47 protein-coding genes, 2 rRNA genes and 2 pseudogenes (1 of these 51 running past the window's edge) are annotated in these 57,671 nt (G+C 73.1%); 13 read left to right on the top strand and 38 right to left on the bottom strand.

Features of this window, described 5'->3' with window-relative positions:
- Window positions 1–205 precede the first annotated feature (205 nt).
- Window positions 206–1,546, bottom strand: a complete 1,341-nt coding sequence (locus tag OG896_RS31780; RefSeq protein WP_329370838.1) for an MFS transporter — start codon at window positions 1,544–1,546, stop codon at window positions 206–208.
- Between the two features lie 116 nt (window positions 1,547–1,662).
- On the opposite strand from OG896_RS31780, the gene OG896_RS31775 reads away from it, so the two are divergent.
- The gene (locus OG896_RS31775; RefSeq protein ID WP_328462455.1) at window positions 1,663–2,199 is read left to right on the top strand and encodes an ArsR/SmtB family transcription factor; all 537 of its coding nucleotides are present in this window, start codon (window positions 1,663–1,665) and stop codon (window positions 2,197–2,199) included.
- Between the two features lie 114 nt (window positions 2,200–2,313).
- A complete protein-coding gene (locus tag OG896_RS31770; protein ID WP_328462457.1) occupies window positions 2,314–2,778 on the top strand; it encodes a PPOX class F420-dependent oxidoreductase in 465 nt (154 codons plus the stop codon).
- Here OG896_RS31770 and OG896_RS31765 read toward each other — a convergent pair.
- Together OG896_RS31765 and OG896_RS31760 are read right to left on the bottom strand one after the other, a co-directional pair.
- The gene (locus tag OG896_RS31765; protein WP_329370835.1) at window positions 2,775–3,749 is read right to left on the bottom strand and encodes a helix-turn-helix transcriptional regulator; all 975 of its coding nucleotides are present in this window, start codon (window positions 3,747–3,749) and stop codon (window positions 2,775–2,777) included. The two genes, OG896_RS31770 and OG896_RS31765, sit on opposite strands and share 4 nt — an antisense overlap.
- A 209-nt stretch (window positions 3,750–3,958) precedes the next feature.
- Window positions 3,959–5,228, bottom strand: a pseudogene (locus OG896_RS31760) (DUF5685 family protein).
- Window positions 5,229–5,624: 396 nt separating this feature from the next.
- On the opposite strand from OG896_RS31760, the gene OG896_RS31755 reads away from it, so the two are divergent.
- The gene (locus tag OG896_RS31755) at window positions 5,625–6,068 is read left to right on the top strand and encodes a cell division protein SepF (protein ID WP_328462463.1); all 444 of its coding nucleotides are present in this window, start codon (window positions 5,625–5,627) and stop codon (window positions 6,066–6,068) included.
- Window positions 6,069–6,128: 60 nt separating this feature from the next.
- Here OG896_RS31755 and OG896_RS31750 read toward each other — a convergent pair whose 3' ends face one another.
- Both OG896_RS31750 and OG896_RS31745 read right to left on the bottom strand, forming a co-directional pair.
- Window positions 6,129–7,319 (bottom strand): acyl-CoA dehydrogenase family protein, encoded by a 1,191-nt coding sequence (locus OG896_RS31750; protein ID WP_329370833.1) that lies wholly within the window; start codon window positions 7,317–7,319, stop codon window positions 6,129–6,131.
- A gap of 62 nt (window positions 7,320–7,381) precedes the next feature.
- Complete coding sequence (locus OG896_RS31745; RefSeq protein ID WP_329370831.1) at window positions 7,382–9,076, bottom strand: MFS transporter; 1,695 nt, start codon at window positions 9,074–9,076, stop codon at window positions 7,382–7,384.
- Between the two features lie 675 nt (window positions 9,077–9,751).
- On the opposite strand from OG896_RS31745, the gene OG896_RS31740 reads away from it, so the two are divergent.
- Entirely contained in the window at window positions 9,752–10,861 is a 1,110-nt protein-coding gene (locus OG896_RS31740; protein ID WP_443057183.1) for a phosphatase PAP2 family protein, read from the top strand.
- Here OG896_RS31740 and OG896_RS31735 read toward each other — a convergent pair.
- On the bottom strand, window positions 10,818–11,036 hold the full coding sequence (locus OG896_RS31735) for an I78 family peptidase inhibitor (protein WP_328462471.1): 219 nt from the start codon (window positions 11,034–11,036) through the stop codon (window positions 10,818–10,820). The genes OG896_RS31740 and OG896_RS31735 overlap by 44 nt on opposite strands.
- A gap of 221 nt (window positions 11,037–11,257) precedes the next feature.
- Window positions 11,258–12,124 carry a LysM peptidoglycan-binding domain-containing protein gene (locus tag OG896_RS31730; protein WP_329370826.1) on the bottom strand — a complete coding sequence of 289 codons (867 nt, stop codon included), beginning with the start codon at window positions 12,122–12,124 and terminating at the stop codon, window positions 11,258–11,260.
- A gap of 463 nt (window positions 12,125–12,587) precedes the next feature.
- Between OG896_RS31730 and OG896_RS31725 the strand changes: the two genes are divergently transcribed.
- Complete coding sequence (locus OG896_RS31725; RefSeq protein WP_329370824.1) at window positions 12,588–13,517, top strand: hypothetical protein; 930 nt, start codon at window positions 12,588–12,590, stop codon at window positions 13,515–13,517.
- 241 nt (window positions 13,518–13,758) lie between these two features.
- A complete protein-coding gene (locus OG896_RS31720; RefSeq protein ID WP_329370822.1) occupies window positions 13,759–14,142 on the top strand; it encodes a hypothetical protein in 384 nt (127 codons plus the stop codon).
- 186 nt (window positions 14,143–14,328) lie between these two features.
- Here OG896_RS31720 and der read toward each other — a convergent pair whose 3' ends face one another.
- The 4 genes from der to OG896_RS31700 all read right to left on the bottom strand — a co-directional run bounded on the left by der (window position 14,329) and on the right by OG896_RS31700 (window position 18,541).
- Window positions 14,329–15,786: a ribosome biogenesis GTPase Der gene (gene der, locus OG896_RS31715; RefSeq protein ID WP_329370820.1), complete on the bottom strand. Its 1,458-nt coding sequence runs from the start codon at window positions 15,784–15,786 to the stop codon at window positions 14,329–14,331.
- A gap of 99 nt (window positions 15,787–15,885) precedes the next feature.
- Window positions 15,886–16,473: a lysophospholipid acyltransferase family protein gene (locus OG896_RS31710; RefSeq protein WP_328473928.1), complete on the bottom strand. Its 588-nt coding sequence runs from the start codon at window positions 16,471–16,473 to the stop codon at window positions 15,886–15,888.
- A gap of 113 nt (window positions 16,474–16,586) precedes the next feature.
- Window positions 16,587–17,264, bottom strand: a complete 678-nt coding sequence (gene cmk / locus OG896_RS31705) for a (d)CMP kinase (protein ID WP_328462481.1) — start codon at window positions 17,262–17,264, stop codon at window positions 16,587–16,589.
- Window positions 17,265–17,455: 191 nt separating this feature from the next.
- A complete protein-coding gene (locus OG896_RS31700; RefSeq protein ID WP_329370818.1) occupies window positions 17,456–18,541 on the bottom strand; it encodes a prephenate dehydrogenase in 1,086 nt (361 codons plus the stop codon).
- Between the two features lie 243 nt (window positions 18,542–18,784).
- Between OG896_RS31700 and OG896_RS31695 the strand changes: the two genes are divergently transcribed.
- Window positions 18,785–19,528 (top strand): nucleotidyltransferase domain-containing protein, encoded by a 744-nt coding sequence (locus tag OG896_RS31695; protein ID WP_329370816.1) that lies wholly within the window; start codon window positions 18,785–18,787, stop codon window positions 19,526–19,528.
- A 49-nt stretch (window positions 19,529–19,577) separates the two neighbouring features.
- Here the strand turns inward: OG896_RS31695 and OG896_RS31690 are convergent, their stop codons facing one another.
- From OG896_RS31690 to OG896_RS31645, 10 genes are all read right to left on the bottom strand, one after another.
- Window positions 19,578–20,396, bottom strand: a complete 819-nt coding sequence (locus OG896_RS31690; RefSeq protein WP_329370814.1) for a nucleotidyltransferase domain-containing protein — start codon at window positions 20,394–20,396, stop codon at window positions 19,578–19,580.
- A gap of 117 nt (window positions 20,397–20,513) precedes the next feature.
- Window positions 20,514–21,587: a pseudouridine synthase gene (locus OG896_RS31685; protein ID WP_329370813.1), complete on the bottom strand. Its 1,074-nt coding sequence runs from the start codon at window positions 21,585–21,587 to the stop codon at window positions 20,514–20,516.
- The gene (scpB, locus tag OG896_RS31680) at window positions 21,587–22,303 is read right to left on the bottom strand and encodes an SMC-Scp complex subunit ScpB (RefSeq protein WP_328462491.1); all 717 of its coding nucleotides are present in this window, start codon (window positions 22,301–22,303) and stop codon (window positions 21,587–21,589) included. The genes OG896_RS31685 and scpB overlap by 1 nt, the downstream gene beginning before the upstream one ends.
- Entirely contained in the window at window positions 22,303–23,532 is a 1,230-nt protein-coding gene (locus OG896_RS31675) for a segregation and condensation protein A (protein WP_329370811.1), read from the bottom strand. The genes scpB and OG896_RS31675 overlap by 1 nt, the downstream gene beginning before the upstream one ends.
- Before the next feature lie 215 nt (window positions 23,533–23,747).
- Window positions 23,748–24,404 carry a hypothetical protein gene (locus OG896_RS31670; RefSeq protein WP_329370809.1) on the bottom strand — a complete coding sequence of 219 codons (657 nt, stop codon included), beginning with the start codon at window positions 24,402–24,404 and terminating at the stop codon, window positions 23,748–23,750.
- Window positions 24,389–25,480, bottom strand: a complete 1,092-nt coding sequence (locus OG896_RS31665; protein ID WP_328462497.1) for a ParA family protein — start codon at window positions 25,478–25,480, stop codon at window positions 24,389–24,391. The genes OG896_RS31670 and OG896_RS31665 overlap by 16 nt, the downstream gene beginning before the upstream one ends.
- A 259-nt stretch (window positions 25,481–25,739) precedes the next feature.
- Complete coding sequence (gene ald, locus OG896_RS31660; RefSeq protein ID WP_328473930.1) at window positions 25,740–26,855, bottom strand: alanine dehydrogenase; 1,116 nt, start codon at window positions 26,853–26,855, stop codon at window positions 25,740–25,742.
- Window positions 26,856–27,081: 226 nt separating this feature from the next.
- On the bottom strand, window positions 27,082–29,268 hold the full coding sequence (locus OG896_RS31655; protein WP_329370806.1) for a tetratricopeptide repeat protein: 2,187 nt from the start codon (window positions 29,266–29,268) through the stop codon (window positions 27,082–27,084).
- Between the two features lie 592 nt (window positions 29,269–29,860).
- Window positions 29,861–30,484 (bottom strand): NUDIX hydrolase, encoded by a 624-nt coding sequence (locus OG896_RS31650; protein WP_329370804.1) that lies wholly within the window; start codon window positions 30,482–30,484, stop codon window positions 29,861–29,863.
- Window positions 30,485–30,537: 53 nt separating this feature from the next.
- Complete coding sequence (locus OG896_RS31645; protein WP_329370802.1) at window positions 30,538–32,193, bottom strand: CTP synthase; 1,656 nt, start codon at window positions 32,191–32,193, stop codon at window positions 30,538–30,540.
- 535 nt (window positions 32,194–32,728) lie between these two features.
- Here OG896_RS31645 and OG896_RS31640 point away from each other — a divergent pair.
- The gene (locus tag OG896_RS31640) at window positions 32,729–34,555 is read left to right on the top strand and encodes a glycoside hydrolase family 15 protein (protein WP_329374395.1); all 1,827 of its coding nucleotides are present in this window, start codon (window positions 32,729–32,731) and stop codon (window positions 34,553–34,555) included.
- Between the two features lie 18 nt (window positions 34,556–34,573).
- Here OG896_RS31640 and OG896_RS31635 read toward each other — a convergent pair whose 3' ends face one another.
- From OG896_RS31635 to OG896_RS31605, 7 genes are all read right to left on the bottom strand, one after another.
- Window positions 34,574–35,701, bottom strand: a complete 1,128-nt coding sequence (locus OG896_RS31635; RefSeq protein WP_402449448.1) for a glycosyltransferase family 4 protein — start codon at window positions 35,699–35,701, stop codon at window positions 34,574–34,576.
- A gap of 132 nt (window positions 35,702–35,833) precedes the next feature.
- A complete protein-coding gene (locus OG896_RS31630) occupies window positions 35,834–36,664 on the bottom strand; it encodes a hypothetical protein (protein ID WP_328462505.1) in 831 nt (276 codons plus the stop codon).
- A gap of 123 nt (window positions 36,665–36,787) precedes the next feature.
- Window positions 36,788–38,566 carry a DNA repair protein RecN gene (gene recN, locus OG896_RS31625; protein WP_329370800.1) on the bottom strand — a complete coding sequence of 593 codons (1,779 nt, stop codon included), beginning with the start codon at window positions 38,564–38,566 and terminating at the stop codon, window positions 36,788–36,790.
- A 142-nt stretch (window positions 38,567–38,708) separates the two neighbouring features.
- Window positions 38,709–39,593 (bottom strand): NAD kinase, encoded by an 885-nt coding sequence (locus OG896_RS31620; protein ID WP_329374393.1) that lies wholly within the window; start codon window positions 39,591–39,593, stop codon window positions 38,709–38,711.
- A gap of 77 nt (window positions 39,594–39,670) precedes the next feature.
- A complete protein-coding gene (locus tag OG896_RS31615) occupies window positions 39,671–40,477 on the bottom strand; it encodes a TlyA family RNA methyltransferase (RefSeq protein ID WP_329370798.1) in 807 nt (268 codons plus the stop codon).
- Between the two features lie 7 nt (window positions 40,478–40,484).
- The gene (locus tag OG896_RS31610; RefSeq protein WP_329370796.1) at window positions 40,485–40,790 is read right to left on the bottom strand and encodes a hypothetical protein; all 306 of its coding nucleotides are present in this window, start codon (window positions 40,788–40,790) and stop codon (window positions 40,485–40,487) included.
- Complete coding sequence (locus OG896_RS31605; protein ID WP_329370794.1) at window positions 40,783–41,967, bottom strand: hypothetical protein; 1,185 nt, start codon at window positions 41,965–41,967, stop codon at window positions 40,783–40,785. Before OG896_RS31605 ends, OG896_RS31610 begins: the two co-directional genes overlap by 8 nt.
- Before the next feature lie 151 nt (window positions 41,968–42,118).
- On the opposite strand from OG896_RS31605, the gene OG896_RS31600 reads away from it, so the two are divergent.
- Window positions 42,119–42,466: an SCP2 sterol-binding domain-containing protein gene (locus tag OG896_RS31600; RefSeq protein WP_329370792.1), complete on the top strand. Its 348-nt coding sequence runs from the start codon at window positions 42,119–42,121 to the stop codon at window positions 42,464–42,466.
- Here OG896_RS31600 and OG896_RS31595 read toward each other — a convergent pair.
- The 3 genes from OG896_RS31595 to OG896_RS31585 form a co-directional block, all read right to left on the bottom strand.
- Window positions 42,414–43,430: an ABC transporter ATP-binding protein gene (locus tag OG896_RS31595; RefSeq protein WP_329370790.1), complete on the bottom strand. Its 1,017-nt coding sequence runs from the start codon at window positions 43,428–43,430 to the stop codon at window positions 42,414–42,416. The two genes, OG896_RS31600 and OG896_RS31595, sit on opposite strands and share 53 nt — an antisense overlap.
- A 146-nt stretch (window positions 43,431–43,576) precedes the next feature.
- Window positions 43,577–44,608, bottom strand: coding sequence for a FecCD family ABC transporter permease (locus OG896_RS31590; protein ID WP_329370788.1), 1,032 nt, complete (start codon window positions 44,606–44,608; stop codon window positions 43,577–43,579).
- A complete protein-coding gene (locus tag OG896_RS31585; protein ID WP_329370786.1) occupies window positions 44,605–45,672 on the bottom strand; it encodes a FecCD family ABC transporter permease in 1,068 nt (355 codons plus the stop codon). The genes OG896_RS31590 and OG896_RS31585 overlap by 4 nt, the downstream gene beginning before the upstream one ends.
- A 55-nt stretch (window positions 45,673–45,727) precedes the next feature.
- On the opposite strand from OG896_RS31585, the gene OG896_RS31580 reads away from it, so the two are divergent.
- Window positions 45,728–46,783: an ABC transporter substrate-binding protein gene (locus tag OG896_RS31580; protein WP_329370784.1), complete on the top strand. Its 1,056-nt coding sequence runs from the start codon at window positions 45,728–45,730 to the stop codon at window positions 46,781–46,783.
- A gap of 4 nt (window positions 46,784–46,787) precedes the next feature.
- A complete protein-coding gene (locus tag OG896_RS31575) occupies window positions 46,788–47,693 on the top strand; it encodes a siderophore-interacting protein (protein WP_329370782.1) in 906 nt (301 codons plus the stop codon).
- 49 nt (window positions 47,694–47,742) lie between these two features.
- Here the strand turns inward: OG896_RS31575 and OG896_RS31570 are convergent, their stop codons facing one another.
- From OG896_RS31570 to OG896_RS31555, 4 genes are all read right to left on the bottom strand, one after another.
- Window positions 47,743–48,981: a mannosyltransferase family protein gene (locus OG896_RS31570; RefSeq protein WP_329370780.1), complete on the bottom strand. Its 1,239-nt coding sequence runs from the start codon at window positions 48,979–48,981 to the stop codon at window positions 47,743–47,745.
- Window positions 48,982–49,231: 250 nt separating this feature from the next.
- Window positions 49,232–49,792 carry a hypothetical protein gene (locus OG896_RS31565; RefSeq protein ID WP_329370778.1) on the bottom strand — a complete coding sequence of 187 codons (561 nt, stop codon included), beginning with the start codon at window positions 49,790–49,792 and terminating at the stop codon, window positions 49,232–49,234.
- Window positions 49,785–50,282 (bottom strand): SigE family RNA polymerase sigma factor, encoded by a 498-nt coding sequence (locus tag OG896_RS31560; RefSeq protein ID WP_329370776.1) that lies wholly within the window; start codon window positions 50,280–50,282, stop codon window positions 49,785–49,787. The genes OG896_RS31565 and OG896_RS31560 overlap by 8 nt, the downstream gene beginning before the upstream one ends.
- A gap of 199 nt (window positions 50,283–50,481) precedes the next feature.
- Window positions 50,482–51,504 (bottom strand): HAD-IIA family hydrolase, encoded by a 1,023-nt coding sequence (locus OG896_RS31555; RefSeq protein ID WP_329370774.1) that lies wholly within the window; start codon window positions 51,502–51,504, stop codon window positions 50,482–50,484.
- Between the two features lie 75 nt (window positions 51,505–51,579).
- Here OG896_RS31555 and OG896_RS31550 point away from each other — a divergent pair, with 75 nt between their 5' ends.
- Window positions 51,580–52,914, top strand: coding sequence for a DUF1015 domain-containing protein (locus OG896_RS31550; RefSeq protein WP_329370772.1), 1,335 nt, complete (start codon window positions 51,580–51,582; stop codon window positions 52,912–52,914).
- Window positions 52,915–53,227: 313 nt separating this feature from the next.
- Here OG896_RS31550 and OG896_RS31545 read toward each other — a convergent pair.
- Window positions 53,228–54,082: pseudogene (locus tag OG896_RS31545) on the bottom strand (hypothetical protein); the annotation flags it as partial.
- Window positions 54,083–54,232: 150 nt separating this feature from the next.
- Between OG896_RS31545 and OG896_RS31540 the strand changes: the two are divergent.
- Complete coding sequence (locus tag OG896_RS31540) at window positions 54,233–55,438, top strand: hypothetical protein (protein WP_329370770.1); 1,206 nt, start codon at window positions 54,233–54,235, stop codon at window positions 55,436–55,438.
- 99 nt (window positions 55,439–55,537) lie between these two features.
- Here OG896_RS31540 and rrf read toward each other — a convergent pair.
- Window positions 55,538–55,654: ribosomal RNA gene (rrf, locus tag OG896_RS31535) — 5S ribosomal RNA — on the bottom strand.
- A gap of 129 nt (window positions 55,655–55,783) precedes the next feature.
- Window positions 55,784–57,671 (bottom strand): 23S ribosomal RNA (locus OG896_RS31530); it runs 1,237 nt beyond the window's last position.

Genomic DNA, 57,671 nt, shown 5'->3' with positions numbered 1-57,671 from the left:
CGTTCGGGGCAGGTGCGAGGGCCGGGCGCCTCAGCCACCGAGGCGATTGTCGACATACGTGCCGAGGGTCCTCGCACAGGCCCTCACGCCGCTGACCGTTTCCGCGCCGCCCGGAGCGCGTCCGCCGCCAGGTCCCCCCGACGCTGACGCCGGACGGACGCGTCCCGGCGGCGAGTCCCCGAAACCGAGCCCGGCGACCGCGAGCTCACGCCCCGGGAACAGGCCCGGCGGCGGGAACGGAACCGGGGCCGGGATCGGTCTCGGGATCGGTCTCGGGGCCGGACCCGGGGCCGGACCCGGAAACGGGACGAGGACCAGGCACGGGATCAGGATCGGGCGCAGGGACATCCTCCGCCTCCGCCAGGCCGGTCCGGGGCCGACGCAGCAGCAGGAACCAGGCCGCCAGCCAGCCCGCGACGCCGACAGAAACGAGCTGTACGCGGAAGTCGACGGCGGCGACCATTCCGGCGCCGACCGCGGCTGCCACCGCGGTCGGCGCGAAGACGACCGTGCCCGCCGCGGCTGCCACCCGCCCGACCAGTTCGGGGCCGGTGCGCTGCTGCACGGTGGTGAAGGCCGCGACGATCACCCACGGCAGCCCGACCCCGATGGCCAGGGTCCCGACGATGCAGACCGGCAGGGACGGTACGGCCCGCACGGCGGCACCCGCAGTGAACAGCATCAGCCCGGTGGCGGCGAAGACGCATTCCGGCAGGCGGCGCATGACCGCTCCGGAGACCACGCCGGCGACGATCGAACCGCTGCCCTGCACCGCGTAGAGAACGGCGACGAACGCCGGCGGGCGGTGCAGTCCCGAATCCGTCATCGCGTAGATGGCGGCACTGCTCACCCCGGACAGGAACATCGCGACGGCGCCGCCGGCCACCAGCCGCAGCAACAGCCTGTCGCTCCGCAGGTGCCGGATGCCCTCCGCGGTCTGCTCGCGCCAGCCGCCCGCAGCCGGGGCGGGGGGCTGTTCCCGGACCCGCAGCGCGGCGAAGGCGAGGGCGGCGAGCACGAACGTGGCCGCGTCGAGTACGGCGACCGAGCCACCGCCGAAGCGCAGGAAGAGCCCGGCGCCGGCGAGCGGGGCGAGCAGTTTCATCGCCTCGTTCACCGTCATCCGCAGGCCGTTGAAGTCGCCGCGCAGATCGGGCGGGATCGCGGCGGTGACGATGCCGGCCTCCGCCGCGTCCGTCAGGACCGAGGCGGCCCCGATCAGGGTGAACACGGCGAACAGCAGCCACACGTCCCGTCCGGTGCGCACCGCGAGGAGGACCGGCAGCAGCGCGGCGAGGGCCGCGTTCGTCCAGATCAGCAGCGACCGTCGGCGCACCCGGTCGGCGACGGTGCCGAGCACCGGGCCCACCAGAGTGGGCCCCCACACGCAGAAGGTCACCGCGGCGGCAAGGCTGTCGGAGCCGGTCAGCGTCTTCACCCAGATCCCGGCGACCAGCATCATCGCCGAGTCACCGAATCCGGAGACCAGTACCCCGCCGAGGCACGTGGTCGCGGCGCGGTCCCCCAGGACCCTTCTTACCGTCATGACTCCCAATATATTGATTGGGAGTTCGGGGGCAACCCCCGAGTCCACCACCCCGGCAGGGCCCCCGCTCGACATGACACTCGGCGCGTCACCCAACGGCACGGTGTAATGGGCCCATGACGGCGACCGACCCCCTCCTGCGCGCCCTGGCCCACCCGCTGCGACTGCGGATGGTCTCCCTGGTCTGGAACGTGCCGCTGTCGGCCGCCGAACTCGCCCGCGAACTGGGCGTATCGCACGCTCTGGCCAGTCAGCACCTGCGCCGACTGGACGCGGTCGGGCTGGTCGAACTCGCCGAGGTACGGTCCAACCGCGGCGGCAGGGAACGGCGTTATCGCGCGGTGCACGCCTCGCCGCTGTCCGACCAGCGGCACGAGGCCGCCCCGCTGCTCGCGGAGGCGCTCGCCCACAACATGCGGGATCGCGCGGCGCGGCGCGCACCGGACGCGGAAGGCGTCACGTCGGACCTGGAGTTGTGGGTGGCACCGGAGGTGTGGGACGGCTTCCGGCGGCGACTGGCCGCGCTGTTCGACGAGTTGCACGACGCGGCGCAGGCGCCGCACGCCGCGGGCACGGTCGGTATCGGGGCGTCCGTGATGGCATTTCCGCTGGCGGAGCCGGACTCGCGAAACTCCGGCCACCCGGAAGAGTGAATCCGTGCGATTCGGCATTCGAGCCGGAACAACAACCGGTCACGGTGCGTTTTCCCATGCACAGGCAGTAATCGACCGGTATCCGTCAGCACCACACCCCACCCAGGAGCGATCATGAGCCCGGCCCCCGCCACCAGCCCGCTGCTGGACCTGCTCAAGGAACAGCGGAACGGAGTGCTCGTCACCCTCAAGAAGGACGGCAGGCCCCAGTTGTCCAACGTGACGTTCATCTACGACGAATCGACCCGGTACATCCGTGTCTCGGCCACCGACAGCCGGGCCAAGACCCGCAATCTGCGCCGCGATCCGCGGGCGAGCTTCTATGTCACGACCCCGGACCTGGGGGCGTATCTGGTCGCCGAGGGAGAGGCGGAGCTGACCCCGGTGGCCGCCGATCCGCACGACGCCACCGTCGACGAGTTGGTCGAGATCTATCGAGCGATCGCCGGTGAGCATCCGGACTGGGAGGAGTACCGCGCGGCGATGGTGGCCGACGGGAGGCTGGTCATACGCCTGCGAGCCGACCGTGCCTACGGCTGGGGCCGCACGCAGGGCGGCACGAGCGGCGCCCTGGACTAGGGTCCGTCACCCGGCTCTCCGCGTCGCGCCGCGCGGGCCAGCCGGCCGGACACCGTCGCCAGGTGCGAGGCCAGTTCGGGCGGCTCCTTCACCTCGAACTCCACCCCGGTCATGCCGATGAACATCGCCAGCGCGTCCCTTGACTCGAATCCGGTGGTCAGTTCGCAGGTGTCGGGCCCCCGTGCCGTGAGGGAGCCGAAACCGGACCAGGCGAGTGCGGCGATGGTCTCCAAGGGCGCGTGCAGCACCACCCTGGCCTGGAAGCGGTAGGCACGGGAGGTGACGCCCTCGGCGACATAGGAAGCCGCGTCGTCGGGAAGTTCACGCGGGGTGAACCGCGGGCCGGTGGGCGACTTGGGCTCGATCCGGTCCACGCGGAAAGTCCGCCAGTCGTCCCGGTCGGTGTCGAATGCGAGGAGGTACCAGCGACGGCCGTGATGGACCAGCCGATAGGGCTCGACAGTGCGGCGGCTGCCGGCGCCGCCGTGGTCGAGGTAGTCGAACCGCAGCTGTTCACGGTCCCGGCAGGCGGCACCGATGGCGGTCAGCACTTCCTGGCGGACCGTCGCCGTGGCGGGCGCGGGGCGCACGGTGACGGCCTGCATCGCCTGCACGCGGTGCCGCAGCCGTGACGGCAGGACCTGCTCCAGCTTGGTCAGCGCCCGCGCCGAGGTCTCCTCGATGCCCTCGACGCCGCCGACCGCGCCGGTCCGCAGACACAGCGCCACCGCGACGGCCTCCTCGTCGTCGAGCAGCAGCGGCGGCAGGGCGGCGCCCGCACCCAGCCGGTAGCCACCTGCTGTGCCGGGGGTGGCGTGGACGGGGTAGCCGAGCGCACGCAGCCGTTCGACGTCGCGCCGGACCGTGCGGGCGGTGATCTCCAAGCGCTCGGCGAGTTCGGGTCCTGTCCAGTCACGGCGCGACTGGAGGAGGGAGAGCAGACGCAGCAGGCGTGCCGACGTTTCCAGCATGTCGTTCAGTCTGGCAGCGATTCAGGACAGGAGTGGACCGCGATGTGATCGATCGACGAAGAGCAGGACAGCGTGGCCGGGTGGTCCGCGGCGGGCCCGGGGCGGTTCTCGGCGCGGGGGCCGGCGGCGTCCGGGGCGCGAGGCCGGAGCGGCTGCCAGGTGCCGGGGGCCAGGTTCCACCGGCGCACCCCTGACCTCGGCGGCCCGATTCAGCAGTCGCACCCGCAGTCGCAGCAATCGCAGCAATCGCCACATTCGCAGCACTGGCAGCAGTCGCCGCAGTCAGCGCAGTCCCCGCAGGAACTGCACCAGGACTCGCGCGGCCGGCCGGTCCAGGCGTCCTCGTGGTCGGTGCAGCACAGTCGGCAGGTGCAGCACAGGCCGGTGTAGACCAGGCAACCGGCGAGCAGGCCGCGGCGGCGCGGCGGTTCGGGCGGCGGCGGGAAGCCTCCGGGGCCGCCCGGTGCACGGCTGCCCGGGCGGGTAGGGCTGCTGGTTCGGCGCACCCGGTGCGTAGGGGCTGCCGGTGTACGGGTCCCCGGGGTACGGGTTCCCGGGGTACGGGTTCCCGGGGTACGGGTTGCCGTTCTGCGCCGCCGGGCCGTGCGGGCAGTTGCCTGCGCCGAACGGCCGGTCCACGGAGCGTTCCAGTTCGTGGACGAGCAGGGTGTGGGCCAGCCTGGCCGAGGCGGTGTCGGCGAAGTCGACGTCACGGAGGGCGAGCCGGATGCCGTGGCGGGCGTCGTCGCACAGTCGCCGGGCCTCGGTGAGATCGGTGCCGGTGGCGGTGAGCGGGTTCCAGGCGCCGGTTCGGGCATCCTCGGCCAGGTCCTCGACCGCGTCGAGCAGGTGGGCAAGGCGGCCGAACAGCCGTCCGGCCTCCTGGAGCGGGGCGGTGTTGCCCGGGCGGCCGGCGAGGACCGCGGTGTGGGCGAAGGCCGCGGCGGTGGCGGTCTCGGTGGGTTCGGTGACGGCCAGCACGCAACTGCCGGGGCCGGCCGCGGCTTCGACCTCGCCCTGCCGGCCGACCGCGTCGAGCAGCAGCGTGGTGTCGAAGCCGAGGTCGCCGCCGGTCCGCGCGCCGGCCTGGTCCCAGCGGCGGGCGACCTTGCGGGCCGCGCGAGCGACGGGGCGGCGGCCGAACGCGCCGTCCCCGTCATCGACATGGTCGCGCACCTTCGCCGACGCCAGCACCAGCGAGACCGCCGCGGCCAGCCGAGCGCCCTCGCCCTTCGCGACGGGCGCGGTACGCATCCCGCGCAGCGGGCAGGGCCCCGCGGTGCGTCGCTGGTCGGCGGTGGGCGTGGACTGCGCCTCGACCAGCACAGAGATGATCAGACCGTCGTAATTGGTAGCGACACGGGCGAACTGCCCGTGTCCGTCGCGCAAGGCGAGGCACAGACCACACAGATGCGCCAGCCAGGAGGCCGCCATGCCCTCCGACATCCGATGCCGGCAAGGCCGAATGATTCCGAACACGCTTCCCACTCCCCCGTCGGACCCGGAACTCGCGGTGCGGCGGGACGGGGCGGCGACCACCCCTCGGATGGTCCGCCGGCCGCCATGCGCCCACCGCCACCTGCACTTTGAGCTTCGGTCAGGTTTCAGAACCCGACCGGCGGTCATGTTATCGGTGCGGTCCCCCGCTTCCGTACGGCCGTACGGCCCCCGAAATCACCCGATCGTGGAGGACGTTCCCATCGCATCGTCAGCTCTCCGATGCCTGCCCCTGCTTGACGGTGCGCCACTATCGTGTGTGCCAGTACCGTCACAAAGCGCCTGCGTGGCGCCTATCCCCTTGGCGCATCACCCTCATCATGGATGACGATAGGACTAAGCGGACGGTACAGACCGCGTGCGAGAGAGGAGGCGTCCATGGGTTCGGTTCGACGGGCGAGTGCCTGGCTTGGCCTCGTCGACGACAACGGCGGCGAGGGTTACTACGACGAGGAGTACGCCGACTACGGCGAGGGCCCGGAGCGCGCCGACACGTGGGTGACCGACCCGCGGGTTCGGATCGCCACTGAGTCGGCCGAGGGGGAGGGCCGGCGGATCGCCACGGTGACGCCCGACGGCTTCCGGGACGCACGCGGTATCGGTGAGTTGTTCCGAGACGGCGTGCCGGTGATCGTCAACCTCACCGCGATGGAGCCCTCCGACGCCAAGCGCGTCGTGGACTTCGCCGCCGGGTTGACCTTCGGTCTGCGCGGCTCCATCGAGCGGGTGGCCACCCGGGTGTTCCTGCTGACCCCGGCCGACTACTCCGTGATGAACGCCGACTCCCGCCGCGGTGGCGACGGCTTCTTCAACCAGAACTGAGACCGGTTCCGGCCGCACACCGGCCGGGACCGGTGGCCACCGCCTTCCGTGGGCAACGCCTCACCCGCGGAAGGCATCGAAACCCGTGAGCGCCTTGCCCAGTACGAGTTGGTGCATCTCCACCGTGCCCTCGTAGGTGAGCACGGACTCCAGGTTGGTCGCGTGCCGCATCACCGGGTACTCCAGCGAGATGCCGTTGGCGCCCAGGATGGTGCGCGCGCTGCGGCAGATCTCGATCGCCTCGCGCACGTTGTTGAGCTTGCCGAAGCTGACCTGCTCCGGGCGCAGCGTGCCCGCGTCCATCCGCTGCCCGAGGTGGTGGGCGAGCAGGATGCCCTTGTGCAGTTCGACCGCCATGTCGGCGAGCTTCGCCTGGGTGAGCTGGAAGGCGCCGATCGGCCGGCCGAACTGCTCCCGCCCGCGCGCGTACTCCAGCGCCGCCTCGAAGCTGGCCCGGGCCGCACCCATCGCGCCCCACACGATGCCGTAGCGCGCGTGGTTGAGGCAGCTCAGCGGGCCGCGCAGGCCGGTGACCTCGGGGAGTACCGCGTCCGCGGGCAGCCGTACGCCGTCCAGCACCAGTTCGCTGGTCACCGAGGCCCGCAGGCTCCACTTGTGACGGATCTCCGGGGCGGAGAACCCGGGGGTGTCGGTGGGGACGACGAAGCCGCGCACCCCCTCCTCGGTCGCCGCCCAGACCACGGCCACCCCCGCGACCGACCCGTTGGTGATCCACATCTTGCGGCCGTCGAGCACCCAGTCCGAGCCGTCCCGGACCGCCCGGGTGCGCATGCCCGCCGGGTCGGAGCCGTGGTCCGGCTCGGTCAGCCCGAAGCAGCCGATCACCTCGCCCGCGGCCATCGACGGCAGCCAGCGCTCCTTCTGCCCGGCCGAGCCGTAGCGGTGGATGGCGTACATCGCGAGCGAGCCCTGCACCGACACCAGCGAGCGGATGCCGGAGTCGGCGGCCTCCAGCTCCAGGCAGGCCAGGCCGTACTGCACCGCGCTCGCGCCCGCGCAGCCGTAACCGGTCAGCTGCATGCCGAGGGCGCCGAGGGAACCGAGTTCACGCGCGAGTTCGCGGATCTCGGGCAGCTCGCCGCGCTCGTACCAGCCGGCCACGTGGGGCAGCACCCGGTCGGCGGCCCATCCGCGCACGCTGTCCCGCACCGCGCGGTCCTCGGCGGTGAGCAGATCGTCCAGACCCAGCGGGTCGTACGGGTCGAAGGGCGCCCTGGACGCTGGGGACATGGGTGGACCTCCGGCCCGTAAAACTAGCACTGGTAATCGCGGCTCGGCGCCGACGTTACGGCTCAGTCCCTCGCCCGTCCAGAGCGTACGGCGCCCGGGCGCGCGGAGGAGGAGCGTACGGCGGAGTGCTCGGCGTGCACCGGCCACGGCCGTTCCCCGGCGGGAGGCGCCACGGGATCGGCGGCAGGTTCCGCGTCGCCACGGCCAGGACGGCCAGGGAAGGCGTTCTCCGCCACGGACTCGGCACCCGGCAGGCGCTCCTCGCCCACCCCGCACTCCATCACCGGCGGCAGCCGCCTCGCCGCCCACGCGCCCGACAGCAGCAGCACCACGCTGACCACGAGCGTCACATGCAGGCCGTGCACGAAGGAGTGCCGTGCGGCGTGTCGCAGCGCCGCCCCCGGGGCGCCGCCGACCCGGTCGGCCACGTCGTACGCACCGCCCAGGGACTGGTCGGCCGCGGTGGTGTCGGCGGCGCTGATCCCGGGGGCGCGCGGCGCGTAGACGGCGTTCATCACACTGCCGAGCAGCGCGATGCCCAGTCCGGCACCGAGTTGGTACGCGGTCTCGCCGACCGCGGCCGCCCCGCCCGCCCGGTGCGCGGGCGCCTGGCTGAGCATCGACTCGTACGCCCCGAACAAGGTGGCCTCCAGGCCGAAGCCCAGCGCGACGAAGACGACGGTGAGCAGCATGGGGCGGTCCTGCTGACCCATCGCGGTCAGCGAGAGCACGGCCAGCGCGGTGAGCAGGAAGCCGCCGCCGACCATCCGGCGCGGCCCGAAGCGGGCCAGCGCCCGCGAGCCCGCCAGCCCGCCGGCCATCGCGGCGAAGGTGAGCGGCAGCAGGCGCAGCCCGGTGTCCAGCGGGCTCAGTCCGAGCACGAGCTGGAGGTACTGCACCGCGATCAGTTCCAGCCCGACCAGCGCCAGCATGGCCAGCACGATGCAGCCCACCGAGGTGGAGAAGGCCGCCTGGGCGAACATCCGCACGTCGATCAGCGGGTGGGCGAGGCGGCGCTGGCGCCGGACGAAGAACACCAGCAGGGCCAGGCCGAGCAGCAGCGGCACCCAGACCGTGGGGTCCACGGGGGCCGCGCCGGCGCCGAACCGCTTGACCCCGAAGACCGCGCCCAGGATGCCCAGGGCGGCCGCCGCCGCGCCCACCACGTCCCAGGGGCCGTCTCCGCAGCCGCGCGACTCGGGCAGCAGCACCCGGCCGAGCGGCAGCATCACGGCCATCAGCGGGATGTTGACCAGGAAGACCGAGCCCCACCAGAAGTGCTCCACCAGGAAGCCGCCGAGCACCGGCCCGACCGCGGCCCCGACCGCGGCGACCGCGCTCCACACGCCGATCGCCGTCGCCCGCTCGCGCCGGTCGGGGAAGACCTGCCGCAGGATCGACAGCGTGGCGGGCATGATCATCGCACCGCCGGCGCCGAGCAGCGCACGAGCGGCGATCAGGATGTCCGGACTGGGCGCGAAGGCGGCCATCGCCGAGGCGGCACCGAAGAGCGCGTAGCCGATCAGCAGCACCCGGCGGCGGCCGATCCGGTCCCCGAGCGTGCCGAAGAGGATCAGCAGCGACGCGGCGATCAGCGGGTACGCGTCGACGATCCACAGCAGGTCCTGTGAGCCGGGCCGCAGATCCTCGGTGAGCGCGGGGACCGCCACGTGCAGCACGGTGGCGTCCAGCGCGACGATCAGCAGGCTCGCGCACAGCACGACGAGGATGGTCCAGCGGCTGACCGGCCGCGTCATAGGCGTACCTCCACGGCTGACTCCGTGACTCCCGGGCGGGTGAAACGCCAGCGTACGTGACCTGGATGTGCCCGGCCCGACCTGCGGCGGTGCCCGCCGGTAGGGTGAGGGCCGCCCCGGACGGAGTAGCGGCCGCGAAAGAACCGCAACCGGTACGGCTCCCGGCCGGACGCCCGCGTCCGCCCGGCCCGCGCCCGGCCCGCTCCTGCCACCCGCCCGGCGCAGCCACGGCACCGGACCGCTGTCATCGGCGCCGTCAACGGAGTCGTCGTCGCCACCCTCAAGGCCGGCGCCGCGCGGCCTCGGCGCCGCTCCGTTCCGGCTGTACCCCGGGCGCCCGGCCCGCACCGGCCCGGCGGTCGGCCCGCCCGTGCACCCCGCGCAGGCCCGGCCATCACGCGGGAAACCCTGAATAAATTCGAGGGAAATAAGTATCGAATAAGAACATGGGCATGTGAGTATCAACACCCGAACATAAACTCCACGGCCTCCTCGCATTCACCTCAATCACCGTCCGCCAAAGGGGTGGTGAGACGCACTCCACATCACATCGTCATTACAAATCCGGTCGTGAGGCGGTTGCATGCCATCACACGCTGTAACGTCGTTTCAGTGCGTACCGATAACGGGCCCGACCGCGCGGCGGAGCGACCGGCGAGCCGTGGCCTGCCGCGGATGAGTCGAACACGCGTGTGGCTGTTCGGCCTCACCGTCGCCTCCTACGTCGCGATCGTGGTCGGCGTGGTCACCACCTCGAAGCTGGTGACGCTCGACTGGCAGGTCATGCTGTGGCGCCCCTACAAGCAGTGGCCCCAGATTCACGCGTTCCTGGACTACTTCGTCGTCCTCGGCCAGCGCGGCCCCACCGCCGTGATGGTGCTCGCCTGGCTCGGCTGGCGCGCCTGGCGCCACCGCACCCTGCACCCCCTGCTGGTGCTCGGCACCTCGCTGCTGCTGCTCAACATCACCGTGGGGGCCGTGAAATACGGCCTCGGCCGGCTCGGTCCGCATTACGCGACGACCGTCGGCTCCGCGGAGATGTTCGCCGGCGGCGATATATTTCCTTCCGGGCATACCGCCAATGCGGTGGTGACCTGGGGCGTACTGGCCTATCTCGCCACAACTCCGCGAGCCCGGCGCTGGGGTTCGATCGCCAGTGCGCTGCTGGCGCTCGGCGTCGGCGCGACCACCGTCTACCTGGGAACCCACTGGGTGAGCGATGTGCTGCTCGGGTGGGCGGCGGGGCTGCTGATCCTGCTGGCACTGCCGTGGTTCGAGCCGTTCATGGCCAAGGCCGAGGACTGGATCACCCGCGGCTGGAACCGCGTCCGAGGCCGGCGCGCACGGCGTACGGCTCCGGGGACGGCACTGCCGGCCGCTCCCGCCCTGCCCGGCCACCCCAGCGGGGACGGCGAGCCGGACCGCGAGACGGTGGGCTCGACCGCGCAGGTCACCGCGCCGTCCGGCGCCTCGGCCACGCCTGTGGGGCCCTCCGCGGTCACCGCGCCCGCGGGTGTCGCCGCGTCCTCGGCTCCCTCGGCGTCCGTGTCGCCGGCGGCCGTCTCGGCAACATCCACGGCGTCCGCCGCGCCCGGCGGGGTCGCTCCGACCGCCACGGCGCCCGGCGGCGGGCACACCCCGAGCCGTCCGCCCACGGTGCGCGGCGAGCGCACTCCGCCCGGCGCGGTCGGCTCCCGCCGGCGGCCGGTGGACCGGCAGTCGGCCCGCCCGGTGCCGCCGCTCAGCCAAGCCAGCAGCGCTGTACACGGCCCTCGGCCACGATGAAGTTCAGCCGCCCGAGGACGTACTCCATCGTCACCACCGTCCCGGGCGGCAGGCTGCGGAGCGTGGTCCAGCCGCGCTCCCGGGCCCGGGCTTCCGCTTCCGCCGCGGTGAGGCCGACATAGGCGTCGAGGTCGTCGTCCGGATTCCGGTCAGGCGGGTTCGGTAGCGGTCCCATGGCAGCAACGGTATTCGGTGCAATAGCCGCACGGCGTACGGTGACGGGCGCACACATGTTCCGCACAGTCCCCGCACAAAAAAACCGTCATTTCCGGTGGTTTACCGGACACCGACAAGTTAACCGCGGCCGGATACGATCGGTGTCCCGGCCACGCGTGCGGGGCCGGCGGAATCCCGCCGGCCCCGAACACGTCGAGGGGTTCGCCGGATGGCCGGCGGTCAGTTGACGGTGAGGACCGTTCCCGGCAGCAGCCGGTCCGGATCGGAACCGATCAGGCTCTTGTTGAGCTCGTACAGCCGCTGCCAGCCGCCGTCCACGTCGTAGGAGCGGGCGATGCCCGCCAGGGTCTCATCGGGCTGCACGGTGTGCACGATGTGCTTGAAGCCGCTCATCCCGATCCGCCGCGAGCACGCCGGCCAGGCGCTCCAGCCCTGCACCCGCAGCACCGCCTCGGCGATGTCGATCTGGTGCTGGGGCGTGGCCAGGTCCGCGCGACGCGCGTACTTCAGGCCGCCGAACAGCTCCCAGGTGGCTTGCCAGAACTGGAGGCCGCCGTAGAAGCCGTTGCCGCTGTTGATCTGCCAGTTGCCGCTGCTCTCGCACATCGCCAGGTCGTCCCAGACCGAGCGCTGCCGGGTGAACGTGACCACGCGCGGGGCCACGGCGGTCGTCGAAGTGGTGTGGGTGGTGGCGGCCGTGGCGACGGCAGGCGCGGCCGCGGCATGAGCAGCAGCCGGAGCGGCAGCGGCGGACATCGCATCGGCGAGCGGCACCGCAGAAACCGTAGATGCCGCGGGGGCCGCGGGGGCCGCGGGGGCCGCGGGGTCGGCGGGCCGCGAACGGCCGGGGGCCACCGCGGACTTCTGGGCGGCGGGCGCCGCGGCGGCGGGCTGGGTCACCAGCGGGAGCAGGGCGCACGCGCCGAGCACGGCGACTGCGGCGGCGGCACGCGGGCCGCGGATGCGCGCGAGGGTGATACGGCGGACGCCGCCGAGGTGGCGCGAGCGGCGCGCGGCTCCCCACGCCTCTCCCCGCGGGTCGTCCTGGGCGGGCCAGGCCGGGCGCTCCGGCCATGGCCCCTGCACCCCGGGCTCCACCGCCCCGGGCTCCACCGTGCGGGACTTCTCCGTGCGGGACTCCTCCGTGCGCGACCGGCTCGGAGTCGGCGTCCGGGCCGCCTGCGCGACTTGGGGTGGCTGGGTGGTCCGGGTGGTCCGGGCCGTAGTCTGGGCCGACCCGTCCGGCAGCGCTGGCTGAGTTGACTGAACCGGCTGAGCTGGCGGGGCTGACAAATCAGATGAGTCCGACAAGTTCGACAGTTCGATCATCGGGCCACGCTAAGCATGGCCCCACCCCGGAAGTCGGCTGGCACGGCCCGCCAGGCCCCGCACCTCACTCGTATGGAGCACGCGCGCGAGGCAACCCGTACCCCGCAAACCGTGACCCCCCGCGCGGGCCGTCCGTTGTCACAGTGCGCCGGGACCCGCCCGGCGGCCGAACCTTCGGCCCGCATTCGTGACCGCAGCACCGCACTTCCAAGGAGACTCCGTGGCGCCCATGCTCGACGTGAGTGATGAGGTACGAGCCGAGATCGGCGACGAGGAGACCCAGCGGCTCCTCACCGGCGAGAGCTCGCCGGGCACGTACGACTGCACGTCCTGCCGCACGCCCGGTGACAGCGGGCAGGAGCGGACCAGCACCGTGCTGTTCGTGGGCGACGAGACCGCCGTGCTGGCCTTCGCGCACGCCGCGTGCATCCCCTCGCAGGTCGTGCCGGTGTCCGAGGCCCAGTTGCAGGGTGCGGTGGCCGGCATCTCCGGCGGCGCGCTCGCGGAGAGCCCCGGCGCGGGCCTCCCCGGCGGGCCGCCGCCGCACGCCGAGCCGCGCACCGAGCCGCGCACCGAGCCGTACGGCGGGCCCGCGGGCGGTGGCGCGGCAGGTGGCCAGGGCGCGGGCGGCCGGACCGCCGACACCCCCGCCGTGCCCGACCTCGACCTCGCGCCCCGGCAGGCGGTGCTGGGCATCACCTGCGGTCTGATCATCGTGGAGGACCAGCTCCGCCCGGCACTGGTCGTCGAGCCGACCGGTCCGGTCGCCCGGGTCGGCTCCACCGGCGGCGGCGACGACTTCCTGCCGCTCCTCATCGAGCAGGGCTTCGTGCCCCAACTCGACCTGGAGGCACGGCCGTCTCCGCTGCCGGGCTGGTCGGTGCTGCTGGCCATGGGCAAGCTGCACGCCGTGCTCCAGCCGGGCGCCAACGGCGGCCCCGCCGCGGCCTGGTGGCAGGCGCACCAGCCGCTCCAGGTCAGCGACGGCTGGCGGGCCGCGGTGCAGCGCGGGAACGAGGTGTACGTGTACGCGGGCCCGGCCGGCTCGATCGGTCGCCAGCCGCGCGAGGACCTGATGCGGGACGCGCTGGCCCGGGCCTGCTCGCGCGGCCAGCTCGTCGCGGCCGCCATGCCGCTGTCCGGAACCTGACCAGCGCAACCTGATCAGCGGATCGTCGGAGCATTCCACCGATCGAGGGGCGCGCACAGCACGCTGTGCGCGCCCCTCGCACGTCCGCCCGCCGCCAATACCGCCAACACCCTGTTGACCTGGTCAAAGATCGGCAATTCAACCGCGCGGCCCGCATCCCGCCCGGCGCCGGGTCGTTGGCAGTTACGTGTACAGCTTCGACGCCTCCTCCCGAGCCCCTTACCAGCGCTACATCCCGTCCATGCGCACGGCGCAGGACGCGACCGGAGGCGGTGCGTCGAACACGCCGATCTACGATGCGCTGTACTCGGAATACCGCAGGCTGTTCCGGGCCCTCCCCGGCGATCGCAGCGGCGAGGAATCGCTGCAGTTCAAGGGGTTCGCGGCCTGGCACGCGGAGTACCCGCCCTTCGCGCCGGGCGGCCGCCACCGCGGTGACCCGGGCGGCGCGGCCGGGACCGGAAACGGCGGGGTGAGCGGGGCCAACGGCGGCCCGGGCGGCGGGGCGAACGGCTCGGGCGGCGCCGCGAACGGGCCTGGCGGCCGGACCGGGCGGCGCGGCGGCGCGAACGGCGACGGCCCGGCGGCTCTGCCCCCGGGCCGCGGCGACAACCGGATGCGGTAGCGGGAGCCGGCGGGCGGCACGGGCACATCCGGCAGCGGCCCGGCGCGGCGACCGCCGACAACCGGCGCGACCGCCGCCGACCGCCGCCGACAACCAGCGCGGCCGCCGCGACAACCGCCGCGACCGCCGATACGCGCCGGGGAGGTCCGTGGGCCGCGGCTCGTACCACCGCGGCCCGCGGCGCCGTTACTTCTTCCGGCCCCGCTTCTCCCGCACCCGCACCGACACCTGGATCGGCGTGCCCTCGAAGCCGAACTCCTCGCGCAGCCGGCGCTCGACGAACCGGCGGTAGCCCGCCTCCAGGAAGCCGGACGCGAAGAGCACGAAACGCGGCGGCCGGGTGCCCGCCTGGGTGCCGAACAGGATGCGCGGCTGCTTGCCCCCGCGGATCGGGTGCGGGTGGCCGGAGACCAGCTCGCCGAGGAACGCGTTCAGCCGTCCGGTCGGCACCCGGGTCTCCCAGCCGGCCAGCGCGGTCTCGATCGCCGGGACCAGCTTCTCCATGTGCCGCCCGGTCCGCGCCGAGACATTGACCCGGGGCGCCCACTGCACCTGGACGAGGTCGCGCTCGATCTCGCGTTCCAGGTAGTAGCGGCGCTCCTCCTCCATCAGGTCCCACTTGTTGTACGCGATGACGACGGCCCGGCCCGCCTCGACCGCCATCGAGATGATCCGGGTGTCCTGCTCGGTGAGCGTCTCGCTCGCGTCGACCAGGATCACCGCGACCTCGGCCTTCTCCAGCGCGGCCGCGGTGCGCAGGGAGGCGTAGTAGTCGGCGCCCTCGGTGAGGTGCACCCGCCGCCGGATGCCCGCGGTGTCGATGAACTTCCAGGTCACGCCGCCGAGCTGGATCAGCTCGTCGACCGGGTCGCGGGTGGTGCCCGCGACCTCGTTGACGACCACCCGGTCACTGCCCGCCACCTTGTTCAGCAGCGACGACTTGCCGACGTTGGGGCGGCCGATCAGCGCGACCCGGCGCGGGCCGCCGAGGGCCTCGCCGAAGGTCATCGCGGGCGCCTCGGGCAGCGCCTCCATGATCGCGTCCAGCAGGTCGCCGGTGCCGCGGCCGTGCAGCGACGAGATCGGGTGGGGCTCGCCCAGGCCGAGGCTCCACAGCGCGTACGCGTCGGCCTCGCCGGAGGGGCCGTCCACCTTGTTGGCGGCCAGCACCACGGGCTTGCCGGCCCGGCGCAGCAGCTTCACGACCGCCTCGTCGGTGTCGGTGGCGCCCACGGTCGCGTCGACCACGAAGACCACCGCGTCGGCCGCCTCGATCGCGAACTCGGCCTGCGCGGCCACGGACGCGTCGATGCCGAGTACGTCCTGCTCCCAGCCGCCGGTGTCGACCAGCTTGAAGCGCCGGCCGTTCCAGTTCGCCTCGTAGCTGACGCGGTCGCGGGTGACGCCGGGGCGGTCCTCCACGACGGCCTCGCGGCGGCCGATGATCCGGTTCACCAGTGTCGACTTGCCGACATTGGGGCGGCCGACGACGGCGAGCACCGGAAGCGGGCCGTGGCCGGCCTCCGCGAGGTCGTCGGCGACCTCCTCCGGGTCGAAGCCCTCCTCCTCGGCGAGCTGCATGAACTCGGCGTATTCGGCGTCGCCGAGCGCGTCGGCGTCGCCGTGTTCGTATCCCTGGTCCATGAGGTCTCTCCGTCGATCAGCAAGAAGTACGTGGGCGCCGTTCCCGGTGCGGCCGGGCGGCGCGCGGCCCGCGGGCCGGGTCGGCCGGCCGGGCCCGGGTCACGCCCGGCCGGTGGCCCGCCTGGCCTCGGCGAGGTGCGCGGACAGGTGCGCCTGGATGCGGGTGGTGGCTTCGTCGAGCGCGGTACGGGTCCGCCGCCCGCTGCCGTCGCCGGCCTCGAAGGGCTCGCCGTAGACGACGTCGATCCGGGCGCGCAGCGGCGGCAGCCCGCCGACCAGCCGGCCGCGGCGGGCGCTGCCGAGGACGGCGACCGGGACGACCGGGGCGCCCGAGCGCACCGCGAAGTACGCCAGTCCGGCCCGCAGCTGGGCGAAGTCGCCGTCGCCGCGGGTGCCCTCGGGGAAGATGCCCAGCACGCCGCCCTGCTCCAGCACGCCGAGCGCCGCGGTGATCGCACCGCGGTCGGCGCCGGAGCGGTCGACCTTGACCTGGCCGATGGAGCGCAGGAACAGGTCGAGCGGGCCGACGAACGCCTCCTTCTTCACCAGGAAGTGCAGGGGTCGCGGGCAGGTGCCGATCAGCATCGGCCCGTCGACGTTGTGGCTGTGGTTGCCCGCGAGGATGACCGGGCCGTGCGCCGGCAGCCGCCAGTCGCCGAGTACCCGGGGACGCCACAGGCCGTTCATCAGCCCGATGCCGATGCCGCGGGCCACCGCGGCGCCGCGCGCGCTCGGCAGCGGCGGCGCGGACGGCGCGCCCGCCGGTGCCGCGGGCGCCGCCAGGGTCTCGCGCTGCGTACTCACCGAGCCGCTCGCTTCTCCCCGACCAGTGCGACGACCTGCTCGACGACCTGCTCGAGGGTGAGCTCGCTGGTGTCGACCTCTATGGCGTCGTCGGCCTTGGCCAGCGGCGAGGTCTTGCGGCCGGAGTCGGCGGCGTCGCGCCGGACCAGGGCGGCCTGGGTGTCGGCGACGGACTGCGCGCCCTTCAGCTCGCCGCTGCGGCGGGCGGCGCGGACCTCGGCGGAGGCGGTGAGGAAGATCTTGACGGTGGCGTCGGGCAGCACGGTGGTGCCAATGTCACGGCCCTCGACCACGATGCCGGCGGGCGCGGCGGCGGCCGCGGCGCGCTGGATCTCCACCATCCGGGTGCGCACCTCGGGAACGGCGCTCACCGCGCTGACCGCGGCGGTGACCTCCTGGGTGCGGATCGGGCCGGAGGCGTCCAGGCCGTCCACGGTGATCGCGGGGGCGGCCGGGTCGGTGCCGGCCACGATCGCCGGCTTGCCCGCCTGGTCGGCGATGGCCAGCGGGTCGCCGACGTCCACGCCGTTGGTCAGCATCCACCAGGTGATCGCGCGGTACTGCGCGCCCGTGTCCAGGTAGCTGAGGCCCAGCCGGGACGCGACCGCCCTGGACGTGCTGGACTTGCCCGTGCCGGAGGGGCCGTCGATCGCGACGATCACCGGATTTGACACAGCGGGTGGCCTTCCTCGTGCACGGATGCGGGTGCGGGCGGGCCGGCGGGCGCCGGATGCCATCCCTCAAGGTTACCGGCCCCCCGGGTGGCCCAGCGCCACCCAGGCCGGGCGGGGCCGGGCCGAGCCGCCACGCCGGGCACGGGGCGTCGCGGAACCGGTCGACGGGGCCGGGCGGGCCCCGACCGCGGCTACTGCCGCAGCGCCCAGCCGCGCTCCCGCAGCGCCGCCGACAGGACGGTGGCGCTGCGCGGCTCGACCGTCAGGTTCACCAGGCCCGCCTGCTGCCCGGTGGAGTGCTCGATCCGCACGTCCTCGATGTTGACGCCCGCGGCGCCCGCGTCCGCGAAGAGCCGGGCCAGCTCGCCGGGCTGGTCGCCGATGAGCACGGCGACGATCTCGTACGGCTTGGGGGCGGCGCCGTGCTTGCCGGGGACCTTGGCGCGGCCGGCGTTGCCGCGGCGCAGGATGTCCTCGATGCCGGCCGCGCCGCCGCGCCGCTTGCCGTCGTCGGCGGACTGCAGGGAGCGCAGCGCGGTGACGGTCTCGGTGAGGTCGGTGGCCAGGGCGTCGAGCACATCGGCGACCGGACCGGGGTTGGCGGCCAGGATGTCCATCCACATGCCCGGCTCGGACCCGGCGACGCGGGTGACGTCGAGGATGCCCTGCCCGCACAGGCGTACGGCGGCGTCCTCGGCGTGTTCCAGGCGGGCGGCGACCATGCTGGAGACGAGCTGCGGGGTGTGCGAGACGAGCGCGACGGCGCGGTCGTGCGCGTCGGCGTCCATCACGACGGGGACCGCGCGGCACAGGGCGACCAGTTCCAGGGCGAGGTTGAGCACCTCGGTGTCGGTGCCCGCGGTGGGGGTGAGCACCCAGGGGCGGCCCTCGAAGAGGTCGGCGCTCGCCGCCAGCGGGCCGGAGCGCTCCCGGCCGGCCATGGGGTGGGTGCCGATGTAGCGGGTCAGGTCGCAGCCCGCGGCGTCCAGCTCGCGGCGCGGGCCGCCCTTGACGCTGGCCACGTCCAGGTACCCGCGGCCCAGGCCCGCAGCGATCACCTCGGCGAGGGTGGTGGCCACATGGGCGGGCGGCACCGCCACGATCACCAGGTCCACGGGGTGCGGCGGCTGCCCCGAGGAGCCCGCGCCGAGCGCCTCCGCGGTACGCGCTGCGGATTCGTCGTGGTCCCTCAGGTACACGTCGACACCGCGGTCGCTGAGGGCGAGCGCGGCCGAGGTGCCCATCAGGCCGGTTCCGATGACGAGGGCGGTCCTCACGAAGGTGTCCTTGCGGGGTGCGGCGGCGGGAGTACGGGCCGGCGGTACGGTCCGCGACCAGCGTAGCCAGGGCGCGGCGCCGGCGCGGGGCGGACCGCGGACCGAGACGGGGCGGAGCCGTACGGCGAAGCCTCGGACTTCCCTGGCGTCCCACCGGTCCCGCCCGTTGCGGGTCGCCCGTGGTCACCGCGGGGAAGGTGAAAATCGCGCGCCCGGTCCGATGAGATGACCATAATCGCCCTCATGCGCGATTCGCTGGGGGACGACGTGGGGCACGAACTGGTCAGGGACCACACGGTCTACGCGTGCGTGATGGGCTCGCGCGCCTTCGGACTGGCCACGGACGCCAGCGACACGGACCGGCGCGGGGTGTTCGTGGCGCCGACCCCGCTGTTCTGGCGGCTGGACAAGCCGCCCACCCATGTCACCGGGCCGCGGGACGAGCAGTTCTCCTGGGAGCTGGAGCGCTTCTGCGTGCTCGCGCTGCGCGGCAACCCGAACGTGCTGGAGTGCCTGCACTCCCCCATCGTCGAGCACGTCGACGCGACCGGCCGCGAACTGCTCGACCTGCGGGGCGCGTTCCTCTCCCGCCGCGCCGAGGCCTCCTTCCGCGGGTACGCCGCCCAGCAGCTCGGCAAGCTCGAAGCGGACCTGCGCACCCACGGCCGGCCCCGCTGGAAGCACGCGATGCACCTGCTGCGGCTGCTGCTGAGCTGCCGCGACCTGCTGCGCACCGGCCGGCTCGGCATCGACGCGGGCGAGCACCGCGACCGTCTCCTCGCGGTCAAGCGCGGCGAACTCGGCTGGGACGAGATCCGCGCCTGGACCCGCACCCTCCACGAGGAGATCGACGCCGCCTCCAGCCGCACCCCTCTCCCGCCCGAGCCGGACCGCACCCGCGTCGAGGACTTCCTGATCCGCGTCCGCGGCACCTCCGCCGTCCCCGCCCTGCCGCCGCTGGTGCCCGACGCCAGCCACTCCTCGTGACCGCTCGTCCTGGGCGCACCTCGTAACCGCTACTCCCGGCCGCGCGCGCTCACACGGCGGCCTCGCGGGTGCGGACCACCAGGTCGTGGAGAGCGTCCTGGGCGGTGGGGCGGTCCAGGAGCCGGGAGGTGTCCTGGGCAGCGGTCAGGGTGCCGTGCAGGGCTTCGACGTCGGCGCCGAGCCGGCCCGCGGGCAGTCCGGGGGTGGGCGCGTGCTCGGCCTCGGCCTTGGCCGCGATCAGGTCCGGGAGGTAGGCGGGCGCCTCGGGTACTTCCGCCAGGAGGGTGGGGAGGTGGGACAGCACGCGCCCGGTGCGCATCAGGTGGATGCCGGTGAGCAGCACCCGGAACGTGTAGAGGAGCGGCTTGAGTTCGCCGTTCTTGAGGTGCAGACGCCACTGGGTGGCGGCGAAGCCGCGGTAGTGGTGGGCATGGCCGGCGGTGATCACGCCGGGCGCCAGCGCGGCGAGCTCGGCGTGGACGCCGGTGGTGTGGACGACCAGCGGGGAGAGCAGCTGCTCCAGCACGTAGCCGTTGCGGCGCAGCATCAGCCGGACGAACTTCAGCAGGTCGTGGGTGACCAGGTCCAGGTCGAGACTCCCGCGCTGCCACATCCGGGTCCTGGTCGGCTCGCCCTCGTGCAGGCCGATCACCTCGCGCAGCGGCAGCAGGTGCACCCCGCGCAGGTCGACGTCGGAGTCCTGGGAGGGGAATCCGTACAGGTGCGCGCCGGAGACGGTGACGAACAGCAGCTCGGGGCCGCTGCCCAGCAGGTCGCTGACGGCGGGGGCGAGGTCGGGCACCTGTGCGGCGGAGAGCGTGGCCAGGGCGGCGACGGGGGCGGTGGCGGAGGAGGCGGGCGCGGTCATGCGCCCATCCAACCGCCAGACGCGGACGCGTGGCGAGGCGGCGGGCACGGGTAAGTGGCCGCCGCCTGGAGGGCGCCCCTTACCGGGGGGCGCCTGCCGTCGCGTTCCCGTCGCGTTCTACAGGTCGACCTCGCGCATGAGCATGCCGACCTCGGTGTTGGTGAGGCGGCGCAGCCAGCCGGACTTCTGGTCGCCGAGGGGAATCGGCCCGAAGCTGGTGCGCACCAGCTTGTCGACGGGGAAGCCGGCCTCGGAGAGCATGCGGCGGACGATGTGCTTGCGGCCCTCGTGGAGGGTGACCTCGACCAGGTAGTTCTTGCCGGTGTTCTGCACGATCCGGAAGTGGTCGGCGCGTGCCCAGCCGTCCTCCAGCTCGATGCCGTTCTTGAGCTGCTTGCCCAGGTCGCGGGGCAACGGGCCCTGGATGGCGGCGAGATAGGTCTTCTTCACGCCGTAGCGCGGGTGGGTCAGCCGGTGGGCCAGCTCGCCGTGGTTGGTGAGCAGGATCAGGCCCTCGGTCTCGGTGTCGAGCCGGCCGACGTGGAAGAGCCGGGTGTCGCGGTTGGTGACGTAGTCGCCGAGGCACTGCCGCCCGTCGGGGTCCTCCATGGTGGAGACCACACCGGCCGGCTTGTTGAGCGCGAAGAACAGGTACGACTGCGTGGCGACGGTGAGCCCGTCGACCTTCACCTCGTCGTGGTCGGGGTCGACCCGCATGCCCTGCTCGGTGACGATCTCGCCGTTCACCTCGACGCGGTGCTGCTCGATCAGTTCCTCGCAGGCCCGCCGCGAGCCCATGCCGGCCCTGGCCAGCACCTTCTGCAGCCGTTCGCCCTCCTGCTCGGCGCCGGGGAAGGTCTTGGGCGTCTTGACCTGCGGCTTGTTGTGCCGCTCGCGGTTGCGCTGCTCGATCTGGGCGTCGAGTTCGCGCGGCCGGGCCGGGACCGGCTTGCGGCCGCGGTTGCCGGTCGGCCGGGCACCGGGCTTGGCGCCGCCCGCGTCCTTGGTGCGGGGCATGCCGCCGGGCTTGTTCGCACCGGACTGGCCGGTGCCGCCGACGTCGTAGCGGCGCTCCTCCGGACGCGGCTTGCGGGGACGCCCCGGCTCCTCGCCGCGCCGGTCGGCGGAGCCGCCGCCGCTGCCGCCGCGGGGTTTCCGGTTGCCGCCGCTGTTCCTGTCGCTGCTTCGCATCAAGGTTCCGTAATCGAGGTGATCGAGTTCGAGTTCGTCGGTGGATCGTCCGGGGCGTCCGGATCGAAGGACGGGAGCCCTTCCGCGGACTCCGCCTCGACCGCTTCCGCCTCCGGCAGGAACGGGGCGAGCTCGGGCAGCTCGTCAAGGCTGCGCAGGCCCATACGTTCCAGGAAGTAGTTCGTCGTCCTGTACAGGATCGCACCTGTCTCGGGTTCCGTCCCACCTTCCTCCACCAGCCCGCGCTGGAGCAGGGTGCGCATCACGCCGTCGCAGTTCACTCCGCGCACCGCCGAGACCCGGGACCGGCTCACCGGCTGCCGGTACGCCACCACGGCCAGCGTCTCCAGCGCGGCCTGGGTCAGCCGGGCCTGCTGGCCGTCCAGCACGAAGCTCTCCACTGCCGGCGAGAAGGCCGGCCGGGTGTAGAAGCGCCAGCCGCCAGCGACCAACCGCAGGTCAAAGCCCCGGCCCTCGCGGGTGTAGTCGTCGGACAGCTCGCGGAGCGCCTTGCCGACCGCCCGCCGAGGCCGGCCCAGCACCTTCGCCAGGTGCTCCTCGGTCGCGGGCTCGTCCACCACCATCAGCACCGCCTCCAGCGCCGGCTTCAGCTCCAGCTCGGCGGTCGCGGCGGCGAGCAGCCCGGCCGGGGCGGCCTCACCGGCGGCGGCAGCGGCTCCGGCGGCGGCTCGCGTGAGGTCGGTCACGTCGGTCATCACTGCTCTCCCTTCCCGGCGGTGCCGGGCTCGGTGGTGTCGTCGGCAGCGGTGGCGGCATGAGCGCCCGAGGCAGGGCCGGCCGCGCCAGGGCCGACCCCGGGACGACCGGCCCCGGTGCCACCGGCGTCCGTACGACCGGCGTCCGTACGGCTGCCCGCCGGGGCGGCCTCCTGGTCGAACTCGTCGGTCACCAGGGGCGCCGCGTCCTCGGCCGTGCCCGTCCAGCGCACCTGGAGCGCGCCCAGCGCCTCCTCCTGGTCCAGCGCGACCGCCTTCTCCCGGTACAGCTCCAGCAGCGCCAGGAAGCGGGCCACGACCGTGAGCGTGTCCGCCGCGTCGGCGGTCAGCTCGCCGAAGCTCGCCGCGCCCCGCTCGCGCAGTATGGCGATCACGTGCTCGGCCTGTTCCCGCACGCTCACCAGCGGCGCGTGGATGTGGTCCACGTACACCTGGGGCTTCGGCTTGGGCTGCATCGCCTTCACCGCGAGGCGCGCGAACCGCTCGGGGCCGATGCTCAGCACCACCTCCGGCAGCAACTCCGCGTGCTGCGGCTCCAGTCCGACGGTACGGGGGTGGCGCAGCGCCTCCTGCTCCAGCCGCTCCGCGAAGATCGCCGCGATCTGCTTGTACGCGCGGTACTGGAGCAGCCGTGCGAACAGCAGGTCCCGCGCTTCCAGCAGCGCGAGATCCGCCTCGTCCTCCACCTCCGCGGCGGGCAGCAGCCGGGCCGCCTTCAGGTCCAGCAGGGTGGCCGCGACCACGAGGAACTCCGTGGTCTGGTCGAGGTCCCAGTCCGGGCCCATCGCGTGGATGTGCGCCATGAACTCGTTGGTGACCCTCGACAGCGCGATCTCGGTCACGTCGAGCCGGTGCTTCGAGATGAGCTGGAGCAGCAGGTCGAACGGCCCCTCGAAGTTGGAGAGCCGCACGGTGAAACGGTCGCCGGCGGTTGGAGGTTCGGCTTCACCCGCCGCCTCGGCCACCTCCGGCACCACGGGTTCGGCTTCACCCGTCCCCCCGGGTACTTCCGCCACCACGGGTTCGGCTTCACCCGTCCCCTCGGGCACCTCCGGCACCACAGGCTCGGCTTCTTCCGCCGCCTCGGCCACCTCCGGCACCACAGGTTCGGCTTCTTCCGGCGCCTGTTCCGGGGCAGCAGCCGGTTCCGGCTCGGCGGCGGCGCCGCGGCCGAGGCTGCGACGGGGGCTGGCGGGTGAGGTGGGCATCGAGGTCCTGATCGGCGACGTGGTGTAAGCAGGCTACTCGCCACAGCAGGTCGCGCCCCGTGCCCGAGCGCCGCGCCATCGTGTCTTGCCGCGCGGTTCCCCGCGCCCCTTCGGCGTGACCGCCTCCGCGCGGAGCAGCGGAGCAGCGGAGCAGCGAAGCAGCCGCACAGTCCCATGGGCGCCCCGGCGGGTCAGGGCGCCGCGGCCCGCCGGGACTAGCGTCCCCGCAGCCGACGGACCAGGATGCTCGCGTCCCCACGGGATTCGAGGTCGGCCAGCACGACGGCGACCGCCTCCCGGACGATCCGCCCGCGGTCGATCGCCAGTCCGTGCTCGCCGCGCAGCACCAGGCGGGCGTGCTCCAGGTCCATCAGCTCCTCCGCGGAGACGTAGACCGTGATCTTCTCGTCGTGGCGCTCGCGTCCGCTGGGCCTGCGGTTCTGCCGGGCCGCCTTGCGCCGGGCGGGCGCGGGCGGCTGGGGCGTCGCGGTGATCGGCGGCGGCGTGGGCTTCTGCGAGGTAACCGTCGCGGTGGCCACGGGGGTGGCCGTGGCGGCGGCCTGCACCGTGCCGTTGCGCTCGGTACTGCGGTCACCGACGCGCTCTCCGGCGCCCGGGCGGCGCTGGCCGGGCGGGACCGGGTGCGTGCCGTCGCGACCGGTGTGCTCGTCGCTCCGCGCGGGCGCGGACCCGTTCGCCGTGGGGACGGTGGAGGCGCCGGGCGCGCCGCCGTTGCCCTGCGAGCCCGGTCCGCCGGACCGCGCGTCAGCGTCCGCCTCGGCGCCATGGGACGGCGGGGGCGCCTGGAGCGCCGCACCACCGGTGGTCCGGAACAGCTCGTCGGCGCCCGGCAGACTCACTCGGCGTGGCACCGGGCGAGCACCTCCCTGGCGAGTTGGCGATAGGCGGCGGCACCGACGGAGTTGGACGCGTAGGTGGTGATCGGCTCGCCGGCCACGGTGGTCTCCGGGAAGCGCACGGTACGGCCGATGACGGTGTGGAAGACGTGATCGTCGAACGCCTCGACCACCCGGGCCAGCACCTCGCGGCTGTGCACGGTGCGGGAGTCGTACATCGTGGCGAGGATGCCGTCGAGTTCGAGTTCGGGGTTGAGCCGCTCGCGGACCTTCTCGATCGTCTCGGTGAGCAGCGCGACCCCGCGCAGCGCGAAGAACTCGCACTCCAGCGGCACGATCACCGAGTGCGCCGCGGTCAGCGCGTTGACGGTGAGCAGGCCGAGCGAGGGCTGGCAGTCGATGACGATGTAGTCGTAGTCGGACATCAGCGGCTTGAGGGCGCGCTGGAGCGCGGACTCGCGGGCCACCTCGCTGACCAGCTGCACCTCGGCGGCGGACAGGTCGATGTTGCTCGGCAGCAGGTCCATGCCGGGCACCGCGGTCTTCAGCAGCACCTCGTCGGCGGCGAGGCCGCGTTCCATCAGCAGGTTGTAGACGGTGATGTCGAGTTCCATCGGGTTGACCCCGAGGCCGACCGACAGGGCGCCCTGCGGGTCGAAGTCGACGAGCAGCACGCGACGGCCGTACTCGGCGAGCGCGGCACCCAGGTTGATGGTCGAGGTGGTCTTGCCGACCCCGCCCTTCTGGTTGCACATCGCGATGATCTTCGCCGGGCCGTGGTCCGTGAGCGGGTTCGGGATCGGGAAGTACGGCAGCGGGCGGCCGGTGGGGCCGACGCGTTCGCGGCGCTGACGGGCGGCGTCGGGCGCGAGCGTGGCGGCGTACTCCGGGTCCGGCTCGTATTCGGCGTCCGGGTCGTAGAACTGACCGTCTTGCAGGTCGTGGTCGTCGTCGTAAGGAGCCATGGCGTAACCGGGGATTGTCTCCGTGGTCGTCGTCTCGGGCCGGCGGGACTCAAAGGTACGGACCGCAACGGAACCGACGGTCGTTCCTGGTTGACCACCTCCGGGAGCAAATGTCGACTCGTTCACAAGTCGTCTTACCTCCTTGGTGACCAGGAAACATCTAGATAGGTCAGCGTGACTACAGCCGACGTTTCGCGACTCTATGGCGTGTCGGTGGTCCGCAGCAACACAATCCGCCGGACACGGCATGATGTGTCGGGAACCGAACACCCCGCTGTCAAGGGCGTAACCACGCGAACGGCGGGGTCTCGATGGACAAGACCCCGCCGTGCAGGCGCAGTTGGCGCAACGTGCCGATGAGTGACGTTTTTTCTGCTGCCGGAGCTCAGCCCAGCACGGTGTGCAGGTCAGTGGCGTCGAGGTCGTGCGCCTCGGCGACAGGGCCGTAAACGACCTGCCCCTCATGGGTGTTGAGGCCGAGGGCGAGTGCCGCGTCGCGCCGCAGCGCCTCGCGCCAGCCGCGGTCGGCGAGTTCGACGATGTACGGCAGCGTCACGTTGGTGAGCGCGTAGGTCGAGGTGTTGGGCACCGCGCCGGGCATGTTGGCCACGCAGTAGAAGACCGAGTCGTGCACGGTGAAGGTCGGTTCGGCGTGCGTGGTGGGACGCGAGTCCTCGAAGCAGCCGCCCTGGTCGATCGCGATGTCGACAAGTACAGATCCCTGCTTCATCCGCGAGACCAGCTCGTTGGTGACCAGCTTGGGCGCCTTGGCGCCGGGCACCAGCACCGCGCCGACGACGAGGTCGGCATCGAGGACGGCCTGCTCCAGCGCGAGCGCGTTTGAGGTGATGGTCTGCACGCGGTTGCCGAACACCTTGTCGGCCTCGCGCAGTTTGTCGACATCCTTGTCGAGCAGGGTGACGTGGAAGCCGAGACCGAGCGCGATGGTGGTGGCGTGCCAGCCGGAGACGCCCGCGCCGATCACCACGGCGCGGCCGGACTTCACCCCGGGCACCCCGCCGGGCAGCACACCCCGGCCGCCGGCCGAGCGCATCAGGTGGTAGGCGCCGACCTGCGGGGCGAGCCGCCCGGCGACCTCGGACATCGGGGCGAGCAGCGGCAGCCGGCGGCCGGGGGTCTCGACCGTCTCGTACGCGATCGCGGTGGTGCCGGACTCCAGCAGCGCGTCGGTGCAGGCGCGGGAGGCGGCCAGGTGCAGGTAGGTGAAGAGGATCTGGTCCTTGCGCAGCCGGTGGTACTCCTCGGCGACCGGCTCCTTGACCTTCAACAGCAGGTCGGCGGCGCCCCACACCTCGTCGGCGGTGCCGAGGACGGCCGCGCCGGCGGCGAGGTACTCCTCGTCGGGGATGGACGAGCCGCCCCCTGCGCCCTGCTCGACGACGACCTCATGGCCGTGCCGGACCAGTTCGTGCACACCGGCCGGGGTGATGGCCACGCGGAACTCGTTGTTCTTGACCTCGCGGGGGATGCCCACCTTCACGTCGATCACGGTCCTTGCACTGAGGAGGTTCGGGAGGGTGTGGCCATGTATCCGGTATACGGACATGGCCCAGCATCGCATGACACACCGGACGTGCCCGGCTTGTATGCGGCGAAACTCAGTTTAGTGAAGGAGGAGCCGGTGTCCAGCCTTACAAAGTGGTGGGTTTGGCGGAGACCATTGGCAGTTTCGTAGGCTGACAGCCCCTGGGAACGAGAACGGCCGGTCAGAAAGCCGGGAGCTCACCGGCCCGGAGCAGGCGGCGGGAGGCGGCGCGCTGGAGATCGGCGCCCCCGGTGTCGCCGAGGTGCTGGAGCGCGTCGGCCAGCCGCAGCAGCACCGCGGCCTCCAACCGGCGCTCGCCGACCTGGCGGGCGTAGTACAGCGCGTCCCGGCAGGTGCGCAGCGCGTCCTCGGGCAGCCCGGCGTACTCCTGGACCCGGGCCGCCTCGACCAGCGCCCGGGCCTGCGAGGCGAGGTCGCCGAGCCTGCGGTGCGTCCCGGCCGCCGCGCGCCACTCCCGCAGGGCCTGGGTGTGGCTGCCGAGGTACGTCAGGACCGCGCCGATCCGGGCGTGCAGCCGTGCCTGGTCGACGAGTTCGCCGCGGCCCTGGCGCAGCGCGAGCGCGCGGCCGAACCAGTCCCCGGCCCGCGACAGGTCACCCAGTTCGAGGTAGCAACCGCCGATCGCCTCCAGCACGCGGCCCTCGGCCCCGGTGTCGTCGGCGGCGCGGGCGGCTTCGAGCGCCTTGCGGTAGGCGGTGACGGCGTGGTCGGTCCGGCCCGCCTCCGCGTCCAGGTCGGCGAGGTTGATCAGCGCGGCGGCCTTCTCGCGCGGCAGGTGGCGGCGCTCGGCGACGGTGAGGGCCAGGGTGTGCAGTTCGTAGCGGTCCGCGCGCGCCAAGGGGCGGCGCAACCCGGCACCCGCACCGGGGCGGCCGGGCCGGCCCGTCGCTCCGGGGCCCGGCCCGCCCGCGGGCAGGGCGAGCAGGGCGCGGACCAGTGCGGCGATCAGCCGGCGGGCGAGGGTGTCGAGTTCGCCGTCGGCCACGGCGGCGCGGGCCGCGGCCATCAGCGCCGGGCGGCGGGCCAGCAGCCAGTCGGCCGCGGCGGCGGGCGAGGCGAACCGTACGGTGCCCGGAAGCGCGTCGGTGCCGCCCTCGCGGGCCAGCGCGACCCGGCACGACTCCAGCAGCCGTACGGTCCGCTCCAGCATCCGGGCCCGGGCCAGCGTGATGTCCTGCGGGCGGTCGGTGCCGGCCAGCAGCGCGCGCAGCAGCGGTTCGAGGCAGCCCGGCACCCGGTACAGGCCGTCGGCGGCGCCGCGGACCAGCAGCGCGGAGTCGGCGAGGCCGGCCAGGGCGCGGTCGGCGGCGTCCACCGCGCAGCCGGCCAGCGCGGAGGCGACATGGGCGTCGATGCTGCCGGCCGGGGCGAGCACGAGGCTGCGCAGGAGGCGGGCGACGGCGGGCGGAAGGGTGCCGTAGGCCGCCCGGAAGGCGCGCAGCAGTTCGGCCGGCGCGGCGGGGCGGCGTACGGCGGCGGGCTGCTCGGGGGCCGCGCCACCGTCCGCGGCGTCACCCGTGGCGGGAGCGGAAGCGGGAGGCGCGGGGGCGGCCGGCACGAGCGGGGTGTCGGGAGTGGCCCGCAACTGGACGGCCGCCTCCGACAGGGGCATACGGGGCTGGGCCGCGAGCCAGGCGGCGGCGAGCCGCAGCGCGGTGGGGTGGCCGGTCAGCTCCTGCACGAGCGTCTCGGCGGCGCGCGGGTCGTTGGTGACCCGGGTGTCGCCGATGGTGTGGGCGAGCAGCGCGAGCGCGGCGGGGGTGTCCAGGCCGCCGAGGGTGCACGGGCGGACGTCGGGGATGCCGGACAGCGGGCCGTCGGCGGTCGCCACCACCAGGCTGCCGGGCGACTCGGGCAGCAGCCCGGAGAGTTGGTCGGCGCGCGCCACGTCGTCGAGGACGAGCAGCAGCCGGCGCCCGGTGGTGGCGGAGCGCAGGACGGCCACCGGGTCGGCGGCGGGCTCCGGCCCGGACGCGGTGCCGGCGCGGCCGGGAGCCGCCTGCCCGGGCACCGCGGGACGGCCGGCGGCGGGCCGCCGCGCGGCGAGGGCCCGCAGGAGCGCGCGGGCGGTGTCCTCGGCGGGCACGGGGGCGCCGTCGGTGTCGGTGAGCCGGAGGAAGTACTGCCCGTCCGGGTACGCCGCCGCGACCTCCCGGGCCAGCTTGACCGCCAGCTCGGTGCGCCCGGTGCCGGGGCGGCCGACCACCAGCAGCACCCGGCCGCGGTCCGGCTGCTTCCCGCCGGCCACGGCGAGCCCGGGCCGCACGATGTCGGCCCGCAGCTGGGCGAGTTCCCGCTCGCGTCCCACGAAGTACGCGGCCGTCTCGGGCAGTTCGCGCGCGGCCACGGTGCCGACGGGTTCGACGGGTTCGACGGGTTCGACGGCGGGACGAGGGGGCGGGCCGCCTGCGGATGGGGAGACGGGCGGGGCGGGCGCGGCGGCCGGCGGGTGCGGCGGCCGGGGCGGCACCGAAGAGGCCGGTACGGGGACGGCCGTACGTACAGGTGCGGCCGCCGGTACGGGTGCCCCCACCGGCTCGGCTCCCTCAGCCGGCTCGGCTGCCTCCACCGGCTCGGCTCCCTCAGCCGGCTCGGCTGCCTCAGCCGGCCTGGGTTCCTGCGCCGACCGCTCGGGCTCCGCCGCGGCCGGGGCGCCCTCCGTCGCCGCCTGCTCCGGTTCCCGCACCGGTTCCGGGTCCGCCGGGGACCCCGGGGACCGCTCGGGCGCAGGGCTCCCCGTCTCGTCGGTGCTCCCCGCAGGGGACCGTCGCGGGTCGAGGGCCTGGTCCGGCACTGGCGCACTCCCGGAGGTGAGGTGGTGCCCCGGGAAGGGGGCGCGTCGAGCCTAGTTCACGCCCGGCACCGCGCCCCCGGGTCCGTGGCCGACAGGGGCGCCAATGATCACCCTTTCAGCTCTCCGCGCGCCCGCCTGACCGCCCTCACGCGGTGAACGGCCGGGCCGGCCACGGCGACTCCGCCGGGCGCAGCGTGTCCACCCCGCCCGAGGCGAGCGCGGCGTTGAGCGCGAGCACCCCGACCACCAGGCAGCTGTTGTGGAGTTCGCCGGCCAGCACCCCCTGGACCAGCTCGGCCAGCGGCACCCGGGCGTACTCCAGGTCGGCCTCCTCCTCGCTGACCTCGAAGCGCTCGCCCTCGGCCTCGGAGACACCGCGGGCCAGGAAGACCCGGACCGCCTCGTCGGAGCCGCCGGGGGTGGTGTAGACGTCGGCGAGCACGCTCCACTCCTCGGCCTTGACGTGCGCCTCCTCGTACAGCTCGCGCTGGGCGGCGTGCAGCGGGTTCTCGCCGGGGATGTCGAGCAGTCCGGCGGGGATCTCCCAGAGCTTCTGCCGGACCGGGTGCCGGTACTGCTTGAGCACCAGGACGCGGTCGGCGTCGTCGAGGGCGAGGACCGCCACGGAACCGGGGTGGACCTGGTAGTCACGGCTGACGGTGGAGCCGTCGGGCATCACCACCTGGTCGGTGCGCACACCGGTCTTCTTGCCGGTGAAGGGCGTGGAGGTGGCCGTGACCTGCCACTCCTGCGGAGTGTCCTGGAGCATGCTGCGCCTTCCGGGGTGTCAGGGGGTCGGATCGACGGGAGAGCAGCCGGCGATCAGCGGTTCGCCTGGGCCGCGACCGCTGCCTTCACCAGGCCGGCGAAGAGCGGGTGCGGCCTGGTCGGCCGGGACTTCAGCTCGGGGTGGGCCTGCGTCGCCACCAGGTAGGGGTGCACGTCACGCGGGTACTCGACGTACTCCACCAGCTGGTTGTCGGGCGAGGTGCCGGAGAAGACCAGGCCGGTCTTCTGCTCCAGCTCGGCGCGGTAGGCGTTGTTGACCTCGTAGCGGTGGCGGTGCCGCTCCTCGACGTAGGGCTGGTCGCCGTAGACCTCGCGGACGATGGAGCCCTCGGCGAGCTTGGCCGGATAGGTGCCCAGCCGCATGGTGCCGCCGAGGTCGCCCTTGCCGTCCACGATGTCGAGCTGCTCGGCCATGGTGGAGATCACCGGGTGGGCGGTGGCGGGGTCGAACTCGGTGGAGTTCGCGTCGGCGATCCCGGCGAGGTTGCGGGCGGCCTCGATCACGATGCACTGCAGGCCCAGACACAGGCCGAGCAGCGGGAGGCGCTGCTCGCGCGCGTAGGTGATGGCGCCGACCTTGCCCTCCACGCCGCGGTCGCCGAAGCCGCCGGGCACGCACACCGCGTCGACGCCGGCGAGCTGTGCCGCGGCGCCGGCGGGGGTCTTGCAGTCGTCGGAGGCGACCCACTTCACGGTGACACGGGCGTTGTTCGCGAAGCCGCCGGCCCGGATCGCCTCCGTGACCGACAGGTAGGCGTCGGGCAGGTCGATGTACTTGCCGACCAGGGCGACGGTGACCTCGTGGGCGGGTTCGTGCACCCGCTTGAGCAGGTCGTCCCACTGGGCCCAGTCCACGTCGCGGAAGGGCAGGTCGAGCCGCCGCACCACGTAGGCGTCCAGGCCCTCGGTGTGCAGCACCTTGGGGATGTCGTAGATCGAGGGGGCGTCGATCGCGGCGACCACCGCGTCCTCGTCGACGTCGCACATCAGCGAGATCTTCCGCTTGATCGCGGTGGGCACCTCGCGGTCGGCGCGCAGCACGATCGCGTCGGGCTGGATGCCGATGTTGCGCAGGGCCGCCACCGAGTGCTGGGTCGGCTTGGTCTTCAGCTCCCCGGACGGGCCGATGTAGGGCAGCAGGGAGATGTGCACCACGAACACGTTGTCGCGGCCGACCTCGTGGCGGACCTGGCGGACCGACTCCAGGAACGGCAGCGATTCGATGTCGCCGACGGTGCCGCCGACCTCGGTGATGACCACGTCGACGTCGCCGCCGGCCATCCGCCGGATACGGGACTTGATCTCGTTGGTGATGTGCGGGATGACCTGGACGGTGTCGCCGAGGTACTCGCCGCGCCGCTCCTTGGCGATCACCGTGGAGTACACCTGGCCGGTGGTGACGTTCGCGGAGCCGGCCAGGTTCACGTCGAGGAAGCGCTCGTAGTGGCCGATGTCGAGGTCGGTCTCGGCGCCGTCGTCGGTGACGAAGACCTCACCGTGCTGGAACGGGTTCATCGTCCCCGGGTCCACGTTGAGGTACGGGTCGAGCTTCTGCATGGTCACGCGCAGGCCGCGGGCCTTGAGCAAGGCGCCGAGGCTGGAGGCGGTGAGCCCCTTGCCCAGCGAGGAGGCCACCCCACCGGTGACGAAGATGTGCTTGGTCGTCGAGGATTTCGGCGCAATTGCCAAGAGGGGGCTCCCGTGGTCGCGAGGTGAGGGTCGGGACGGCGCTCGGTTCGTTCGCGCCGTCGCGGCGGTTCAGTGGTTCACAGCCCACCGGCCCACGGGCTACCAGGGTATCAGCGCCTCCGGGCGCGAATGGCGGCAGGCGCGGGCCGCCGGGGAGTGGTCACCGCACGACGACGGCATGGCGATGATGTGAGGAATCCGTGGTGACCGCGCGGACGCCGGGTGCCGATCGCGTGCACGGCGGTCGGCGTGCGAGGCTGGACGGCGGGCACGTACCGTGTCTGCCTGCGGTGACGTCCGATCCACGCGTACCGGGGCGCGTGTCCACCCGACCGGCGGAGTGAAGATCAGGGAGAGGCGCGCACCGCTCGCTGTGAGGACGTATTCTGCTCGAACGCATTGCGCGAGCGACCGGCACGGCACCATCCCCGCCCCTCTCCGGATCACTAGCTCGTCCACAGTTCCAGAGCTGATTTGCCGTAGGAATTGCCCCCATACCGCAAGACCGTCCCAGCGGGGGCGGCGCCGTGTTCGACTGGAGTTTCACGTGGCCGGGCGTATCGAGGACTACGCACTCATCGGTGACATGCAGACCGCCGCACTGGTCTGCAGGGACGGCACCGTCGATTGGCTGTGCCTGCCGCGGTTCGACTCGCCGGCGGTCTTCGCCGGCCTGCTCGGCACCGACCAGCACGGCTTCTGGCGGATCGGCCCGGCCGTCGCCGAGGGCGCGAAGACGCCGGACGCGACACGCCGCCATTACCGCGGCGAGTCGCTGGTCCTGGAGTCGGAGTGGGACACCCGCACCGGCACGGTCCGGGTGACCGACTTCATGCCGCCGCGCGACGGCGCGCCGCAGGTGATCCGGATAGTGGAGGGCGTCAGCGGCCGGGTGCCGATGCGCTCCTCCCTGCGGATGCGCTTCTCCTACGGCCAGATCGTGCCGTGGGTGCAGCAGGTCGGGGACCGCACGGTCGCGGTGGCCGGCCCCGACTCGGTGTGGCTGGACACCGATGTCGAGACCTACGGTGAAGACCTGACCACGTACAGCGACTTCACCGTCTCGCCCGGTGACCGGGTCTGCTTCACCATCAGCTGGGAGCCGTCGCACAAGCCGCAGCCCTCTTTGCCCGACCCGCTCGGCTCGCTCGCCGCGACCGAGGACTTCTGGCGGGAGTGGGTGGAGCAGTGCACCTACACCGGCCCCTACCGGGAGGCCGTGATCCGCTCCCTGATCACGCTCAAGGCCCTCACCTACGGGCCGACCGGTGGGATCGTCGCCGCGCCCACCACCTCCCTGCCGGAGGACATCGGCGGGGTGCGCAACTGGGACTACCGCTTCACGTGGCTGCGGGACGCCGCGATCACGCTGTCCTCGCTGCTGCGCACCGGCTACCGCGACGAGGCCCGCGCCTGGCGCGAGTGGCTGCTGCGCGCGGTGGCCGGCGACCCGGAGAACCTCCAGATCATGTACGGCATCGCCGGCGAGCGTGAGCTGGGCGAGAACATGCTGCACTGGCTGCCCGGATACGAGGGCTCCTCCCCGGTGCGGGTCGGCAACGGCGCCGCCCACCAGCTCCAGCTCGACGTCTACGGCGAGGTCACCGAGGCGCTGCACCTGGGCCACATGACCGGCCTGGCCCGCAACGACTACGCGAGCGTGCTCCAGCTCAGGCTGATCCGCTACCTGGAGAAGCACTGGATGGAGCCCGACGAGGGCATCTGGGAGGTGCGCGGCCCGCGCCGCCACTTCGTGCACTCCAAGGTGATGGCCTGGGTGGCCGTCGACCGCACCGTCAAGCTCATCGAGTCCGGCGAGATCGACGGCCCGCTGGAAGAGCTGAAGGAACTGCGGGACGAGATCCACTACGACGTGTGCGAGAAGGGCTACGACCGGGAACGCAACACCTTCACCCAGTCCTACGGCTCGCGCGAGCTGGACGCCTCGCTGCTGCTCATCCCGCAGATGGGCTTCCTTCCCCCGGACGACAAGCGGGTGATCGGCACCATCGAGGCGATCCAGCGGGAGCTGTCCACGGAGGACGGGTTCGTGCTGCGCTACCCGACCTCGCGCAGTGACGCCAGCGGCGACGAGAACCTCGACGGGCTGCCCGGCGACGAAGGGGCCTTCCTCGCCTGCTCGTTCTGGCTCGCCGACGACCTCGCGATGATCGGCCGCGTGCAGGAGGCCCGCCGCCTCTTCGAGAAGCTGCTCGCGCTCCGCAACGACCTCGGGTTGCTCGCGGAGGAGTGGGACCCGCGCCGCCAGCGCCAGGTCGGGAACTTCCCGCAGGCGTTCAGCCACGTGCCCCTCATCGACACCGCCCTCCGCCTCACCGCCTGCGGCGCCTTCCAGGCGTAAGGGGTCACCCCGGCGGGTTCAGGGGCCCGTCAGCTCGTCGTAGACGCTGAGGACTTGGGCCACGGTGTCGTCCTCGGTGGGCCAGGTGGCCGCCTGGGCGCGGCCGGCGATCGCGAGGGCGGTGCGCCGGTCCTGGTCGGCGAGGAGATCGGTGACCGCGCGGGCGAAGACGTACGGGTCGCCGTAGGGGACGAGCAGGGCCGCGTCGCCGACGAGTTCGGGGGTGCCGCCGACCGCGGTGGCGACCAGGGGGACGCCGGCGTACAACGCCTCCTGCGCGATCAGGGGGCGGCCCTCCCAGCGGCTGGGCAGCACCACGAGGTCGGCGGCGGAGAGCAGTTCGGGGACGTCGTCGCGCCGCCCGAGCAGCACCGCCGGCAACTTCTCGGCGTCGATGCGGTGTTCCAGCGCCGCCCGTTCCTGCCCCTCCCCCGCGATCACCAGCAGCGGCCGCAGTTCGGAGTCGGCCCAGTGCGCGGCCGCCGTCAGCAGGAAGTCGTACCCCTTGGAGGGTTCGAGGCGGCCCACCGCCAGCAGCAGCGGCCGCTCCTCGGCACCGAACTCGGCCCGGACCCGCTGCTTCCTGCGCTCCCCGTCGGCGGGCGGCAGCGGCGGGCGGGCCGGCGGTCTCGGTACGGCCGCGGGCGCCAGCCGCACGTCGTGGGCGCCGTGGCCGCGGGCCCGGTCGACCAGGTCGGAGGAGACCCCGAGCACCACGGTGGCCGCGCGTACCGCCCGGCGTTCCAGCCAGCGCGCCATCATCCCGGCCCGGCCCCGGGCGGGTGCCTCCCCGCCGTGCCAGGTCACCACCAGCGGCACCCGGCGACCGCCGAGCGCGAGGGCGGCGAGCAACCCGGCCCGCAGGCCGTGCGCGTGGACCACGCTCGCGCCGGCGCAGGCGGACCGCAGCGCCGCGACCGCGGGGGCGTCGGCGGCCGCGGAGCGACCGAGTTCGATCGGGGAGAACCGCGCACCGGCCGCCGTGAAGCCGTACTCGGCGTCGATGCCGGCCGGACCGCAGACGGTGACGTCCACCCCGCGCGCGACGAGTCCGGCCGCCAGCGAGCGGACGTGCGCGCCCACCGCCGTGCTCAGCACGTGCACGGCGTTGAGCTGCCCCTGAACGGGGTGCGGGCTGCTGCTCACGCGGGCGGGGCTCCTGACTCGGCGGACGCTGCTGCGGCGGACGCGGATACGGGCGCCCGGTCCAGGATGCCAGGCCGTGGCCCTGGCCTGACCGCCGCGGAGGGCATCCTTGCCGCCCACCCCCGGCCGGGATCACCCATACGGGTGTGCCGTACGGCCCCAGGCGTCGAACCGCCGCACCACGGGGGCCTTCCAGAACCGTTCGCCCGCGCCGACCCGGTCGCCCACCGCGGCCAGCGCGACCACCACCGCCGCGTGGGTGACCAGCGCGGTACGGCCGTCGGCGAGGGCGAGCGCCGCGCCGAGTGCCGCGCCCAGCGCGTGCGCGCCCGCGTCACCGAGCATCGTCCGCTCGTGCAGGTCGTCGCCGAGCACCGCGGCGGCCGCGCCGAGCGGTGCGGAGGCGAGCACCGCGCCCGGGCCACGCCGCAGCAGGTTCGGCAGCCCGGCGGTGATCACGGCCTTGGCGGCGCGGCCGGGCGCCACGTCCGCGAGGTTCACCGCGTGGGCGCTGCCCGCGATGACGACGCCGGCCAGCATCTGGTCGAGCGGCCTGGCCTTGAGCAGCACGCCCGCCGCCAGGCCCGCCGCGCCGATGCCGAGCAGCTTCACGCCGCCGGAGGTCAGCCGCCGTTCCCGCAGGGCGCCGAGGTGCGCCGCGAAGCCACGCTCGCCCGGCACGCCCTTCTGGTCGTCGTACGCCCCGCAGGCGCCGGCCGCGAGCGCGGCGCCGACCGCGGCGATCCGGGCCCGCGCGCTCACCCCGCGGGCCGCGGCCATCGCGGTCGCGGCTCCCGCTGCCGCCGCGAGCCCGCCGTACAGCTCCACACCGCGGCCGGCGTGGTTCGTGCGCTGCCACATGCGTGCCTCGACGGGTGGCCTGCGGCGCAGTTGGCGGTAGGCCGCGCGGGTCGCCGCGGCAGCCGCGGCCCCCACCGAGAGGTGTCCGCTTCTCGGGTTCACCGTGTCCGGCTCCTCGCCGTAGTTGGTTGCGGTCGCGTCCCCGGGCCGGGTCGTGCCCCCGGGCAGCCGGCCATCGTCAGGTGGCCCCGGACCCGACCGGACGGGACGGCCCGGAGGACGCGTTCAGCGGGACGCCTTGGCCGCGGCGAGGAGTTCCTCGGCGTGGGCGCGGCCCAGCTCCGAGTCCTCCAGCCCCGCGAGCATGCGGGACAGCTCGCGCACGCGGTCCTCCCCTTCGAGCACGGAGACACCGCTGCGGGTGACGGACCCGTCGTTGGTCTTCTCGACCAGCAACTGCCGGTCGGCGAAGGCCGCGACCTGCGGAAGGTGGGTGACCACGACGACCTGGGCAGTGCGCGCCAGCCGGGCGAGCCGCCGGCCGACCTCGACCGCCGCCTTGCCGCCGACCCCGGCGTCGACCTCGTCGAACAGGTACGTGGGCACCGGGTCGGACCCGGCGAAGACCACTTCCACCGCGAGCATCACCCGGGACAGCTCACCGCCGGAGGCGCCCTTGGCGATGGGCCGCGCCGGAGAGCCGGGGTGCGGGGCGAGTTGGAGCTCGACCTCGTCGGCGCCGGTGGGGCCGTGCACGACCGCGCGGCCGCCGACCTCGATCCCGGTCGCCGGGTCGGCCGCCTCGGTCTGCCGGATCGCGACGGTCACGCGGGCGTGCGGCATGGCGAGTTCGGCGAGTTCCGCGGTGACGGCGACGGCGAACCGTTCGGCCGCCTCGGTACGGGCGTCGGTGAGGTGCTGGGCGAGGTCGCCGAGTTCGGTGCGCAGCCCGTCGCGTTCCGCGGTCAGCTCGGCGATCCGCTCGTCGTCGCCTTCGAGTTCGGTGAGCCGGGTGGCGCTGCGCTCGCCCCAGGCGAGCACCGCGTCGATGCCGCCGCCCTCCCCCGCGTCGGCGGCGTCGGTGCCGTACTTGCGGACGAGGTGCGCGAGGACGGAGCGGCGCTCCTCGACGGCGGCCAGCCGCAGCGGGTCGGCGTCCAGGTTGTCGGCGTATCCGGCGAGTTCGCCCGCGACGTCGCCGGCGAGGATGCCGATCTCGCCGAGCCGCACCGCGAGGTCGGCCAGGACCGGGTCATGGGCGCTGACCGCGTCCAGCGCGCGCTGGGCAGCCGCGATCACGGTGCCCGCGTCGACGCCCTCGGGGTCCTCCGGGTTCCCGGCGAGGCCCGCGTGCGCGAGGGTGGCCGCGGAGGCGAGCGCCTCGGCGTGGCCGAGGCGTTCGGCCTCGGCGGCGAGTTCGACGTCCTCGCCCGGCAGCGGCTCGGCCGCGGAGATCTCCTCGACGCCGAAGCGGAGCAGGTCCGCCTCCTGGGCGCGTTCCCGGGCGCGGGTGGTCAGTTCGTCGAGCTGCTCGGCCACGTCCCGCAGCCGGCGGTACGCGGAGCCGTACTTCACCAGCGGCCCGGCGACGGCGTCGCCCGCGTACCGGTCCAGGGCCTCGCGCTGCCGCGCCGGGCGCAGCAGGCCCTGCTGGTCGGTCTGGCCGTGCACCGCGACGAGCTCGTCGGCGAGTTCACCGAGCAGCCCGACCGGCACGCCCCGGCCGCCGACGTGCGCGCGAGAGCGCCCCTCGGCCGAAACGGTACGGCTGATCAGCAGGGCGCCGTCGTCCAGCTCGGCGCCCGCCTCCACGGCGCGCACCGCGGCCGGCGCCCCCGGGTCGAGGCCGATCCGGCCCTCGACCACCGCGTGCTTGGCGCCGATCCGCACCAGCGCGGGGTCGGCGCGGCCGCCGAGCAGCAGCCCCAGACTGGTGACGACCATGGTCTTGCCCGCGCCGGTCTCACCGGTCACCGCGGTGAAGCCGGGGGACAGCTCCACCACGGCATCCTCGATGACTCCGAGCGACCGAATCCGCATTTCCTCCAACACGGATACGACCATACGAGGTTTCGGCTGGCCGTGGGACCGCCCGGGGTACCCGTTCGCGTGAGTTCCCCGGACCTGGCGGCGGAAGAACGGCGGGCGAGTGACCGGCGGGGGGTGCTCCCGCCGGCTCTGCCTCGCTGCCCCGCGGCCCTGGGGGTCAGGGCGCCGCGACCCCGCGCCAGCCGGAGACGGGGAGCGCGAACTTGGCGACCAGACGGTCCGTGAAGGACGCGTGGTGCAGCCTCGCCAGCCGTACCGGGACGGCGCCGCGCCGCACTTCCACCCGGGCGCCCGGCAGGAGCTGGACGCTCCGCCGCCCGTCGCACCACAGCACGCCCTGCTGGGACTGCGGCTGCACCTCGACCGCGAGCACGGACCGCGGCGAGGTCACCAGCGGCCGGGCGAAGAGCGCGTGCGCGCTGATCGGCACCATGAGCAGCGCCTCGACCTCCGGCCAGACCACGGGCCCGCCGGCGGAGAACGCGTAGGCGGTGGAGCCGGTCGGGGTGGCGCAGACCACGCCGTCGCCGCCGAACCCGGAGACGGGACGGCCGTCGACCTCGGTGACGACCTCCAGCACGCGTTCGCGCGACGCCTTCTCCACGGACGCCTCGTTGAGCGCCCAGTCGGTGTGCACGACCCGGCCGTCGTTGCGGACCAGCACGTCGAGGGTCATCCGCTCCTCGACCTCGTACTCCTTGGTGACGACCCGGTCCACCACCTTGTCGAGGTCGTCCCGCTCGGCCTCGGCGAGGAAGCCGACCCGGCCGAGGTTGACGCCGAGCATCGGCACCCCGGAGGCGCGGGCGAACTCCGCGCCGCGCAGCAGAGTGCCGTCGCCGCCCAGCACGATGATCAGCTCGCAGCCCTGTACGGACCCCGGCCCGATCTCGCCGACCAGTTCGACGGCGGCCGGCAGCGGCAAGTCCGCGGCCTCGTCCTCCAGCAGCCGCACCCCGATGCCGCAGCGCATCAGCCCGTGCACCACCCGCTCGGCACTGCGGATCGCCGACTCGCGGCCGGTGTGGGTGAGCAGGAACACGGTACGGATCGCGGTCCCGCCCGCCTCGTCAGGTGACCCCGCCGCATCAGGTGACGTGGACAGCTTGGACAGCTCGGTCATCGGGGCCCCTCCGCCACAGCACGGTCGACTTCGGCCGGGTCCAGCGCGGGGGCGCCGGAGCGCAGCCACAGAAAGTACTCCACGTTCCCGGACGGACCGGGAAGCGGGCTGGCGGTGACGCCGAGCGCGCCCAGCCCGAGGGCGGCGGCCTGTTCGGCCACCTTCCGTACGCTCTCGGCCCGCAGTCCGGTGCTGCGGACCACTCCGCCGCTGCCCAGCCGTTCCCGGCCCACCTCGAACTGCGGCTTCACCATCAGCACCAGGTCCGCGTCGGGCGCGGCGCAGCCCACCAGCGCGGGCAGCACCAGGCCGAGCGGGATGAACGACAGGTCGCCGACGACCAGTTCGGCCGGCCGGCCGTCGATCGCCTCCAGCGTCAGCTCCCGCACGTTGGTGCGGTCCTTGACGATGACGCGGTCGTCGCTCTGCAGCGACCAGGCGAGCTGGCCGTAGCCGACGTCCACGGCGACCACCTCGGCGGCGCCCGCGCGCAGCAGGACGTCGGTGAACCCGCCGGTGGAGGCGCCCGCGTCCAGGGCGCGGCGGCCGGCCACGACCAGGCCGCGCGGGGTGAACGCGGCGAGCGCGCCGGCCAGTTTGTGGCCGCCGCGCGAGACGTAGTCGGGTTCGTCGTCGTTCTTGGCCACGACCAGGGCCACGCTGGTCTCCACCTGCGTGGCCGACTTGGTCGCGGTTGCCCCGGCCACGGTCACCCGGCCGGCGGCGATCAACTGGCTTGCGTGCTCACGGGAGCGCGCGAGATTCCGGCGCACCAGCTCGGCGTCGAGTCGGCGTCGTGCCACGTACGGTTCAGCCCCTGTTCTCGTCCAGCGCGGTCAGCGCGTTCCGCAGTCCGGCGTGCACATCTTCGTAGACCTCGATGTGCGCGTCCGTGGGGAGCGCGTCCGCGTCCCGCAGCCGCTCAACCGCGGCGTCCACCTCAGCATTCCCCGTCGCGTCGACCGTCACCCCCAACGGCTCGGCGCGCCGCTCGGCTTCGGCCACGGTGGGCGGCTGCTCGGCGGCGGTTCCGGGTGCGTCGGGGGGCGTTGGGTCCGGGTCCGTCGCGGGTCGCGGCTCGGGGGTCACGCCGGGCAGATCGTAGCTCTCACTCATCGCCACCGCCGGGCCGGGTGGACTCGGACTCGGGCGCCTGCGTCGGAGCGGGCGCCGGGGTGGGCTTCGCGGCCGGGGTGATCTTCTTGGCCGGCGCCTTCTTCGCGGTGGTGGTCTTCTTGGTGGCCGACCTGGTGGCCGACTTCTTGGTGCCGGCGGCCTTGGTCGCGGTGGCCGACTTCTTCGCGGGGGTGGTCTTCTTCGCGGCCGTCGTCTTCTTCGCGGACGCCGGGGCCGCCTTCTTGGCGGGGGTCTTCTTCGCCGTGGTGGTCTTCTTCGCCGTCGTGGTCTTCTTCGCGGCGGTCGTCGCCGGTGCCGTCCCGGCGGGCGGGTTCGGCGCGGCTGTCGAAGGGGTCGATGACGTCGAAGCAGTGGAAGCCGTGGAAGTCGTGGAAGTCGTCTTCGCGGGGGCCTTCTTGGCGGTGGTCCTCTTCGCGGAGGCGGTCTTCTTCACGCCGGCCAGCTTCTTGGCCGCCGTCTTCCCGGCCGTGGTGGTCTTCTTCGCGGCTGTCGTCTTCGGCGCGGTCGCGGCCTTCTTGGCCGGGGCCCTGCGCGGGGTCGCCGGCCGGTCCGTCGCCGCGGTCCTGCGCGGGTTGGCCACCGACTTCCGCGCGGTGCCGCCCGGCCTCCCGGGCGCCGCCGCGGACTTGGCGGGCTGCACCGGCTCGGGCTCGACCCGCACGTGCTCGACCGGGGGCGTCGACGCCGGGCCGGCCGGCGGCTTCGGAGTGGTCGGGCGGGTGGGGGCGGTGCGCTGCGCCCGCTCCTTGGCGGTGGCCGCCCGGCCCGTGGACCCGCCGGCGGCCTGGGACCCGGGCGCCGTCCCGTCGTCGGGCTGCGGTGTCTCCAGGTTCCTGATCCGGCGTTCCAGCGTCTCCAGCACGACGCCGACCTTGGTGACCTCGTCGGCGAGCCGGCTGACCCGGCCCATCGTCTTGTCGACCTCTTCCCTGACGATGCCGAGCAGCAGGTCGCGGTTGGCCCGGCCGGAGGCGATCAGCTCGTCCGCGAGGGTCTGCACCTCCGGGGGGATCGCCGCACCGATCCGCTCCTGAAGGGCCGCGGGGTCGATCCCCGCCTGGTCGAACATCTCCTTGGCCGCCTCCACCGCACGGCGCCGGGTGGCCTCTGTCAGGCCGCCCGCGATCTGCAGACAGGTACGCAGTGCGTCCCGCATCGCTCACACTCCTCGCCTCGCCGTCGGCGCATGCCGCCGCACGCTGATGCATGCGGTGACGACGCTACCTCTTTCCGTGGCCGTGCCCCGATCACGGGCCCTGCGGTACCGTCATCCGGACGTATCGCACCACCGGGAGACACCGCAGCCGATGGCCACCATCGAGGAGTGCCGCAGCGCGCTCGACACCTTGTCGGAGAACCTCGCGAAGGCCAATGGCGCGGTCCGTGACGCCACCGCGCTGGACCGCTCGCTGAGCTGCCGGATCACCGACCTGGACGTGACTTTCGTGGGCCGGCTGGCGGCCGGCAGCATCCAGGACGTGGTCACGCTGCCGGGCGCGCCGGAGCGGAAGGCGCAGATCCGGCTGGCGATGACCGGCGACGACCTGGTCCGGCTGGTCGGCGGCGAGCTGAACTTCGCGAAGGCGTGGGGCTCCGGCCGGGTCAGGGTGCAGGCGAGCCTGCGGGACGTGCTGAGGCTGCGCTCGCTGCTGTAGCGGCGCCGTCCTGCTCCGTGTCGACGTGTTCGGTGTCGGCCCGTTCCGCGTCATCCCGTTCCGCGTCAGTCTTCCCCGGTGCGCGCCGGGCCGCCGGCACGACCAGCGGCGTACCGCTCTCCGGGTCGTCGATGATCCGGCACCGTACTCCGAAGACGCGTTCCACCAGTTCGGTGGTGATGATCTCGGCGGGCGGGCCCTGGGCCTCGATCCGGCCGTCCTTCATGGCGATGAGGTGGGTGGCGTAGCGGGCGGCCTGGTTGAGGTCGTGCAGGACGGCGACGAGGGTGCGGCCGCGCTGCTCGTGCAGGTCCGCGCACAGGTCGAGGACGTCGATCTGGTGCTGGATGTCGAGGAAGGTGGTCGGCTCGTCGAGCAGCAGCAGCGGGGTCTGCTGGGCGAGGGCCATCGCGATCCAGACGCGTTGCCGCTGGCCGCCGGAGAGTTCGTCGACATAGCGATCGGCGAGGGCGGCGACGCCGGTGGCGGCCATCGACTCGTCGACGATCCGCTCGTCCTCGGCGGACCACTGCCGCAGCAGGCCCTGGTGCGGGTAGCGGCCGCGGGCGACCAGCCCGGAGACGGTGATGCCGTCGGGCGCGACCGAACTCTGCGGGAGCAGGCCGAGCGTCCTGGCCACCGCCTTCGCGGGGAGCGCGCCGATCGCCCGCCCGTCGAGCAGCACCCGCCCCTCGGCGGGCTTCAGCAGCCGCGACAGGGCACGCAGCAATGTCGACTTGCCGCAGGCGTTCGGGCCGACGATGACGGTGAAGGAGCGGTCGGGTATCGCGACCGAGAGGTCCTCGGCGATGATCCGCTGGTCGTAGCCGAGGGTGACGGCCTCGGCGGCGAGGCGGGTGCCGCCGGCCGGGGCCGGGGCGACCGTTCCGTGGGCGCCGGCCACCTCGGCGGCCTCCGCCGCCTCCGCCGTCGTACGTGTCGACTTGTCGGTGCCGCGGAACATCCGGCGGAACCCCTTTCCTGGTCGTGCCGTTGCCTGGTCCTGGCCGCGCTCCGCCGCGGAGCGGTTCCGAGCCCTGTCGTCTGCCGCCGCTCCCTCCCGCGCCGTGCCGTCCCCTGCCGCGCCCTCCCGCGCCGCACCGTCCGCGCTCATATCCGCCCCGCCCTTCGTTCGCTGATCAGCAGCCACAGCAGGTAGCCGCCGCCGAGGACCCCGGTGGCCACGCCGACCGGCACCTCGCCCGAACCGAAGGCGCGCTGGGCGGCCCAGTCGGCGGCGACCAGCAGGGCCGCGCCCATGAGGGCGGACGGGACGAGCGCGACACCGGGTGAACGGGTGAGGCGGCGGGCGAGTTGGGGCGCGGTGAGGGCGACGAACGCGATCGGGCCGGCCGCCGCGGTCGCGGAGGCGGTGAGCAGCACGGCGACCAGGACGGTGATGAGCCTGATCCGCTCGACGTGTACACCCAGCGCGCTGGCCGCGTCATCGCCCATCTCGGTGATCCGCAGCGCGCGTCCGCTGACGAGCAGGATCGGCATCAGGACGACGGCCGCGCCGAGCAGCGGCCACGCCTGGGACCAGCTGCGGCCGTCGAGCGACCCGGTGATCCACACCACGGCCCGCGCCGCGTCCACGATGTCCGCCTTGACCAGCAGGTAGCTGTTGACGGCCGACAGCACCGCGGAGGCGCCGATGCCGACCAGCACCAGCCGGTAGCCGTGCACCCCGCGCTTCCAGGCCAGCAGGTAGACCGCGATCCCGGTCAGCAGGCCGCCCACCACCGCGCCGATCGACACCTGGTACGACGGGCCCTTGAACAGCACGATCACGACGAGTGCGCCGGCCGCCGAGCCCTGGCCGAAGCCGATGACGTCGGGGCTGCCGAGCGGGTTGCGGGAGACGGTCTGGAAGGCGGCGCCCGCCATGCCCAGGCTGGCGCCGACCAGCAGCGCCACCACGACCCGCGGCAGCCGCAGTTGGCGGACGATGAAGTCCTGGCCCGGGTTGCCGTGGCCGGTGAGGCTGCGCAGCACGTCGAGCGGGGCGATGTGGTAGTCGCCGGTGCCGATCAGCACCACCGACACGGCCAGCGCGATGACGGCCAGGCCGGCGCACACCAGCAGCGAGCGCCGGTCGACACGCACGGAGCGGCCGCCACGGCGCAGTACGGTCTGGCTCACAGTTCGGCCATCCTTCGGCGTCGGACCAGCGCGATGAAGACCGGACCGCCGATGACGGCGGTGACGATGCCGACCTGGAGTTCCGCGGGCCGGGTGATGACCCGTCCGATGACGTCGGAGCCGAGCAGCAGCACCGGCGACAGCACGGCGGCGTACGGGAGTATCCAGCGCATGTCGGGGCCGGTGATGCCGCGCACCACGTGCGGCACCATCAGCCCGACGAAGACGATCGGGCCGCACGCGGCGGTGGCCGCGCCGCACAGCAGGGTGATCGCGGCCATCACCATCACGCGGGTGCGGGTGAGTTTCGCGCCCAACCCGCGCGCGGTGTCGTCGCCGAGGGCGACCGCGTTCAGCGGGCGGGCGGTGGCCAGGGCGAGCACCGCGCCCACCGCGAGGAAGGGCGCGATGTCCCGGACGGTGGCCATGTTCGCGGAGGCGAGCGAGCCGACCTGCCAGAAGCGCATCCGGTCCAGGGCGACCTTGTCGGTGAGTTCGACCGCGGTGGTCCAGCCCTGGAGCAGCGCGGTGATCGCGGTGCCGGCGAGCGCGAGCCGTACCGGGGTCGCGGAGCGGCTGCCGCCGATGGCGTAGACGAGCACGGAGACCACGGCGGCGCCGGCCAGCGCGAACCAGACGTAGCCGGTGGTCGAGGTGACGCCGAGGAAGCTGATCCCGGAGACCACGGCCGCGGCGGCGCCGGCGTTGACGCCGAGCAGTCCGGGGTCGGCGAGCGGGTTGCGGGTCAGCGCCTGCATGGCGGCCCCCGCCACACCGAGCGCCGCGCCGACCATCAGGCCGAGAACCGTACGCGGCAGCCGCAGTTCGCGGACCACGACGTCGTCGTCGGTGCCGGAGTAGTGGAACAGGCCGTGCCACACCTGGTCGACGGGGATGTTCCGCGCGCCGATCGCGACGCTCGCCACCACCACGAGGACGAGCAGTCCCAGGGCCAGCAGCAGCCCGGCGGCCCGGCGCGTGTCGGCGCGGGAGACGCTGCCGCGGGGCGGGGCGGACGGGGGTCCGGTGTCCGCCTGAGGCGGGGAGTGACGGTCGACCAGCACGGAACTTAGGTTAGCCTACCCTCGCCAGGTCACTTCGAGCAGAGCGGTAGCCGTCATGCATTCGTCCCGTTTCGCAACAACGTCCGGACTGTCGCGCCGAGGTGTCCTCGCCGCGGGCGGATCGGTCGGGCTCGGCGCGCTGCTGGCGGCGTGCGGTGGGTCATCGGACTCCGGCTCCTCCGGCTCCGCGAAATCGGACGGCAAGGAGACCACGTCCGCCTCGGGCCCGTGGAGCTTCACCGACGACCGCAAGAAGACCGTAAAGGCCGCCCACGTCCCGGGCAACCTTGTGGCCTACATCGGTTCCGCGGCCGCCCTGCACGACTACGGCATCGAGTGCACCGGCGTCTTCGGCCCCACCACCCTCAAGGACGGCTCCGCCGACCCGATGGCCGGCGGCATCGACGTCAAGAAGGTCACCGTACTCGGCAACACCTGGGGCGAGTTCAACATCGAGAAGTACGCCGCCCTCAGCCCCGGCCTGCTGATCAGCCACATGTACGAGGCCCCCACCCTCTGGTACGTCCCCGACGACAGCTCCAAGCAGATCCTCTCCCTGGCACCCAGCGTCGGCATCAACGTCGCCGGTGTCCCGCTGACCACGCCGCTCCAGCGCTACGCCGAACTCGCCCGGTCCCTCGGCGCGGACATGACCACCGGCGCCAACGCCGCCCAGAAGGCCCGCTTCGAGAAGTCGTCCGCGGACCTGCGCGCCGCCGCCAAGGCGCACCCGGGCGTCACGGTGCTGGCCGGCTCCGCGAGCACCGACTCCTTCTACGTCTCCACCCCCTCCTCCGCCGCCGACCTGAGCTACTACAAGAGCCTCGGGGTGGACTTCATCGTCCCGAACAAGGTCAAGGGCGGCTTCTTCGAGACGCTGAGCTGGGAGAACGCCGACAAGTACAAGTCGGACGTCATCATGCTCGACAACCGCACGGCCACCCTCCAGCCCAAGGACCTCACCAGCAAACCCACCTGGGCCCAACTCCCCGCGGTCAAGGCCGGCCAGGTGCTCGGCTGGCCGAGCGAGCCGATCTTCTCCTACGCCAAGTGCGCCGACCGGATCGACGCCCTGACCAAGGCCATCACGTCCGCGAAGAAGGTGATCTGACACCATGTCCGACCTGACCTACGACTTCTTCCACCCGCGCGTGGTGCGCACCCATCAGCTCTCGCCGACCCTGCTGCGGGTCGTGCTCGGCGGCGCGGACCTCGCCCGGGTCGTCAGCGGCGGCCACGACCAGCGCTTCAAGCTGTTCCTGCCGCACCCCGGCCAGCCGGCCCCCGTCCTGCCCGACGTCCTCGACAGCGACTGGTACGGCCGCTGGCGCGCGCTCGACCCGGCCGTACGCGGCATCATGCGCACCTACACCATCAGCGGCGTACGGCAGGACCCGCCGCAGGTCGACGTCGACTTCGCGCTGCACGGCGACCTCGGCCCCGCCTCCCGCTGGGCCGCGCGGGCCCGCCCCGGCGACGGCGTCTCGATCCTCGCGCCCGTCGCCGAGGACAACGGCGGCGTCGAGTTCCAGCCGCCGGCCGGCACCGGCTGGGTGCTGCTCACCGCCGACGAGACCGCGCTGCCCGCGCTCGCGAACATCCTCGCCGCGCTCCCCGCCGGCCTGCCGGTGCGCGCCTTCGTGGAGGTCGGTCACCCCGACGACCGCGTCCCGCTGCCCACCGAGGCCGACGCCGAGATCACCTGGCTGGTCCGCGGCGGCCACGACCGCACCGCTCCCCTGCTCGACGCGGTCCGCGCCGCCCGCGTCCCCGAAGGAACCGTCCGCTACGCCTGGTTGGCCGGCGAGTCCGGCTGCGTCCGCGCGCTGCGCCGCCACCTGGTCGCCGAGCGCGGCCTGGACCGCAAGTCCGTCTCCTTCACCGGCTACTGGCGCCAGGGCCGCACCGAGGACGACCTGCTCACCGCCGCGATCGCCGCGGGCGAGGACGAAGCCACCGCCGAGGCGGAGAACGAGGAGTCGGCCGAGGCGCAGCCGGCGGCGGTGGGAGCCGCGGGATAGCGCGCGGGGCAGGGCCCCGGGCACTGCCCCGGGACGGGCCGGCGCCGCCTCACCCGGCCCAGCGGCCGGTGAAGAAGGCCAGCGCGACGACGGTGGCCAGCGGCCCGGCCACCGCGAAGTAGGCGGTGCGCAGCCGCGGCCGGACCGTGGTCGCCGCGCACAGCGACGTCCACAGCGGCCACCACAGCAGCGCCGCCCGCGGGATCGACATGTACCAGTACGACGTGCCCAGCGCCCACAGGCTCAGCGCGATGTACACCGCCTCGGCCCAGCGGTGCCGCCACAGCAGGTACACCAGCACGCCCACACCCGCCAGCATCGCGAGCAGTTCGGCCTGGAACATCGCCGCGTAGCCGGTGCTCTGGGTGTGCCCGAACGCCGCGGTCCAGGTGTGGTGCCACGCGGTCCAGGGGCTGTGGAAGTCCCGGGCCCAGCCGCGCTCCTCCGCGTCCTTCCACGCCATCCAGTCGCCGGTGCGGCCCTTCAGGTAGGCGCTGTACAGCAGCGGCGGCAGCGCGGGCAGCGCCAGCCAGGGCAGCGCGCGCAGGTCGCGCGGGCGGCGCACCGAGGCCAGGAACTGGACGGCGAGCGCCGCCGCCAGGAAGAGCCCGCTCACCCGCACCGCGCAGGCCAGGCAGGTCAGCACCGCCGCCTGGCCCCAGGCCGCCCGGCGTGCCGCGAGCCACGCGGGCAGCGCCAGCGCCAGGAACAGCGCCTCGGTGTAGCCGGCCGCGAGGAACACCGCACACGGCGACAGCAGGAAGAGCCGTACGGTGCGGCGCCCCGCGTCGGCGCCCGGCAGGTCCCGCCCGGCTATTCGGCCGAGCGCCAGCACCGCGACCGCGCCCGCCACGAACGAGATGGTCAGCCCCGCCGCGGTCCAGTCCCGGATCACCGTGTGGACCGCGCGCAGCACCATCGGGAAGCCGGGGAAGAACGCGTCGCGGTTGTCCCAGCCCTGCTCGCCGGGGCCGGGCCCGCCCGCGGGGAAGTAGCCGTCCCGCGCGATGTGCAGGTAGTACGCCCAGTCCCACTGCTGCCACGGCGCGAGGACCGACACCGGGCGGTGGCTGGCCGTGTCGGCCGGGAAGATCCAGCGGGCACAGTACTCGGTGACCCACAGCCCCGCCCGGGTCAGGACGTACAGCCACAGCACATCGCGGTCGGCGGGCGTCAGCCGGGCGGCGAACCGCCGTGCCGGGGACGGGCGTCGGCGCCGCGCGCCGGAGGGTTCGCGGGGTACGGCCGGAGCCGCCTCGGTGGCCGGCGGGGCGGAGGAGAGCGTCATGAACGGACCTTCCGGGCTGCGTCAGGACGTACGGCACCGCGCCCTGGCGGGTGGGACGCGCGGGCGGGGGCGGTGCGGGATATCGGGATCAGGGTGCGAAGTCAGCGATCGGGTGCGGGTGTCGGGGGTAAGGCGGCCGGTGGTCGGCGCGCGGGGGGCAGGGCGTCCAGTTCAGGACCCTTGCCGTCCACAGCGCTTGCCGTCGGCCGTGCCTTGCCGTCCACGGGACGTGTCGTCGGGGCTCATGAGGTCAGGGCTGGTGGTCAGGGCCCTGCGTTCCGGGCTCCGTGGTCCGCGGATAGGTCGGCAGGCCGCCGGCCGAGGTGGCGGACGCCGGAGGTCCGACGCCCGTCGGCGGGGTGGTGCCGGTCAGGCCGGACGGGTCCGGACTGCGGGTCGGGTCCTCCGCGGTCGACGACGCGCTGCTGGTCGCGGTGCCGGATCTGCCGTCGCCGCTGGGCGTGCCGCGGCTGCTGGTGACACCGCTGGGCGACACCGGATCGCCGCCGCGCGGCAGCGTCGCGACGAGCCCCGCGGCCGTACCCGCGAGCGCCACGCACGCGGCCGCCGCGGCCATCGCCGTACGCCGTCTGCGCCGGGCCGCGCCGCGCGCCCGGACCTCGGCCGGGGGCGCGGACCGGGTCCTGGCCTGACCGCTCGCGGCGGCCGCCTTGAACAGGCCGCGCAGCGGATCGTCCCCGTCCCGCTCCCGGGACCGGCCGGGGCCGGCGGCGCCGAAGGCGGGACCGGGGAAGTCGCCGACGTCGTCGAAGTCGCCGAAGCCGCCGTGCATGTCGTGGTGTTCAGGCACCGGGAGCCTCCTCGTTCCGCGGATCGTGCAGGAGGTGGGCGAGCGCCGAGCGGCCGCGGACCAGGTGCGTCTTGACGGTGCTCACCGACACCCCGGTCTCGGCCGCGATCTGGTCGACGCTGAGATCGCAGACGTAGTGCAGGGTCAGCGTGCGGCGCTGCTTCGGCGGCAGCTCGCGCAACGCCTCCACCAGCACCACCGGTTCCGGGCCCGGCCCTTCCGCGGGCATGGGCGGCCCGGTCCGGTGCCAGGCGTCGGCGGTGCGCCGCCGGCCCCGCCACCGGCTCACCGCCAGCCGCCACGCGACCGTACGCACCCATGCCTCCGGGCGTGCGTCGGACCGCAGTTGGCGCCGCCGGCTCCAGCCCCGGACGAACGCCTCCTGCACGACGTCCTGCGCCTCTTGGTGATCGCCGAGCATCACGTACAACTGGCCGGTCAGCCGACCGACCGTCTGCGCGTAGAACTCCTCGAACTCCTCGACGGTCAACGATCGCTCCCGGTCTGCTCGGTCTCACCGGGCATACGCTCGTCGGGCCCGATCCGGTCTACACCGCGCACCACTTCGCGACGTGACCTGCGTCATACTCCGGATGCGCGGGGCTCCCCCACAGCTCCCGGTTCCCGTTCCCCCGACTCCCCCGGCCTCCGCTCCTCCCGTTCCCGCCCCGCCCCGCCCCGCCCCCGGTCTACAACCCCAGGCGCGCGACCGCCTTCGCCGCGTCGAGCTCGCAACTCCCCTCGCCCGCGCTGCTCCAGGCCGCCCCGCACAACGCGCGCAGCCCGTCGAGCGGCTCGCCCCCGCCCTCGACCGTGAGCCCGCCGCCCGACACCGACGCGGTCCAGCCGCCGCACACCGCGGCCCCCTCGCCGGAAACCTCCACTCCCGGCTGCGCCGCGAGCAGATCCCGCAGGTCGCGGCCGACATACGTGGGCCGGTGCTTCGGCGGGGCCGCGAGCAGCGCCGCCGCGTCGGTGATCCCGGTCAGCACCAGCAGCGAGTCGACACCGCCCGCGAACGCGCCCTCGATGTCCGTGTCCAGCCGGTCCCCGACCACCAACGGCCGCTTCGCGCCGGTGCGCAGCACCGTCTCCCGGTGCATCGGCGGCAGCGGCTTCCCCGCGGCCTGCGGGGCACCGCCGGTCGCGAAGCGCACCGCCTCCACCGCGGCGCCGTTGCCCGGCGCGATCCCCCGCCCGCTCGGGATGGTCCGGTCGGTGTTCGACGCGAACCACGGCACCCCGCGGTTGACCGCGTACGCCATCTCCGCCAGCTGCGACCACCGCAGATCCGGTCCGTACCCCTGCACCGCGGCCACCGGGTCGTCGTCCGCGGAGTCCACCGGCACCAGCCCGCGCTCCCGCAGCGCGGTCATCAGCCCCTCGCCGCCCACCGCGAGCACCTTCGAACCCGCCGGCACCTGGTCCGCGATCAGCCGTGCCACCGCCTGCGCCGAGGTGATCACGTCGGCCGCGCCCGCCGGCACCCCCAGCCGCGTCAGGTGCTCCGCGACCGTATCCGGCGTGCGCGAGGCGTTGTTGGTGACATAGGCGAGGTGCATGCCGTGCTCACGCGCCGTGCCGAGCGACTCCACCGCGTGCGCGATCGCCTCCCCACCCGCGTAGACGACACCGTCGAGGTCGAGGAGCGCGGTGTCGTACGCGGTGTCCAGCGACTCTTCGCTGCCGTGCGGGCTGGTGCGGTACGTCATGGCGGGGCTCGCTCCTTCGAGTGCGGACTACCCGTCGATCATCCCCCATGCCCGAGGGCGTCGTAGCATGCGCGGATGAGTGAGACCGATCAGGACCACCCGCGGGGCCCTCACCTGGCGCCCTTCCGCGGGCTGCGCTTCGTACGGGAGCACGTCGGCAGCCTCGCCGCCGTCACGTCGCCACCGTACGACGTCGTGGTACGCCCCGACGGACAGCGCCACTTGGAGACCGCCGACCCGTACAACGTGGTCCGGCTGATCCTCCCGGACGCCGCCACCCCTGACGCCCGCCACCGCAAGGCCGCCCGCACCCTGGCGGCCTGGCTCGACCGGGGCGTCCTCGCCCACGACCCGGTCCCCGCCCTCTACGTCTACGAGCAGCGCGACGGCGACCACCTCCAGCGCGGGGTGATCGGCGCCCTGCGGCTGAGCGGTCCCGAGGAGGGGGCCGTGCTGCCGCACGAGGACGTCATGCCGGGACCGGTCGCCGACCGCGCCGCCCTGATGCGCGCGACCGCGGCCAACCTCGAACCCCTGCTGCTCGCCTACCGGGACGGCCCCGCCACCGCCCGCGTCGTCGAGCGCACCGCCACCGCCGCGGACCCCCTGCTCGCCACCACCACCGAGGACGGCGTACGGCACCGGCTGTGGGCGCTCACCGATCCCGCCGACCTCACCGCGATCGACGCCGAACTCGCCGACCGCCAGGCCCTCATCGCCGACGGGCACCACCGCTGGGCCACCTACCGCCGGCTCCAGACCGCCCACCCGCCCGGCACCGGCTGGGACTACGGCCTCGTGCTGCTCGTGGACACCACCCGCTACCCCCTGCGGGTACGCGCCATCCACCGCGTGCTGCCGGAACTCCCGTCCGCCGCCGCCCTCGCGGCCGCGCGCCACGTCTTCCGGGTACGGCGGCTGGCCGGCGGCGATCTGGCGGGGGCGCTGGAGGCGCTGGAGGAGGCGAGCGCGGAAGCGGAGGGGGCGCTTCCGGACGGGAGCGCGGGTAGGGGCACCAGTACGGGTGCCGGCGGCAACGCCTTCGTGCTGGCGGGCGACGACTCCTTCCACCTGCTGGACCGGCCCGACCCCGTGCTGCTGCGGGAGGCCGTGCCGGAGGACCGGCCGGAGCCGTGGCGGCGGCTGGACGCCACCGTGCTGCACAGCCTGCTGCTCGACCGCGTCTGGCAGGTGCCGGACTCCCCCGACCACATCCGCTACATCCACGACACCGAGGCGGCGGTCCGCCTCGCCGGGCAGCTCGGCGGCACCGCCGTGCTGATGCACCCGGTGCGCGAGCACATCGTGCTCGACCTGGCCCGCCAGGGCGTGATGATGCCCCGCAAGTCCACGTCCTTCGGGCCGAAGCCGGCGAGCGGGCTGGTGATGCGGAGCGTCGAGCTGGGATGACCGGCCGGCGCCATTCCGCCGCCTCCGAAACGGCGAGGGCGGCACCCGCGTGGTCGCGGATGCCGCCCTCAACTCACCGGATGGTGAAGGACGTTCAGTCGTCCTCGCGCTCCGGGTGCGCCGGGGCGCGGAACGGGGAGTCGAGGAAGGACGACGGCTCGGCCGATCCGGCGTCGCCGCCGGTCACCTGGTCCTCGTCGCCCGCCGGGTCCTTGACGTCCTCGGCGCTGTCCTCGGCGTCGTCCGTGTCCTGGGCGTCCTCCGTGTCCTCGGTGTCCTCCGAGATGCCGGCCGCCTTGGCATCGGCCTTCACGTCGGACGAGGAGTCCGCGTCGTCGCGGTCCTCGTCGTCCTCGTCGTCCACGTCGTCCACGTCGTCCACGTCGTCCACGTCGTCCACGTCGTGGGCGTCCTCGTCGTCGACCACGACCTCGTCGGTCAGGCCGTCGTCGATCACCTCGACCACCACGTCGGCGCCGGCGGGCGCGTCCGTCGCGGCGTCCGTGCCCGCGTCCGACGCGTGGCCGGCCTCGTCGTCGTCCTCGTCACCCTCGAAAGCGTCCACGAACGCGACACCGTCGAGCTGGGCGAGCCGGTCGGAGGCGTCGGTCGTCCCGTTGTGGTCGGCCTCCACCGCCTTCGCGAACCACTCGCGGGCCTCGGTCTCCCGGCCCACCGCGAGCAGCGCGTCGGCGTAGGCGTAACGCAGCCGGGCCGTCCACGGGTGGATGGCGTTCGCCGCCAGCTCCGAGCTCTGGAGGGTGACCACCGCGGCCTCGGCCTGGCCGAGGTCCTGCCGGGCGCCGGCCGCGACCAGCCGCATCTCGACCTGCCCGGCCTTGTCCAGCTTGTGCACCTCGGGCGCACCCGCCATCTCCAGGGCGCGCTCGGGCCGCCCGAGCCCGCGCTCGCAGTCGGCCATCACCGGCCACAGGTCCACCGTGCCGGTCATCCGCCGGGTGGTGCGGAACTCCGCCAGCGCCTCCGAGTACCGCTCGGTCGCGTACGACGCGAAGCCGGCCGCCTCCCGGACCGCCGCGACGCGCGAGGCGAGCCGCAGCGCGACACGTGAGTACGCGTACGCCTGCTCCGGCTCCTCGTCGAGGAGCCGCGCGACCATCACCAGGTTGCGTGCCACGTCCTCCGCGAGCGTCTTCGGCAGGCTCATCAGCTCCTGCCGCACGCTCGGGTCGATCTCCTGGCCGGTGACCTCCTCCGAAATCGGCAGCCGCCTGACCGGCTCGCGGTCGTCCCTGCGCTCGTCCCGGCCGCCGCGGCTCTCGAACCTGCCCCGGCCCTGCACCGCCGGACGCCGGCCATGGCCGCGGTCGTCGTCGCGCCGCGGGCCGCGCGGACGGTCGTCCCTGCGGTCGTCGCGCCGGTCATCACGCGGGCGGTCGTCACGGCGGAAGCTGCCGCGGTCGTCATCACGACGCGGCCCACGCGGACGGTCGTCACGCCGGTCATCACGCGGGCGATCGTCACGACGGAACCCGCCGCCGGGACGGTCGTCCCTGCGGTCGTCACGGGGGCGGTCGTATCGAGGACGGTCGTCGCGGGGACGGTCGTCGCGCGGGCGGTCGTAGCGGGGCCGGTCCGAACGGTCGTCACGGCGGAAGCCACCGCCGCCACCACCACCGGGGCGGTCGTCACGACGGAACCCACCGCGATCGTCGTCACGACGCGGACCACGCGGACGGTCGTCCCTGCGGTCATCACGCCGGAAGCCGCCACCACCGCCACCCGGACGGTCGTCGCGCGGGCGGTCATAGCGGGGCCGGTCCGAACGGTCATCGCGACGGAAGCCACCGCCACCACCACCGGGGCGGTCGTCACGACGGAACCCACCGCGATCGTCGTCACGACGCGGACCACGCGGACGGTCGTCCCTGCGGTCATCACGAGGACGGTCATCACGCCGGAAGCCACCGCCACCGCCACCCGGACGGTCGTCGCGCGGGCGGTCATAGCGGGGCCGGTCCGAACGGTCATCGCGACGGAAGCCACCGCCACCACCACCGGGGCGGTCGTCACGACGGAACCCGCCACGGTCGTCATCACGACGCGGACCACGCGGACGGTCATCCCTGCGGTCATCACGGGGACGGTCATCACGGGGACGGTCAAAGCGCGGCCGGTCCGAACGGTCGTCACGACGGAAGCCACCGCCACCACCACCGGGGCGGTCGTCACGACGGAACCCGCCACGGTCGTCATCACGACGCGGACCACGCGGACGGTCATCACGCGGGCGGTCGTCCCTGCGGAAACCGCCACCGCCACCCGGGCGGTCATCGCGACGGAAACCGCCGCCACCGCCCTGACGGTCGTTACGGGGACGGTCATAGCGCGGCCGGTCGGAACGGTCGTCGCGACGGTTGCCGGCGCCACCACGGTGGTCATCGCGACGCGGGCCACCGGGACGGTCGTCACGCCGATCCTCGCGGCGGTGATCGCCGCGCTCGGGCCTGTCTTCGGGCGAGTTGGACATCGACGTGACTCCTGTCGGATCGTACTGCTGTAGTTCAAGTCTCCCGTAGCGGCCGGGAGGACGCGCTTCGAGCACAACAAAAAGGACCCCTGGTCCCAGCGCTCAGGCCAGGACCAAGGGTCCAGAAAGATTGTTCGGCGGTGTCCTACTCTCCCACAGGGTCCCCCCTGCAGTACCATCGGCGCTGAAAGGCTTAGCTTCCGGGTTCGGAATGTAACCGGGCGTTTCCCTAACGCTATGACCACCGAAACACTATCGGGTCATCCCGCATACACGGGATTTCGACAGAGTCCGAGCGAACAAGCACACTTTTCAGTTGAGTGTTCACCGGATGCGACTGTTCGCAACCCGGGAACCAAACAGTGGACGCGAGCATACATGGACAAGCCCTCGGCCTATTAGTACCGGTCAGCTCCACCCCTCACGAGGCTTCCACATCCGGCCTATCAACCCAGTCGTCTACTGGGAGCCTTACCCCATCAAGTGGGTGGGAGCCCTCATCTCGAAGCAGGCTTCCCGCTTAGATGCTTTCAGCGGTTATCCCTCCCGAACGTAGCCAACCAGCCATGCCCTTGGCAGGACAACTGGCACACCAGAGGTTCGTCCGTCCCGGTCCTCTCGTACTAGGGACAGCCCTTCTCAAGACTCCAACGCGCGCAGCGGATAGGGACCGAACTGTCTCACGACGTTCTAAACCCAGCTCGCGTACCGCTTTAATGGGCGAACAGCCCAACCCTTGGGACCGACTCCAGCCCCAGGATGCGACGAGCCGACATCGAGGTGCCAAACCATCCCGTCGATATGGACTCTTGGGGAAGATCAGCCTGTTATCCCCGGGGTACCTTTTATCCGTTGAGCGACGGCGCTTCCACAAGCCACCGCCGGATCACTAGTCCCTACTTTCGTACCTGCTCGACCCGTCAGTCTCACAGTCAAGCTCCCTTGTGCACTTACACTCAACACCTGATTGCCAACCAGGCTGAGGGAACCTTTGGGCGCCTCCGTTACCCTTTAGGAGGCAACCGCCCCAGTTAAACTACCCACCAGACACTGTCCCTGATCCGGATCACGGACCGAGGTTAGACATCCAGCACGACCAGAGTGGTATTTCAACGACGACTCCACCACGGCTGGCGCCGCGATATCAAAGTCTCCCACCTATCCTACACAAGCCGAACCGAACACCAATATCAAGCTATAGTAAAGGTCCCGGGGTCTTTCCGTCCTGCTGCGCGAAACGAGCATCTTTACTCGTAGTGCAATTTCACCGGGCCTATGGTTGAGACAGTCGAGAAGTCGTTACGCCATTCGTGCAGGTCGGAACTTACCCGACAAGGAATTTCGCTACCTTAGGATGGTTATAGTTACCACCGCCGTTTACTGGCGCTTAAGTTCTCAGCTTCGCCACACCGAAATGTGACTAACCGGTCCCCTTAACGTTCCAGCACCGGGCAGGCGTCAGTCCGTATACATCGCCTTACGGCTTCGCACGGACCTGTGTTTTTAGTAAACAGTCGCTTCTCGCTGGTCTCTGCGGCCACCCCCAGCTCACACCGTAAAGATGATCACCGGAAGTGGCCCCCCTTCTCCCGAAGTTACGGGGGCATTTTGCCGAGTTCCTTAACCATAGTTCACCCGAACGCCTCGGTATTCTCTACCTGACCACCTGAGTCGGTTTAGGGTACGGGCCGCCATGAAACTCGCTAGAGGCTTTTCTCGACAGCATAGGATCATCCACTTCACCACAATCGGCTCGGCATCAGGTCTCAGACTTAATGTGTGACGGATTTACCTACCACACGTCCTACACCCTTACCCCGGGACAACCACCGCCCGGGCTGGACTACCTTCCTGCGTCACCCCATCGCTTACCTACTACAAGTCCGGTTCAGCGGCTCCACCACTCCCCCTCACTCCGAAGAGATCAGAGGTGGCTTCACGGCCTTAGCATCGCTCGGTTCAGTACTGGGCGTTTCAAAGCGGGTACCGGAATATCAACCGGTTGTCCATCGACTACGCCTGTCGGCCTCGCCTTAGGTCCCGACTTACCCTGGGCAGATCAGCTTGACCCAGGAACCCTTAGTCAATCGGCGCAAGAGTTTCCCACTCTTGTATCGCTACTCATGCCTGCATTCTCACTCGTGAACCATCCACCACTCGCTTACGCGGCGGCTTCACCCGGCACACGACGCTCCCCTACCCATCCACACTCCCGTTGGGGATATTGCGTGAATGACACGACTTCGGCGGTACGCTTGAGCCCCGC

It is taken from the genome of Streptomyces sp. NBC_00669, from assembly GCF_036226785.1.
Classification (GTDB): domain Bacteria; phylum Actinomycetota; class Actinomycetes; order Streptomycetales; family Streptomycetaceae; genus Actinacidiphila.
Note: the sequence above shows the minus strand (reverse complement) of the source record. Positions and strands in the feature narration are given on the sequence as shown.

Excerpts from the sequence above, each read along its gene's own strand:
- OG896_RS31650 (WP_329370804.1), bottom strand. The coding sequence starts at position 30,484 with ATGCTCCAGGACACTCCGCAGGAGTGGCAGGTCACGGCCACCTCCACG.
- OG896_RS31720 (WP_329370822.1), top strand. The coding sequence starts at position 13,759 with ATGCGCACGGCGCAGGACGCGACCGGAGGCGGTGCGTCGAACACGCCG.
- recN (WP_329370800.1), bottom strand. The coding sequence starts at position 38,566 with ATGGTCGTATCCGTGTTGGAGGAAATGCGGATTCGGTCGCTCGGAGTC.
- OG896_RS31750 (WP_329370833.1), bottom strand. The coding sequence starts at position 7,319 with ATGTCCCCAGCGTCCAGGGCGCCCTTCGACCCGTACGACCCGCTGGGT.
- OG896_RS31695 (WP_329370816.1), top strand. The coding sequence starts at position 18,785 with ATGCGCGATTCGCTGGGGGACGACGTGGGGCACGAACTGGTCAGGGAC.
- OG896_RS31550 (WP_329370772.1), top strand. The coding sequence starts at position 51,580 with ATGAGTGAGACCGATCAGGACCACCCGCGGGGCCCTCACCTGGCGCCC.
- OG896_RS31780 (WP_329370838.1), bottom strand. The coding sequence starts at position 1,546 with ATGACGGTAAGAAGGGTCCTGGGGGACCGCGCCGCGACCACGTGCCTC.
- scpB (WP_328462491.1), bottom strand. The coding sequence starts at position 22,303 with ATGACCGACGTGACCGACCTCACGCGAGCCGCCGCCGGAGCCGCTGCC.
- OG896_RS31755 (WP_328462463.1), top strand. The coding sequence starts at position 5,625 with ATGGGTTCGGTTCGACGGGCGAGTGCCTGGCTTGGCCTCGTCGACGAC.
- OG896_RS31765 (WP_329370835.1), bottom strand. The coding sequence starts at position 3,749 with ATGCTGGAAACGTCGGCACGCCTGCTGCGTCTGCTCTCCCTCCTCCAG.
- der (WP_329370820.1), bottom strand. The coding sequence starts at position 15,786 with ATGGACCAGGGATACGAACACGGCGACGCCGACGCGCTCGGCGACGCC.
- OG896_RS31610 (WP_329370796.1), bottom strand. The coding sequence starts at position 40,790 with ATGAGTGAGAGCTACGATCTGCCCGGCGTGACCCCCGAGCCGCGACCC.
- OG896_RS31710 (WP_328473928.1), bottom strand. The coding sequence starts at position 16,473 with ATGAACGGCCTGTGGCGTCCCCGGGTACTCGGCGACTGGCGGCTGCCG.
- OG896_RS31540 (WP_329370770.1), top strand. The coding sequence starts at position 54,233 with ATGGCCGCGGTCGTCGTCGCGCCGCGGGCCGCGCGGACGGTCGTCCCT.
- OG896_RS31605 (WP_329370794.1), bottom strand. The coding sequence starts at position 41,967 with ATGCGGGACGCACTGCGTACCTGTCTGCAGATCGCGGGCGGCCTGACA.
- OG896_RS31600 (WP_329370792.1), top strand. The coding sequence starts at position 42,119 with ATGGCCACCATCGAGGAGTGCCGCAGCGCGCTCGACACCTTGTCGGAG.
- OG896_RS31580 (WP_329370784.1), top strand. The coding sequence starts at position 45,728 with ATGCATTCGTCCCGTTTCGCAACAACGTCCGGACTGTCGCGCCGAGGT.
- OG896_RS31775 (WP_328462455.1), top strand. The coding sequence starts at position 1,663 with ATGACGGCGACCGACCCCCTCCTGCGCGCCCTGGCCCACCCGCTGCGA.
- OG896_RS31570 (WP_329370780.1), bottom strand. The coding sequence starts at position 48,981 with ATGACGCTCTCCTCCGCCCCGCCGGCCACCGAGGCGGCTCCGGCCGTA.
- OG896_RS31740 (WP_443057183.1), top strand. The coding sequence starts at position 9,752 with ATGAGTCGAACACGCGTGTGGCTGTTCGGCCTCACCGTCGCCTCCTAC.
- OG896_RS31735 (WP_328462471.1), bottom strand. The coding sequence starts at position 11,036 with ATGGGACCGCTACCGAACCCGCCTGACCGGAATCCGGACGACGACCTC.
- OG896_RS31745 (WP_329370831.1), bottom strand. The coding sequence starts at position 9,076 with ATGACGCGGCCGGTCAGCCGCTGGACCATCCTCGTCGTGCTGTGCGCG.
- OG896_RS31555 (WP_329370774.1), bottom strand. The coding sequence starts at position 51,504 with ATGACGTACCGCACCAGCCCGCACGGCAGCGAAGAGTCGCTGGACACC.
- OG896_RS31690 (WP_329370814.1), bottom strand. The coding sequence starts at position 20,396 with ATGACCGCGCCCGCCTCCTCCGCCACCGCCCCCGTCGCCGCCCTGGCC.
- OG896_RS31575 (WP_329370782.1), top strand. The coding sequence starts at position 46,788 with ATGTCCGACCTGACCTACGACTTCTTCCACCCGCGCGTGGTGCGCACC.
- OG896_RS31675 (WP_329370811.1), bottom strand. The coding sequence starts at position 23,532 with ATGCCCACCTCACCCGCCAGCCCCCGTCGCAGCCTCGGCCGCGGCGCC.
- OG896_RS31770 (WP_328462457.1), top strand. The coding sequence starts at position 2,314 with ATGAGCCCGGCCCCCGCCACCAGCCCGCTGCTGGACCTGCTCAAGGAA.
- OG896_RS31595 (WP_329370790.1), bottom strand. The coding sequence starts at position 43,430 with ATGTTCCGCGGCACCGACAAGTCGACACGTACGACGGCGGAGGCGGCG.
- OG896_RS31685 (WP_329370813.1), bottom strand. The coding sequence starts at position 21,587 with ATGCGAAGCAGCGACAGGAACAGCGGCGGCAACCGGAAACCCCGCGGC.